Annotated in this window: 55 protein-coding genes, 4 tRNA genes, 1 other RNA gene and 2 pseudogenes (2 of these 62 only partly in view); 22 read left to right on the top strand and 40 right to left on the bottom strand. The window is 66.9% G+C overall.

Features of this window, described 5'->3' with window-relative positions:
* Positions 1–578 carry the 3' portion of an LLM class flavin-dependent oxidoreductase gene (locus BN3906_RS10115; RefSeq protein WP_066587900.1) on the top strand. It extends 430 nt beyond the left edge of the window, so 578 of the gene's 1,008 nt are visible here — the last part of the coding sequence; its start codon lies beyond the left edge, outside the window; the stop codon is at positions 576–578.
* Between the two features lie 26 nt (positions 579–604).
* Here the strand turns inward: BN3906_RS10115 and BN3906_RS10110 are convergent, their stop codons facing one another.
* A complete protein-coding gene (locus tag BN3906_RS10110; RefSeq protein WP_066587897.1) occupies positions 605–919 on the bottom strand; it encodes a DMT family transporter in 315 nt (104 codons plus the stop codon).
* Between the two features lie 67 nt (positions 920–986).
* On the opposite strand from BN3906_RS10110, the gene BN3906_RS10105 reads away from it, so the two are divergent.
* Complete coding sequence (locus BN3906_RS10105; protein WP_066587894.1) at positions 987–1,544, top strand: flavin reductase family protein; 558 nt, start codon at positions 987–989, stop codon at positions 1,542–1,544.
* Positions 1,545–1,562: 18 nt separating this feature from the next.
* Here BN3906_RS10105 and BN3906_RS10100 read toward each other — a convergent pair whose 3' ends face one another.
* Complete coding sequence (locus tag BN3906_RS10100) at positions 1,563–2,744, bottom strand: L,D-transpeptidase (RefSeq protein WP_066587891.1); 1,182 nt, start codon at positions 2,742–2,744, stop codon at positions 1,563–1,565.
* Between the two features lie 291 nt (positions 2,745–3,035).
* Here BN3906_RS10100 and BN3906_RS10095 point away from each other — a divergent pair.
* Positions 3,036–3,111 (top strand) — tRNA-Lys (locus tag BN3906_RS10095).
* A 122-nt stretch (positions 3,112–3,233) separates the two neighbouring features.
* On the opposite strand, the gene BN3906_RS10090 is transcribed toward BN3906_RS10095, so the two are convergent.
* Genes BN3906_RS10090 through BN3906_RS10080 form a run of 3 tightly spaced genes read right to left on the bottom strand, consistent with a single transcriptional unit; the run spans position 3,234 to position 5,126 of the window.
* Complete coding sequence (locus tag BN3906_RS10090) at positions 3,234–3,659, bottom strand: phage holin family protein (RefSeq protein WP_066587888.1); 426 nt, start codon at positions 3,657–3,659, stop codon at positions 3,234–3,236.
* A 13-nt stretch (positions 3,660–3,672) separates the two neighbouring features.
* Entirely contained in the window at positions 3,673–4,848 is a 1,176-nt protein-coding gene (locus tag BN3906_RS10085) for an AbrB family transcriptional regulator (RefSeq protein ID WP_078057352.1), read from the bottom strand.
* Positions 4,848–5,126, bottom strand: coding sequence for a DUF3618 domain-containing protein (locus BN3906_RS10080; protein ID WP_066587885.1), 279 nt, complete (start codon positions 5,124–5,126; stop codon positions 4,848–4,850). Before BN3906_RS10080 ends, BN3906_RS10085 begins: the two co-directional genes overlap by 1 nt.
* Before the next feature lie 177 nt (positions 5,127–5,303).
* Between BN3906_RS10080 and bcp the strand changes: the two genes are divergently transcribed.
* Positions 5,304–5,771, top strand: coding sequence for a thioredoxin-dependent thiol peroxidase (gene bcp, locus BN3906_RS10075; RefSeq protein WP_066589773.1), 468 nt, complete (start codon positions 5,304–5,306; stop codon positions 5,769–5,771).
* 57 nt (positions 5,772–5,828) lie between these two features.
* On the opposite strand, the gene BN3906_RS10070 is transcribed toward bcp, so the two are convergent.
* Positions 5,829–6,707 carry a sulfite exporter TauE/SafE family protein gene (locus BN3906_RS10070; RefSeq protein WP_261796954.1) on the bottom strand — a complete coding sequence of 293 codons (879 nt, stop codon included), beginning with the start codon at positions 6,705–6,707 and terminating at the stop codon, positions 5,829–5,831.
* A 231-nt stretch (positions 6,708–6,938) separates the two neighbouring features.
* On the opposite strand from BN3906_RS10070, the gene BN3906_RS10065 reads away from it, so the two are divergent.
* Positions 6,939–7,841, top strand: coding sequence for a LysR family transcriptional regulator (locus BN3906_RS10065; RefSeq protein WP_066587881.1), 903 nt, complete (start codon positions 6,939–6,941; stop codon positions 7,839–7,841).
* 136 nt (positions 7,842–7,977) lie between these two features.
* Here the strand turns inward: BN3906_RS10065 and BN3906_RS10060 are convergent.
* Positions 7,978–8,059 (bottom strand) — tRNA-Leu (locus BN3906_RS10060).
* A gap of 180 nt (positions 8,060–8,239) precedes the next feature.
* Here BN3906_RS10060 and BN3906_RS10055 point away from each other — a divergent pair.
* Positions 8,240–8,683, top strand: coding sequence for a hypothetical protein (locus BN3906_RS10055; RefSeq protein WP_066587877.1), 444 nt, complete (start codon positions 8,240–8,242; stop codon positions 8,681–8,683).
* A 5-nt stretch (positions 8,684–8,688) separates the two neighbouring features.
* Positions 8,689–9,075: a DUF3817 domain-containing protein gene (locus BN3906_RS10050; protein ID WP_066587873.1), complete on the top strand. Its 387-nt coding sequence runs from the start codon at positions 8,689–8,691 to the stop codon at positions 9,073–9,075.
* Positions 9,076–9,124: 49 nt separating this feature from the next.
* Here the strand turns inward: BN3906_RS10050 and BN3906_RS10045 are convergent, their stop codons facing one another.
* From BN3906_RS10045 to clpS, 9 genes are all read right to left on the bottom strand, one after another.
* The gene (locus tag BN3906_RS10045; protein WP_066587870.1) at positions 9,125–10,525 is read right to left on the bottom strand and encodes an amidohydrolase; all 1,401 of its coding nucleotides are present in this window, start codon (positions 10,523–10,525) and stop codon (positions 9,125–9,127) included.
* Positions 10,526–10,562: 37 nt separating this feature from the next.
* A complete protein-coding gene (locus BN3906_RS10040) occupies positions 10,563–11,240 on the bottom strand; it encodes a non-canonical purine NTP pyrophosphatase (protein ID WP_066589767.1) in 678 nt (225 codons plus the stop codon).
* Positions 11,241–11,254: 14 nt separating this feature from the next.
* Complete coding sequence (rph, locus tag BN3906_RS10035) at positions 11,255–12,025, bottom strand: ribonuclease PH (RefSeq protein ID WP_066589764.1); 771 nt, start codon at positions 12,023–12,025, stop codon at positions 11,255–11,257.
* A 101-nt stretch (positions 12,026–12,126) separates the two neighbouring features.
* A complete protein-coding gene (locus BN3906_RS10030; protein WP_066589761.1) occupies positions 12,127–12,942 on the bottom strand; it encodes an MBL fold metallo-hydrolase in 816 nt (271 codons plus the stop codon).
* 171 nt (positions 12,943–13,113) lie between these two features.
* Positions 13,114–13,947, bottom strand: a complete 834-nt coding sequence (murI, locus tag BN3906_RS10025; RefSeq protein ID WP_066587866.1) for a glutamate racemase — start codon at positions 13,945–13,947, stop codon at positions 13,114–13,116.
* Positions 13,948–13,958: 11 nt separating this feature from the next.
* Positions 13,959–14,777: a rhomboid family intramembrane serine protease gene (locus tag BN3906_RS15155; RefSeq protein ID WP_436834822.1), complete on the bottom strand. Its 819-nt coding sequence runs from the start codon at positions 14,775–14,777 to the stop codon at positions 13,959–13,961.
* 143 nt (positions 14,778–14,920) lie between these two features.
* Entirely contained in the window at positions 14,921–16,084 is a 1,164-nt protein-coding gene (locus BN3906_RS10015; RefSeq protein WP_066587864.1) for a P1 family peptidase, read from the bottom strand.
* Positions 16,085–16,089: 5 nt separating this feature from the next.
* Entirely contained in the window at positions 16,090–16,689 is a 600-nt protein-coding gene (locus BN3906_RS10010; protein ID WP_066587863.1) for a DUF2017 domain-containing protein, read from the bottom strand.
* Between the two features lie 4 nt (positions 16,690–16,693).
* On the bottom strand, positions 16,694–16,999 hold the full coding sequence (clpS, locus tag BN3906_RS10005) for an ATP-dependent Clp protease adapter ClpS (protein ID WP_110481741.1): 306 nt from the start codon (positions 16,997–16,999) through the stop codon (positions 16,694–16,696).
* A 60-nt stretch (positions 17,000–17,059) separates the two neighbouring features.
* On the opposite strand from clpS, the gene BN3906_RS10000 reads away from it, so the two are divergent.
* The 3 genes from BN3906_RS10000 (at position 17,060) to BN3906_RS09990 (ending at position 22,248) form a co-directional block, all read left to right on the top strand.
* The gene (locus BN3906_RS10000) at positions 17,060–18,388 is read left to right on the top strand and encodes a nicotinate phosphoribosyltransferase (protein ID WP_066587859.1); all 1,329 of its coding nucleotides are present in this window, start codon (positions 17,060–17,062) and stop codon (positions 18,386–18,388) included.
* Positions 18,385–20,589 (top strand): ATP-dependent DNA helicase, encoded by a 2,205-nt coding sequence (locus tag BN3906_RS09995; RefSeq protein WP_187119929.1) that lies wholly within the window; start codon positions 18,385–18,387, stop codon positions 20,587–20,589. Before BN3906_RS10000 ends, BN3906_RS09995 begins: the two co-directional genes overlap by 4 nt.
* A 66-nt stretch (positions 20,590–20,655) precedes the next feature.
* On the top strand, positions 20,656–22,248 hold the full coding sequence (locus BN3906_RS09990; RefSeq protein WP_066587857.1) for an AMP-binding protein: 1,593 nt from the start codon (positions 20,656–20,658) through the stop codon (positions 22,246–22,248).
* A gap of 50 nt (positions 22,249–22,298) precedes the next feature.
* Here BN3906_RS09990 and BN3906_RS09985 read toward each other — a convergent pair whose 3' ends face one another.
* The 4 genes from BN3906_RS09985 to nrdF all read right to left on the bottom strand — a co-directional run bounded on the left by BN3906_RS09985 (position 22,299) and on the right by nrdF (position 27,581).
* On the bottom strand, positions 22,299–23,060 hold the full coding sequence (locus BN3906_RS09985) for a peptidyl-tRNA hydrolase (protein ID WP_066589756.1): 762 nt from the start codon (positions 23,058–23,060) through the stop codon (positions 22,299–22,301).
* Between the two features lie 98 nt (positions 23,061–23,158).
* Positions 23,159–24,382 carry a phosphoserine phosphatase SerB gene (gene serB, locus BN3906_RS09980; protein WP_066589755.1) on the bottom strand — a complete coding sequence of 408 codons (1,224 nt, stop codon included), beginning with the start codon at positions 24,380–24,382 and terminating at the stop codon, positions 23,159–23,161.
* A 255-nt stretch (positions 24,383–24,637) separates the two neighbouring features.
* Positions 24,638–26,338, bottom strand: coding sequence for an aa3-type cytochrome oxidase subunit I (gene ctaD / locus BN3906_RS09975; RefSeq protein ID WP_066587855.1), 1,701 nt, complete (start codon positions 26,336–26,338; stop codon positions 24,638–24,640).
* Between the two features lie 244 nt (positions 26,339–26,582).
* On the bottom strand, positions 26,583–27,581 hold the full coding sequence (gene nrdF / locus BN3906_RS09970; protein ID WP_066587853.1) for a class 1b ribonucleoside-diphosphate reductase subunit beta: 999 nt from the start codon (positions 27,579–27,581) through the stop codon (positions 26,583–26,585).
* Between the two features lie 480 nt (positions 27,582–28,061).
* Here nrdF and BN3906_RS09965 point away from each other — a divergent pair, with 480 nt between their 5' ends.
* Positions 28,062–28,559, top strand: a complete 498-nt coding sequence (locus tag BN3906_RS09965) for a ferritin (protein WP_066589753.1) — start codon at positions 28,062–28,064, stop codon at positions 28,557–28,559.
* 183 nt (positions 28,560–28,742) lie between these two features.
* Here the strand turns inward: BN3906_RS09965 and nrdE are convergent, their stop codons facing one another.
* From nrdE to BN3906_RS09930, 7 genes are all read right to left on the bottom strand, one after another.
* Positions 28,743–30,902, bottom strand: a complete 2,160-nt coding sequence (gene nrdE / locus BN3906_RS09960; RefSeq protein ID WP_066589748.1) for a class 1b ribonucleoside-diphosphate reductase subunit alpha — start codon at positions 30,900–30,902, stop codon at positions 28,743–28,745.
* 90 nt (positions 30,903–30,992) lie between these two features.
* Positions 30,993–31,442: a class Ib ribonucleoside-diphosphate reductase assembly flavoprotein NrdI gene (gene nrdI, locus BN3906_RS09955; protein ID WP_066587850.1), complete on the bottom strand. Its 450-nt coding sequence runs from the start codon at positions 31,440–31,442 to the stop codon at positions 30,993–30,995.
* Between the two features lie 2 nt (positions 31,443–31,444).
* Positions 31,445–32,815, bottom strand: coding sequence for an MFS transporter (locus BN3906_RS09950; RefSeq protein ID WP_066587848.1), 1,371 nt, complete (start codon positions 32,813–32,815; stop codon positions 31,445–31,447).
* Positions 32,816–33,014: 199 nt separating this feature from the next.
* Positions 33,015–33,245, bottom strand: a complete 231-nt coding sequence (gene nrdH / locus BN3906_RS09945) for a glutaredoxin-like protein NrdH (RefSeq protein ID WP_066587846.1) — start codon at positions 33,243–33,245, stop codon at positions 33,015–33,017.
* Between the two features lie 407 nt (positions 33,246–33,652).
* The gene (gene ykgO, locus BN3906_RS09940) at positions 33,653–33,775 is read right to left on the bottom strand and encodes a type B 50S ribosomal protein L36 (RefSeq protein ID WP_005288826.1); all 123 of its coding nucleotides are present in this window, start codon (positions 33,773–33,775) and stop codon (positions 33,653–33,655) included.
* Between the two features lie 134 nt (positions 33,776–33,909).
* Positions 33,910–34,557: a vitamin K epoxide reductase family protein gene (locus tag BN3906_RS09935; RefSeq protein ID WP_066587843.1), complete on the bottom strand. Its 648-nt coding sequence runs from the start codon at positions 34,555–34,557 to the stop codon at positions 33,910–33,912.
* A gap of 111 nt (positions 34,558–34,668) precedes the next feature.
* Complete coding sequence (locus tag BN3906_RS09930) at positions 34,669–35,094, bottom strand: hypothetical protein (RefSeq protein WP_066587839.1); 426 nt, start codon at positions 35,092–35,094, stop codon at positions 34,669–34,671.
* A 274-nt stretch (positions 35,095–35,368) separates the two neighbouring features.
* On the opposite strand from BN3906_RS09930, the gene BN3906_RS14540 reads away from it, so the two are divergent.
* Positions 35,369–35,444 (top strand) — tRNA-Ala (locus tag BN3906_RS14540).
* A 119-nt stretch (positions 35,445–35,563) separates the two neighbouring features.
* Positions 35,564–35,639 (top strand) — tRNA-Ala (locus BN3906_RS09925).
* A gap of 91 nt (positions 35,640–35,730) precedes the next feature.
* Here BN3906_RS09925 and BN3906_RS09920 read toward each other — a convergent pair.
* Complete coding sequence (locus tag BN3906_RS09920) at positions 35,731–36,363, bottom strand: PepSY domain-containing protein (RefSeq protein ID WP_187119928.1); 633 nt, start codon at positions 36,361–36,363, stop codon at positions 35,731–35,733.
* 322 nt (positions 36,364–36,685) lie between these two features.
* Positions 36,686–37,423, bottom strand: coding sequence for a DsbA family protein (locus BN3906_RS09915; RefSeq protein ID WP_066587835.1), 738 nt, complete (start codon positions 37,421–37,423; stop codon positions 36,686–36,688).
* 257 nt (positions 37,424–37,680) lie between these two features.
* On the opposite strand from BN3906_RS09915, the gene BN3906_RS09910 reads away from it, so the two are divergent.
* On the top strand, positions 37,681–39,402 hold the full coding sequence (locus BN3906_RS09910) for an AMP-binding protein (RefSeq protein ID WP_066589745.1): 1,722 nt from the start codon (positions 37,681–37,683) through the stop codon (positions 39,400–39,402).
* Between the two features lie 140 nt (positions 39,403–39,542).
* Here the strand turns inward: BN3906_RS09910 and BN3906_RS09905 are convergent, their stop codons facing one another.
* The 7 genes and pseudogenes from BN3906_RS09905 to prfB all read right to left on the bottom strand — a co-directional run.
* Positions 39,543–39,851 carry a hypothetical protein gene (locus BN3906_RS09905; protein WP_066587832.1) on the bottom strand — a complete coding sequence of 103 codons (309 nt, stop codon included), beginning with the start codon at positions 39,849–39,851 and terminating at the stop codon, positions 39,543–39,545.
* A 235-nt stretch (positions 39,852–40,086) separates the two neighbouring features.
* Positions 40,087–40,617: an excalibur calcium-binding domain-containing protein gene (locus tag BN3906_RS09900; RefSeq protein ID WP_174217119.1), complete on the bottom strand. Its 531-nt coding sequence runs from the start codon at positions 40,615–40,617 to the stop codon at positions 40,087–40,089.
* Positions 40,618–40,913: 296 nt separating this feature from the next.
* Positions 40,914–41,287, bottom strand: a transfer-messenger RNA (tmRNA) gene (gene ssrA / locus BN3906_RS09895).
* A 191-nt stretch (positions 41,288–41,478) separates the two neighbouring features.
* Positions 41,479–42,030 carry an SsrA-binding protein SmpB gene (smpB, locus tag BN3906_RS09890; RefSeq protein ID WP_066587826.1) on the bottom strand — a complete coding sequence of 184 codons (552 nt, stop codon included), beginning with the start codon at positions 42,028–42,030 and terminating at the stop codon, positions 41,479–41,481.
* A gap of 27 nt (positions 42,031–42,057) precedes the next feature.
* Positions 42,058–42,960, bottom strand: coding sequence for a permease-like cell division protein FtsX (gene ftsX, locus BN3906_RS09885; RefSeq protein WP_066587823.1), 903 nt, complete (start codon positions 42,958–42,960; stop codon positions 42,058–42,060).
* A gap of 30 nt (positions 42,961–42,990) precedes the next feature.
* Positions 42,991–43,680, bottom strand: a complete 690-nt coding sequence (gene ftsE, locus BN3906_RS09880; protein WP_066587821.1) for a cell division ATP-binding protein FtsE — start codon at positions 43,678–43,680, stop codon at positions 42,991–42,993.
* A gap of 108 nt (positions 43,681–43,788) precedes the next feature.
* Positions 43,789–43,929 (bottom strand): annotated as a pseudogene (gene prfB / locus BN3906_RS14165) (peptide chain release factor 2); the annotation flags it as partial.
* Positions 43,930–43,968: 39 nt separating this feature from the next.
* Here prfB and BN3906_RS09875 point away from each other — a divergent pair.
* The 8 genes and pseudogenes from BN3906_RS09875 to secG all read left to right on the top strand — a co-directional run bounded on the left by BN3906_RS09875 (position 43,969) and on the right by secG (position 53,500).
* A complete protein-coding gene (locus BN3906_RS09875) occupies positions 43,969–44,493 on the top strand; it encodes a RapZ C-terminal domain-containing protein (RefSeq protein WP_261796952.1) in 525 nt (174 codons plus the stop codon).
* A gap of 35 nt (positions 44,494–44,528) precedes the next feature.
* Positions 44,529–45,623: a gluconeogenesis factor YvcK family protein gene (locus BN3906_RS09870; protein ID WP_436834821.1), complete on the top strand. Its 1,095-nt coding sequence runs from the start codon at positions 44,529–44,531 to the stop codon at positions 45,621–45,623.
* Positions 45,613–46,660 (top strand): annotated as a pseudogene (gene whiA, locus BN3906_RS09865) (DNA-binding protein WhiA). The gene BN3906_RS09870 and the pseudogene whiA overlap by 11 nt, the downstream one beginning before the upstream one ends.
* 165 nt (positions 46,661–46,825) lie before the next feature.
* Complete coding sequence (gene gap, locus BN3906_RS09860; RefSeq protein ID WP_066589741.1) at positions 46,826–47,833, top strand: type I glyceraldehyde-3-phosphate dehydrogenase; 1,008 nt, start codon at positions 46,826–46,828, stop codon at positions 47,831–47,833.
* A 174-nt stretch (positions 47,834–48,007) separates the two neighbouring features.
* Positions 48,008–49,234, top strand: coding sequence for a phosphoglycerate kinase (locus BN3906_RS09855; RefSeq protein WP_066587793.1), 1,227 nt, complete (start codon positions 48,008–48,010; stop codon positions 49,232–49,234).
* A complete protein-coding gene (gene tpiA / locus BN3906_RS09850) occupies positions 49,231–50,019 on the top strand; it encodes a triose-phosphate isomerase (RefSeq protein ID WP_066587790.1) in 789 nt (262 codons plus the stop codon). The genes BN3906_RS09855 and tpiA overlap by 4 nt, the downstream gene beginning before the upstream one ends.
* A gap of 327 nt (positions 50,020–50,346) precedes the next feature.
* The gene (ppc, locus tag BN3906_RS09845) at positions 50,347–53,097 is read left to right on the top strand and encodes a phosphoenolpyruvate carboxylase (protein ID WP_174217156.1); all 2,751 of its coding nucleotides are present in this window, start codon (positions 50,347–50,349) and stop codon (positions 53,095–53,097) included.
* A 166-nt stretch (positions 53,098–53,263) separates the two neighbouring features.
* Positions 53,264–53,500, top strand: coding sequence for a preprotein translocase subunit SecG (secG, locus tag BN3906_RS09840; protein ID WP_066587784.1), 237 nt, complete (start codon positions 53,264–53,266; stop codon positions 53,498–53,500).
* Here secG and pgl read toward each other — a convergent pair.
* The 4 genes in view from pgl to tal are tightly spaced (at most 35 nt apart) and all read right to left on the bottom strand, a layout consistent with a single transcriptional unit that may run on beyond the window.
* Entirely contained in the window at positions 53,488–54,333 is an 846-nt protein-coding gene (gene pgl, locus BN3906_RS09835; RefSeq protein WP_227870961.1) for a 6-phosphogluconolactonase, read from the bottom strand. The genes secG and pgl overlap by 13 nt on opposite strands.
* Positions 54,330–55,460 (bottom strand): glucose-6-phosphate dehydrogenase assembly protein OpcA, encoded by a 1,131-nt coding sequence (locus tag BN3906_RS09830; protein ID WP_078057488.1) that lies wholly within the window; start codon positions 55,458–55,460, stop codon positions 54,330–54,332. Before BN3906_RS09830 ends, pgl begins: the two co-directional genes overlap by 4 nt.
* A gap of 35 nt (positions 55,461–55,495) precedes the next feature.
* Complete coding sequence (zwf, locus tag BN3906_RS09825; protein WP_066587776.1) at positions 55,496–57,013, bottom strand: glucose-6-phosphate dehydrogenase; 1,518 nt, start codon at positions 57,011–57,013, stop codon at positions 55,496–55,498.
* On the bottom strand, positions 57,010–57,671 hold the 3' portion of the coding sequence (gene tal, locus BN3906_RS09820; protein WP_066587774.1) for a transaldolase. The gene runs 439 nt beyond the window's last position; 662 of the gene's 1,101 nt are visible here — the last part of the coding sequence; the start codon falls outside the window, past its right edge; its stop codon occupies positions 57,010–57,012. The genes zwf and tal overlap by 4 nt, the downstream gene beginning before the upstream one ends.

Raw genomic sequence — 57,671 nt, 5'->3', positions numbered from 1 at the left:
AGGGGTTCCTCGCCGGCAGGTCCCGGGTCCAGGGCGTCGAAGCGATTCCCGGGGCGGACACCAACGTCCCCCTCTACATCCTCGGATCATCACTCTTCGGAGCCACCCTCGCGGCGAAGCTCGGCCTGCCCTACTCTTTCGCCTCACACTTCGCCCCCGACGCCCTGGTCCCGGCGGTGAAGGCGTACCGGGAGAACTTCACCCCGTCCGAGTTCTGCCCGGAACCCTATGTGATCGCCGCTGTGAACGTCACCGCATCGGACACCGAGGAGGACGCCGTTCGTCAGAGTGACATCGTCCGGCGCCGCAGGGTCGAGACAATGGCGCTGCGTGGCCGTCAGGTCGGCGAAGAGGACCTCGACCTTCTCATGTCCTCCCCCGCCGCCGAGATGATCCTGTCGATGCTGCGGTACCACGCTGTCGGTACGGGCGAGCAGGTCGCGGAATACCTGGAGGGCTTCACCCGCCACGCGGACGCCGACGAGCTGATGATCTCCCTGCAGTCCCCCACCACGACCGAGGCGCTGACCTCCATGTCGATTCTGGCGGACGCCTGGGGACTGCCCCTGTCATCCTAGGTTCACGTGCCGGGCCCGCACCCCGGTCAGCTGACGATCTTCAGCCCGACCACCCCGGCGATGATCACCGCCAGGAACACCGCCTTCATCACTGTCAGAGACTCCTCGCCGGTCAGCACACCCAGTGCCACCGTGGACACCGCACCGATGGCCACCCACACCGCGTACGCCACACCGGTCGGAAGCTCCCGCAGTGCCAGTGACAGCCCGGCGAGGCTGACCGTGAGGAAGATGAGGAACACCGCTATCGGCCCGACCCTGGTCACCGAGTCCACCTTCCCCAGTGCGGTGACCCACACCGGTTCACACAGTCCGGCTACAACCAGTACGATCCACGCCACAGCAGTTCACTCCCCGTCAACAATGTTTCCTCATCAAGTTTGTTGAGTGAAGAGTAACCTGACAGCCATGCCTTCGCAGACCGAGGACTTCCGGGCGGTGTTCCGCCACCACCCCGCCGGAGTGGTCCTCGTCACCGCCACCGTCGACGACCGGCCGGTCGGCCTGGTGCTGTCCAGTCTGGCGTCACTGGCCGTGGATCCGTTGGCGGTGTCCTACTCCCTGGCGAAAAAGACGGGACGCCCCGGCGCGCTGCTCAGGGCATCCACCTGCCTCGTGCACTTCCTCAGCGGGGAACAGGCCGACATCGCCCGGGAATTCGCTTCACCGCACGGCCGGCACTTCACCGCCGACCAGGGATGGACCACCGCCCCGACCGGGGAGCCGCTGCTCACCGACGCGCCGGCCGTGTTCCGGGTCCGGCCTGCCGGCACTGTGGAGGTCGGCCCGGCGACCCTGGTGGCGGCTGAGGTCCTGGATGTCACGGCGTCCCCCGCCGTCCTCTCCGGCGACCTGCCCCACCTTCTGTACGTCGACCGGACGTTCTGTTCACGACCGCGGGCAACCGGCGCCGCGGACGATCCCGCGCCCGGAGACACCGACAGACCCGGCCTGAACCCGGCCTGACCCTGAACTGAACCCGGCCTAACCGTTGGCGTTGCCCTGGGACCAGGTCGACCAGGGGATGTTCCAGTCCCCCAGCCCGTCGGAACCGCTGAGTGTCTCAGCCCCGGTGTTCTTCACGGTGACGATGTCGCCGCGCCTGAGATTGTCGTAGACCCACTTGGCGTCCTCCACCGACAGGTTGAGGCACCCGTGGGATGTGTCGGTGTTGCCCTGGGCCCACACCGACCACGGGGCTGCGTGCAGGTAAATGCCGGAGTACGACATCTGCGTCGCATAGGCGACCTGGGTCTGGTAGCCCCCGGCGTCCAGGGCGAGACCGTAGGTCGTGGAGTCCATCATCAAGGTGTCGTACTGGTCACCGATGGTGTACACCCCGACCGGGGTTTCGTGCCCCGGCATGCCCATCGAGGTCGGCATCGTGCGCACGACCTCACCGTTCTTCGTGACGACAACCTGCTTGGTCCGGTCATCGGCCTCCACGCGGACATCATCGCCGATGGTGAACGTGGCCTCGCGGTTCTGCTGACCGTACATGCCGTCGCCGAGATCCTTGCCGTACAGGTCGGCCTTGACGTGCACCGTAGTGCCCGGCGCCCAGTAGTTTTCGGGACGCCACCGCACCTCCTGTGATGTGATCCAGTAGAAGGCCCCCTCGACATGCGGCTCGGTCTCCACGGTGATCGCCTTCTCGACAGCCTCACGGTCCGAGGGAATCTCATCGAACCTCAGTGCGACAGTCTGACCGATTCCGACCGTGACCCCGTCCAGCGGAGCGAGCGCACCGTCGGTCAGCAGGTCCGGGCTGAAACTGGTGAAAGTCTGGTTCAGCTCATCGTCGCCGGCGGAAGCCGAGAGACTGTAACTGCTGGAGTACTCCAGCGGTTCGGCGCTGGTCCACTTCGTCCTGTCCTCGGAGAACGTGCCGGCGACCTCGGTTCCCGCCGCGTCGACGAGAGTGACGTCGTCGAGACCGTCCCCGTCGGTGACGGTCACCGGGGAGTCGACTTTCACACCTGTCGCACCGTCGCTGACGCTGCTGACAAGTTCATCGGTGACCGGGGTGGAGGTGGTCGTCGAGGCGACATTGCCGACACCGCCGTCATTGCCCTTGTCGATGGTGCAGGCGGTGGTCGCCAGGAGGGCAGCCGCACCGGCGGCGGCGAGAATGGACCGGAAGATACGACCCGGGTGGTACTGCATGGGTGTCAAAACTTCGCTTTCGTCGTGTGGTCGACGGACCAGCCAGTGTGGTGGAGATCATCCGGCCCGCCGTTGACTGCAACTGTAGCGAGCACCCCGGACACGAAGGACATCAGAATCGCCGATCCGGCAATTTGTGTCCCAATTGTTATCCCGCGTGCGAATCTCTCCGACGCCGACCTGCCCGTTTGTCGCGGACGGGGGTGGTGGCCTATAGTCTTCTGCGTTGCACAGATGCGCCGGGCCGGTTGACGGGACCGGCCGCAGATCTTCTGTACGCGACATCTGTACGCGCCATTAGCTCAATTGGCAGAGCAGCTGACTCTTAATCAGCGGGTTCGGGGTTCGAGTCCCTGATGGCGCACCACACAGACCCCGGTGAGTTCATTCTCGCCGGGGTTCTCGCATTCAGTCGGACAGACCGGTTCTGCTGACCGGTACCACAGTCCGGTTCTGCGGCGGACCCGGTCGCCCGGCGGACCCGGCCGCTCAGCGAATCCGGGGCCCCGTCTGCAGCATGCCGACCAGTGGCCCGATCACCCAGTTCACCACAGCCATGATGAGTGCCCCCCAGAACGCGGCACCGAACGTCGAGACCGTCAGCCCCGTACCCACCGTCTCGGTGACCACTGCCGCCAGGCCGAACACCACACCGTTGATGACCAGTGCGAACAGCCCCAGAGTCAGGATGCTCAACGGCAGTCCGATCAGCTGGAGCACCGGACGGACAGTCATGTTCAGCAGCAGAATCACCAGGCCGGAGAACAGGTAGACCAGCAGCCGGTCGTGGGAACCATCGCCGAACAAGGGGGTGGCCGGGGCCACCACGTCCACCCCGTCGACGAGAGCGACCACGATCCACAGGGCCACGGCGTTGCCCGCGGCACGGACGAGAAAGTTCCAGAGAAAGCTCACCTGTCCGACGCTATCAGTTTCCGCCGGCGTCCTTCCCCGCCCCGTCCGACGCATCCCGCCCGGCAGCATCTTCCCGGCGTCTGCCACGGAGCCCTGTGACCCGACGGACCACCGCCGGCAGGCATGCCCCCACCACGATCATCACCACCGCCCGCAGCACCTGACCTACGGTGACCACCGGGGACGCCCCGGACTCGTGGGCGAAAGCCAGGACCGCGTAGATCCCGCCCGGCACGGTGGCCAGGTAGGCGTCAAGGGTGGTGATGTCCGAGACCCTGGCGATGACCAGTGCCGCCCCGACGGTGCCGAGAATCATCACGGTGACCGCGGCGACGATCACCGGCAATGCCCGGGACAGCTGGCGTAGCGCACTGACGGTCAGGGTGCCGCCCGCCTGCACACCGATGACAGCGTAGGCCACGGTGAGCACGATCCCGTGCGGTGAGAGCCACGCTTCCGGCATTCCCAGTGCCGAGGCGGTCCAGGTCACGGCAATCGGAACCAGGAGGAACGGGGCGGGCAGAGGCAGGCGTCCCCGGACAGCCCGTACTGTCAGCCAGGTCACCGCCCAGACAAGGGCGGCCCCTGCCACCGGCCGGAGATCGGGGTCGTACCAGCGGTCCCCCTCCCCACTGCCGGCGGTCCCTCCCCCGCCGAGAAGATGCACGAACAAGGGCAGGGTCAGGACCACCATTGTCAGGCGCAGGTACTGGGTGAACACCACGAACTGCACGTCGAGCCGAAGTTCGCGGGCCAGGAGCGTCATTGCGCTGGCGCCGCCCGCCAGTGTGGAGATCATCGCCGAGACAGGGTCGGTGTTCCCGGACCGTGAGAGCACCAGACCGGCGACGGTGCTGACGAGGAGCATGACCACCACCGAGAGCACGGTGGGCAGGAGGTAGCTGCGGACAGTGGCTCCGTCCAGTGCCGCCAGCGGGCTGGTGCAGACCATGGCGATGAGGACCTGGGCGGGCTGCATGACCGCCGTCGGCGGGGTGACGGCACGGTCACGCACCAGTGCATAGGCACCGGTGACGACGAGGAAGGCGAAGATCCAGGACGCCGGGACGCCGACCGAGGAACACCACTGCCCCAGGACGAGTGCCACAGCACAGACCCCGGCGAGTTCCGCTGTGACGCGGAACCGGCCGGGGTCTCCGTCCTTCGCCCTGGGGCGGGTACCGCCCACTACCGTGCGTTGGCGAGGAGGCGCTGGATCTCCCTGATCTGCTTCTTCTCGTTGCGCTTGCTGCGCAGCCCCACGGCGACGATGAGGACCACGCCGGCGGCGACACCTCCGAGGACGAGCTGGACCTTCGGGTCCTCGAGCACGGACCGCACCTTCCCCTTCGCCTCGTCCGCCAGGGCGGCGGGGGCGACTCTGGAGCTCAGCTGGTCAAGGGTGTGGGAGAGCTGCTCACGGGTGCGCTCAATATCACGCTGGATGGCGTCGGTGCTACGTGCCACGGAAGATCTCCTGGGGTGTGAGGCCCGCACGGCAACGGTGTGCCGGATACCACGCCGGGTACCTCGGGGCCGGATCGGATCAGGTGTCAATCAGGTTTCAGTGGGCCATTGTACGGCGTGGGTGTCACCGGTCGCAGGGGAACCCCGTCGGACGTGAGGGGACGTATGCTGGCCTGCATGACTGACAACCGTCTCGCCGTCGGCGACACCGCCCCGGACTTCACCCTCACCGACGACCGTGGTCACTCCGTGTCACTCCACGACTACCGCGGCCGGAAAGTTCTCGTGTACTTCTACCCCAGGGCCGACACCCCCGGGTGCACCACCGAGGCCTGCGATTTCCGGGATTCACTCGCCCCGTTGAACGACGCCGGGGTCGATGTGCTCGGTATCTCCCCTGACCCGGTGGAGAAGTTGGCGTCATTCCGGGACAACCACGACCTGACCTTCCCTCTGCTGTCCGACCCGGACAAGACGGTTCTCTCGGCTTACGGGGCCTTCGGGGAGAAGAAGAACTACGGGCGGGTGGTGCAGGGGGTCATCCGGTCGACCTTCCTCGTCGACGAGCAGGGGAAGCTCGCGCTGGCCAGGTACAACGTGAAAGCGACCGGACATGTGGCCAGGATTCTCAAGGACATCCTGTGAAGCACGCCTGGAGCGGGGACACCGGGGGACGCGGGGGCGCCGACTACGACACCGCGGTCATCCCCGGCTGACCGTCAGGGCCACCGCCGCCACCCCGACGACCGCGACCGCGGCGCGCAGCACCGCGGGGGACAGGAGTCTGGCGACACGGACCCCGACGACGCCTCCGCACACGGCGCCGCAGGCGACCGTTCCAGCCAGAGACCAGTCCACGAGTTCCGGTGACACGACCAGGAACACGGCGGCGGCGACCAGGTTCACTCCCGCGACGGTGAGATTCTTCACCGCGTTGAGTTCCTGCATGTCCATGCGGGAGATGACCCCCAGCACCCCGGTCAGCAGGATTCCCTGGGCGGCACTGAAGTAGCCGCCGTAGATGCCCAGGAGAATGGCAGCCACCACCGCGGTGGCGGCGGCACCCCGGGAGCTGAAGGCGGCTGGCAGCTTCCCGTCCGCGGTACCCGGTCCGTCACCCGGTCCGTCGCCCTGTCCGTCACCCGGTCCGTCGCCGGCGGTGCGGAGGCGGGAACGCCTTACGGCGACCGTCCTCTTCACCGTGGGTCCGAGCAGCACCAGTATCGTCCCGGTACAGATCAGCCACGGAACGACCCTGGTGAACACCTCCCCGGGCAGGGACAGCAGCAGCAACGATCCTGCCACTCCCCCCGCCACCGACGACGGCAGCAGGGCCCGCACCACCTTCCGCCGGGCGGACAGCTCACGCCGGTACCCGAATGCTCCCACGACGCTGCCGGGGACGATCCCCACCGTGTTCGCCACGGTCGCGGTGACCGGCGGGGACCCGCGGAGCACCAGCACGGGAAAGGACACCAGGGTCCCACCGCCGACCACCACGTTGACTGCCCCGGCGGAGAATCCTGCGGCGAAGACCGCGACAAGTTCCGGGATGAACCCGAGCTCCGTCACACCGACCACCGGACTGCTCCTGATACCTCGAAGGTGGCAGAGCCGGGGTGCCCTGTATTCCTGATTGACGAAGTCATGTACGGCATTCTTCCGCTTCAATAGCACATCGTGCTTCAGATAATCCGTGCTATCCTTCCGAATTACAGAAGCCAGAAGCCAGAAGCCAGAAGCCAGAGACCAGAGCACAGAGGCCGGGCAAGGCGACCAGGACGGGCGGCCCGACCCGGGAACGGAACCGCAGTGACGACAGACCTTCGCGACCTCGCCCTGCTCGTCGCCGTCGTCGACACCGGTTCGATCACCGCGGGCGCCGACCTCCGGGGTATGTCCCTGTCCGCGGCGAGTACACGCATCAGCCGTATGGAGCGGCAGCGGAAGCTGCGGTTGCTCGACCGGAACCGACGCGGCGTCACCGCCACCCCTGCCGGGCAGGTCATGGTGGAACAGGCCCGCAGGATCATCGCCGAGACACAGGAACTCGACCGCAGAATGACCGCATACGGCAACGGCCTGCGCCACGAGATCCGTCTGGCGACCAACAGTTCGGCCGTCGACACGCTCACCGAGTTCCTGGCGGCGACTCTGACCCGTCTCCCGGACATCTCCGTCATCATCCGGGAGACCACAAGTTCCGACGCAGTCGGACTGGTGGACGCCGGCACAGTGGATCTCGCCGTCATCTCCGACGCTGTCACCGCCGACCACCTCGACGTGGAGCCGCTGTGGGACGACACCCTCGTCGTCATCGGCGCCGGATCCCGCACCCCCGGCCCCCGGTCACCCCAGGTCGACGGGGACGCCACGTTCCGGAACCTGCTCGACCGTCCGCTGGTGGGCCTGACCTCGACCAGTCCGCTGCAGCAGCTGATCGAGGACAGAGCCACGGAGCTGGGGGTGACACCCTCCTACCGGGTGCGGTTGCCCTCCCTCGCCGCCGTGTGTGCGGTGGCCGCGACCGGGGCCGGTCCTGCTGTCGTACCCAGGGCCAGTGCCAGACGCGCCGGCCTGGGCAACGCCCGGGAGCTTCCGGACCCGTGGGCCCACCGGCGGGCGGTACTGGTCACCCGTGACCGCAGCGCACTGTCGGGTGCGGCAGCCGACTTCTGCGGGGCTCTCCTGGCGTACCGCTCTGAGGTCCTCTGAGGTCCGACGAGGTCAGACGAGGTCACTGCCGGAACTTGAGGTAACGGACGCCGAGTCCCCGACCTGCGTCGGGAGTTCGTCAAGCCAGGTGGCCCAGGAAGGGTGCCTGTCCCGAAGACAGGCTCTGACCTGCATGTGCGCCCGGGGGGACTTGAACCCCCACGTCCGAGGACACCAGGACCTAAACCTGGCGCGTCTGCCGATTCCGCCACGGGCGCGTCCACGTCCGGCGGCACGGTAACAGTGTGCGGTGACCATCCGGTCACCACCCCGGCACCGTCCGCTCTGAACGCCCCGTCATCGTAGCAGCGCCCCGGCCGCCCACCGTCGCCCCGGTACCCGGATACCGCCCCTTCGGGGTTTCGACCGCGCACCGTGGTGAGGGTACGGTGGAGGGCGTGTCCCGGGAAGCCCAGAAGAACCCCTTTCCGCTGCGTGTGCGCATCGTGCAGTGGTGTTTCCTCAGCGCCGCGGTCATCGCGACCCTGTGCCTGGCATGGTGGCAGTGGGGCCGGTGGCATGACAGCGACGGGTCGTTCCAGAACCTCGGATACGCCCTTCAGTGGCCCATCTTCGGAATCTTCTTCATCGTCGCCTACCGCAAGTACATGGAGTACGAGCGCGAACGGGCGAACGGGGAGGACGCCCCCGCCGCACCGAAGCCGGACTCCCCCGACATGATCACCGAACTGTCCGAGGAACTCCTGCCCCGACGGGATGACCCGCAGTCCGGCGGGACCCCGGACATTTTCGTGGACGACCGACGCCGTCGTGCCCGTGAGGCCCGCCGGAGCACGGACCGGAACCAGAGCCAGCACTCCGACGAGAACAGGATCCCCTGAACAGCATGACCTCTTCACCGTCTTCATCACCCACCACAGCACCGGTCGTCAGCGAGGACCGGAGGCGCCGGGTCGCCGGCGCACTGAAGCGCTACTCGGTGATGGCCTACATCACGGGCGTGTTCCTGCTCCTGCTGTGCCTCGAGATGATCCTGAAGTACCTGGTCTTTCCTCCGCTGGACGTCGAATCCCCCGGCTGGTTCTCCTTCATCGCCATCGCTCACGGATGGATCTTCCTGATCTACTGCCTGACCTGTCTCGACCTCGGTGTCAAGGCCCGTTGGGTACCCGGGAAATGGGTGACGACCATTCTCGCCGGCGTCATTCCGGTGCTCTCGTTCATCCTGGAACGGCGTCGCCGCGACGAAGTGGTCGAGGCTTTCGGCCTCTGAACCACCGCTAACGTCAGAGCCGCCGGTGCTGCTAGTGCCGCGGGTAGCGTCAGTGCCGGGGAGGCCCGGCCGGTGCCGCCACCGTCCCCGCCGGCTCCCCGGCCGCCACCGTCCCCGCCGGCTCCCCGGCCCAGTCGGCGGCAGCCCACTCGTCGTCGGAGGCGTCACCGTCACGCCACTGGTGGCCCAGGCATGCCAGAACCGCGACCGCAGCCGCCTCCGTCGTCACCGGAAGTGACCCGAGATCGGGCAGGAAACCCGGGTTGTGGTTTGAGGGGATGTCGATGTCGAGACGTCCCGCAGCTTCCGCTCTCGCCCACTGACGCCGCGGAGTGATTCCCACCGTCCAGAAAAGATAGGGGCAGCCGAATGCCGTCGGGATGACGGGAAAATCCTCCGACGCCGTCCACGGGTCCATGTCCCGGGAATCCTCCCCGAAATGGTCGTCGAAGTGCGGTCGCACCACCTCGAACACCCCTTCGTCATTGTCCGTTGCGGCGAGAAGACCGACGAAACGGAACTCCGGCTCGCGTTCGCACCCCGCCGCGGCGGCTTCGGCCCGGACAATTCTCTTGATCGCCTCCACTGCCCTGAGGCGCCACTTCTCACTGTAGAACCTGCAGCTCAAGGCAATCTTCGCCGAATCGGGGATGACATTGTTGGCCTTCCCCGCCTCTATCGAGGCGACGGTGACCACACCGAACTCCCCGGGCGGAAGTTCACGGGAGATGATCGTCTGCAGGCGCATCACCACTGCCGCGGTCAGCACCACCGGGTCCACACTGCGGTGAGGCATCGAGGCATGTGCCCCGCGCCCGAACAAGGTGATCTCGATTGTCGTGGAACTGGTGGTCATCGGACCGGGGGAACAGTACACGGTACCCGAAGGGCCGGGAAGAACATGCTGGTCAAGGCACACGTCAGGGCGGGGGACCACATCGCACAGTCCGTCGGTGACCATCCCGTGTGCTCCGATGGCCAGTTCCTCGGCCGGCTGGAACACCATGACCACCGTGCCCGACCAGGATGACCGGACGGCGTCCAGGATCGTCATCGCCCCCAGGGCCGTGGCCGTGTGGGCGTCATGCCCGCAGGCGTGCATCGTCGGGACCTGCTGTCCCTCCGCATTGAGCTGGGAGTGGGTAGACGCGTAGGGCACACCGGTGGCCTCGGCGACGGGCAGGCCGTCGAAGTCCGCCCGGTACAGCACGGTGGGGCCCTCGCCGTTACGCAGGACTGCGGTGATCCCGTACCCGCCGATCCCGGTGGTCACCTCCCAGTCCGGGTAGCGTCGCAGTTCGGCCGCGATCCTCGCCGCCGTCTCCCGTTCCGCCCCGGACAGTTCCGGGTAACGGTGCAGGTCCTTGTAGAGGTCCACCTGCCAGCTGAGGTCAGCCCCTCCCGTGACGGCCGTGCGGACGATATGGGACGGACTACCGGACACACTCACGACGCCACCGGTTCCTCTCAGCTGTCGGGGAAGGGGTTCAGTCCCCCACTGTAACCCGGGAGGCGGCAAGTTCGCGCAGCAACGGGACGAGTTGCTGCAGCGCACGACCCCGGTGGGACAGGGCGTCCTTCTCCTCCGCGGCGAGTTCGGCACTGGACCGGCCCAGGGTCTCCTCCGGCTCGAACAGCGGATCGTAGCCGAAACCGTTCTCACCACGGGGCTGGCGCAGCAGCGTCCCACGCCAGGTCCCCCGTACCGTGGTCTCGGAGTCCACCCCCAGCTTCGCCGCCGCGGACTCCGGCAGAACCAGTGCACAGGCCGAGACGAATCCGGCGCCACGACGCCCGTCTGGAACGTCGGAGGTCTGGGCGAGCAGCAGGGCGTTGTTCGCGGCGTCCACGTCGTCGTGGGCGGAGAGCACCGGTGAACTCTTTCCACCGGACCAGCGGGCGGAAAGGACACCGGGCATGCCGTTGAGGGCGTCCACGGTGATACCCGAATCATCGGCCACGGTCGGAAGACCGGTGTGCCGCACCCCGTCGCGGGCCTTGATCAGCGCATTGTCCTCGAAAGTGGCGCCGGTCTCCGGGGTCTCCGGGTAGTCGGCGACGTCGCGCAGGGTCAGCAGCCTGATTCCGTCGACCCCCGCCGCGGCGAGGACCCGCTCCAGCTCGCGGAGCTTCTTGACGTTACGGGAGGCGACGAGGACCTTCACCGGGGCGTCCACCGTCACCGCCACTCCCCCAGGGTCACAGGCTCACCGAGTTCCGCGTCCAGAGCCGCACGCTGCAGGTCGACCAGATCGTACAGGCCGCCTTCCGCCAGGTCGAGGAGCTCGTTGAGCTCCGAACGGCTGAACTCCGCATGCTCGCCGGTGCCCTGGATCTCCACGAACCTGCCCTGTGCGGTCATCACCACGTTCATGTCCACGTCCGCCCGGCTGTCCTCCTGGTAGGGAAGGTCGAGACAGGGAACACCGTCGACGATGCCGACGGACACTGCGGCGACAGGGTCGAGCAACGGCTGACCGGGCACCACTCCCCGGGACCGCAGTACGGAAAGGGCGTCCGCCAGGGCGACGTAGGCTCCGGTGACCGAGGCGGTGCGGGTACCGCCGTCGGCCTGGAGGACGTCACAGTCGATGTTCACGGTGTTCTCCCCCAGTGCCCGCAGGTCCACGGCGGCGCGCAGCGAACGGCCGATGAGCCGGGAGATCTCGTGCGTACGCCCCTTGACCTTGCCCCTGAGCGATTCACGCGGCATCCGCTCCGCGGTGGCGGAGGGAAGCATGGCGTACTCGGCGGTGAGCCAGCCCTCGCCCGAGTCACGTTTGAACCGGGGCACGCCCTCGGAGACACTGACCGTGCACATCACCCGGGTGGCGCCGAACTCGACCAGCACCGAGCCTGCCGGGTTGGTGGTGAAACCACGGGTGATGCGGACCGGCCGCAGCTCGTCGACGGCGCGTCCGTCGAATCGTCGGAAATCAGAGGAACTCATGCCGGACAGCCTACCGGCGCCACGGACGCCGGCACGCAGCGGCATGTCACCTGCACGTCACCGGCCTGCCAGAGGTTCATGCCCCAGACCAGGCACCGGATTCAGGCCGGAGCCCCCGGGACGACCACCATGTCCGGCACCGCCAGGTCCACCGGTCCGTCGAAGAAACGCCGCGCCCCCCGCAACGCCCCCTCCCGGTCCCCCCACGGGGGAATGTGTGTCAGGATCAGCCGCCCCACCCCCGCTTCCGCGGCCGCCTGTCCGGCCTCTTCTCCGGACAGGTGCATCTGCGGCGGATTGTCACCGTTGTCCCTCTCCCCCCACGTGGCCTCGCACAGGAGCACGTCAGCTCCGGAGGCCAGTGCCGCCAGATTCGGGGTGGCGGCGGTGTCACCCGAATACACCAGGGAGGAACCGTCCGCGTCCTCCACCCGTATGAGGTATGACTCCGTCGGGTGCACCGCCGTCGCCGCGTAAAGCCTCGTCGACCCGATACGGTGCTCCGGGTACGTCCCGTCGGCGAACTCGACCGGTTCCTGGCCGGGAGCCTGCCAGCCGGACATGTCGAAGATGTCGCTGAAGTCGTCAACCTCGTCGAGAGCGTCAGCCGACGCCCTGCCCAGGTGCACGGGGGCGATCGACGGTCCCAGCATGGTGTGGACCCGCCCGGAGGCGTCCGTGGGATGGTAACGCTGCCAGACCGCCAGGGACGGGAAGTCGAGGCAGTGGTCCGGGTGCATGTGGGAGAAGAGCACGTGAACATCCCCGGGGCGGTCGTGGAACTGCAGCCGGGAGAGCACACCCGGACCGATGTCCATGACGATGTGCTCTCCGTCGGACATTCGCAGCAGATAACCTGACGCGGCATTGCCGGGGCCTGCGAGGCTGCCCGAGCATCCCAGAATCGTCATTTCCATGACAGGCATTGTCCCACAGGTCGTTTCCGTGGTGGTTCTGCGACGTGCCCCGCGTCACTGCACCGCAGGTCACCGAACCGGGGCGTCCCCCCTCCGGAACCGTCGTCCACCGCACGGGACACCGTGTGTGCCGGCATCTGCACCACCGTCTCCACCACCGCCCGCACCCTCTTACCTCAGTATCTCCGGGATCTGCGACACACTGGTCACCTGCGGGCCCAGGAAGCGGCTGGCCAGCTGGGCGAACCGGCGGGGGTCACCGGTGGACTCGAAGGTGTGGACCGGGGTCCTGTTCGGATCGTCGTCAGCGAGGATCCCACCGTCGTTCAGGGTGCGGTACACCGTCTTCATCGTCTCCTCCGCAGAGCTCACGAGGGTGACCTCGTCCCCCATCACCAGCTGGAGCACCCCGGTGAGCAACGGGTAGTGGGTGCATCCCAGGACCAGGGTGTCCACCCCCTCGTCCTTGAGCGGCTCCAGGTAGGTTTCGGCGAGCCCGAGGATCTGCCGGCCGGTGGTGATACCCCTCTCCACGAAGGGCACGAACTGGGGGCAGGCCCGGGCGAAGACTTCCACGTTCGGGTTGGCCCGGAACAGGTCCTGGTACGCCCCCGAGGTGATGGTCGCCCGTGTCCCGATCACCCCGACCCGGCCGTTGCGGGTCACTGTCACGGCACGTCGCACCGCCGGCAGGATCACCTCGACGACCGGAACCGGGTAGCGTTCCCGGGCGTCCCTGAGAAAGGCCGCGGACGCCGTGTTGCAGGCCACCACGATCATCTTGCATCCCCGTTCGACCAGGTCGTCGGCGATGGCGGTCGCCAGCTCACGGACGACGGCCAGCGGCTTGTCCCCGTACGGGGAGTTGGCGGTGTCACCGATGTAGATCATCGACTCGCCCGGCAGCTGGTCCACGATCGCGCGCGCGACGGTCAACCCGCCGACACCGGAATCGAAGACGCCGATCGGTGAATTGTCGAAACTGCCTGCCGTCGCTGATGCCATGTGAACCGATCCTAGCTGCCCGCGCGCGCTCCTCTGCCCGGCACGGCCGCCGGTCCCCCGTCGCCCGGGACGGACCTGCCTCGGACCCGGCGCCCCTGCACCACGGCGGCCAGTCCACCGCCCACCGCGCCGAAGAGATGACCCTGCCAGCTCACCCCGGGGTCCCCGGGGAACAGTCCCTGGACCAGGCCCGCGTACACCACCGCGACGACCAGGCCGAGCAGGATCTGCCACAGGTTCCGGGCGAAGAACCCGCGCAGCACCAGGTACGCCGTCCACCCGTAGATGAGGACGGAGGAACCGACGNCGGCCGCCGGTCCCCCGTCGCCCGGGACGGACCTGCCTCGGACCCGGCGCCCCTGCACCACGGCGGCCAGTCCACCGCCCACCGCGCCGAAGAGATGACCCTGCCAGCTCACCCCGGGGTCCCCGGGGAACAGTCCCTGGACCAGGCCCGCGTACACCACCGCGACGACCAGGCCGAGCAGGATCTGCCACAGGTTCCGGGCGAAGAACCCGCGCAGCACCAGGTACGCCGTCCACCCGTAGATGAGGACGGAGGAACCGACGTGCACGGTGTTGTCCGCACCGGTCAGCCAGATACCCGCACCTCCGACCACGACGGTGCAGATGCTCGACCACCACACCGCCTTCTGCCCGGACAGTGCGACGAGGAAGAGGAGTACCGCGCAGGCCGGGGTGTTGGCCGTCAGGTGGTTGACGTCGACGTGGAGGAACGGGGCGAAGAGGATGCCGCGCAGTCCTCCGATCTCCCGGGGTTCGACACCGTAGCCGGTCAGCGTGTAGTTCGACAGTGCGTTGACCAGCATGAGGGCCCAGATCACCACCAGGAACACCACGGTGGTGGCCAGTGCCCGGCCTGCCCGGCTGTGCAGCAGCCGGGCCAGCGGACGGCCCGTGGTGGAGCGCACCTGCCTGCCGGCGGTCGTGGCGGGGGTCTTTCCGGTCCCGGTCATGTCATCAGCTCCTTCCATGAGGGCACACCGTAGAGGGAGGACGCCGCGAGCACCGAGTGCATGACCGCGCGTTCCGCGCAGTCGGCGGCGACAGACATCAGCACGGCAAGGTCCTCGACCGGCATCCCGGCTCCGGTGTCGCCACCTCCCCCGGTGGACAGTGCGAAGAACGTGTCCCCGTCCATCGGCAGGTGGGACGGACGGACCGCGCGGGCCAGTCCGTCATGGGCCGAGGTGGCCAGGCGCTGGGCCTGGGCCTTGGTGACCGGAGCGTCGGTCGCGACGACACCGATGACGGTGTTGAGCGGGGACATGCCGCCGTCACCGCCCGGCACGGGCAGTTTCGTCCCGCCCAGTCCGCGGGCGAGCAGGCGTTCACGTCCACCGGCACCGGGGTCCGGCAGTGTTCCGTCACCGTCACGGTATCGGTCGAATTCGCCGCAGAGTTCGGAGCCGAGACCCCAGGGCAGGCCGGTGGCCGGGTCGACGACGGAACCGACCGGATTGGTGACCAGGCCCACCGCGACAGTGACACCGGAGGGCAGCACGGCACTTGCCTGACCGAAGCCGCCCTTCACCGCCCCGGCGGTCGCCGCCCTGCCCGCACCGACACTGCCGTTGAGCGCCGGACCGGTCACCCCGGGGAGCTCGTCGAGAGCTCCGAGGGCTCGCTCCAGGGCCTCACGTCCGCAGGCTGCGTCGGGCCGTTCGGCCGGGGAACCGACCGGGAGGTCGAAGATCACCGCCGCGGGAACGATCGGCACGATCAGGTCCGGCGCGGCGTCCCCGAGGACACGCAGGCCCGCACCGTGGTTCTCCAGGCCGGCCATGACGCCGCCCGCGGCGTCCAGCCCGAAAGCGGAGCCGCCGCACAGGGCGACGGCATGGACGGCCTGGGCTGCGTTGGCAGGGGCGAGCAGGTCGGTCTCCCGGGTACCGGGGCCCCCTCCCCGGACATCCACTGCCCCGACCGCGCCGGCCGGGGTGGCGACCACGGTCACACCTGAGGACAGTTCTCCGCCGTCGGAGTCCCGGGCGGGGGCGTGTCCCACAGCGGTCCCCGGCACGTCAGCCAGTCCGTTGACCCGGCCGGGGACCGCACCGAAGAGGTCGCCGGCGTGACCTCCTGCGGGGCCGGTGCGTCCTGCTGCGGTGTCCATGTCCCTCAGTTCCCGTCGGGGTCGTCGGTGTCCTCCGGGATGTCCAGGGGTCCCGCAACAGCGGTGAGGAGGCTGTCCTGGTGGTAGCCGAGCCATTCGACGTAGTTCTGCGCGGTACGGTACTCGTCCGAGTCCTCCCCGTGCCCGGCCCGGTAGGAGTCCAGTTGGGCCGCGTGGAAGGTGCGGATGTCCGCCACCGCATTGAGCCAGGGGCCGACCTGCTCACGGGTGAGGCTGAGGTTGACGGAACCGTCGGGGCCGAGCGCATCGACGAGGATCCGGAGGTTGACCAGCTTCGCGCGGATGATGTCCGTCTCCGTGAACTGCCGCGTCACCGCAGCCTCCCCGTCCACCTCCTCCTCCCCTTCACGGAAGAAGGAGGGCAGCAGACGGGCCAGTGCCGGGTCGTCGGGGGCCGTGGTGTGGCCGGACGGCAGACCGGTCATCTCAGCGAGCTCGTCCTTCGGCGCCGACCGCGCCCTGCCCATCAGTGCCTCGGAGACGGTCACCGCGGAATTGCCGAGCATCTCACGCTCCAGAGGCTCAAGTTTCGTGACGTACCTGGTCCCTCGGACCAGGCCCTTCTTCTTCGTCCAGGGAATCACCGGATCATCCTTCGCTGCGCTGCATGGTCGCCCACAGGCCGGCGGTCTGGAGCTTCTTGACGTCCGCCTCGACTTTGTCACGGTCCCCCGAGCTCACCACGGCCCTGCCCTCGTTGTGGACCTCGAGCATCAGCTCGGTGGCGCGCTTACGCGAGTACCCCAGCACAGTCTGGAAGACGTAGGTCACGTAGCTCATGAGGTTGACCGGGTCATCCCAGCAGATGCACAGCCATGGCAGGTCGGCCTCGGTCAGAGTGTCCGGCAGCTGCTCGGCCACAGGTGCGGCCACCGGTGCGGCAGGGGAAGTCATGTGACCCAGCCTACCGGTGGCTGCTCCCACGGCAACGGCACAGCACTAGTATGTGTCGGTGTGACCGCATCCACCCCACGCTCCGACAGCAGATCCACCGCACTGCTCACCGACATGTACGAGCTGACGATGCTGAAGGCGGCCCTGGCCGACGGCACCGCCGACCGCCGGTGCGCTTTCGAGATCTTCACCCGCAGACTGCCCAACGAGCGTCGCTACGGCGTCGTCGCCGGCACCGCCAGGGTCATCGAGGCGGTGCTGAACTTCCGGTTCACCGCCGAACAGCTCGACGGCATGCCTTTCCTCGACACCCCGACCCGGACCTACCTGGAGAACTTCCGGTTCTCCGGGCATATCGACGGCTACCGCGAGGGCGAACTCTACTTCCCCCAGTCGCCGGTGCTCACGGTGCGCGGCACCTTCGGTGAATGCGTGGTCCTGGAGACCGTCCTGCTGTCCATCCTCAACTTCGATTCCGCGGTCGCCTCCGCCGCCGCCCGCATGGTCACCGCCGCGGAGGGCCGGCCGATCATCGAGATGGGTTCCCGTCGTACCCACGAGGACGCCGCGGTCTCCGCGGCCCGGGCAGCCTACCTCGCAGGGTTCGTGTCCACCTCCAACCTGGAGGCGGCCGCCCGGTACGGCATCCCCGTCGGCGGCACCAGCGCCCACGCGTGGACCCTCCTTCACACCGGGCCCGACGGTCAGCCGGACGAGAAGGCGGCGTTCCGGTCCCAGATCGAGTCCCAGGGAGTGGGCACCACCCTGCTCGTGGACACCTACGACATCACCCGGGGGGTCGCCAACGCCGTCGAGGTGGCGGGCACGGAGTTGGGCGGCGTCCGGATCGACTCGGGTGACCTCGGCGTCATGGCACGGCAGGTCCGACGTCAGCTCGACGCCCTCGGCGCCTATGACACGAAGATCTGCGTCTCCTCCGACCTCGACGAGTTCGCGATCGCCTCACTGCGCAGTGAACCGGTGGACATCTACGGTGCCGGGACTTCCGTGGTGACCGGTTCGGGCGCTCCCACCGCCGGACTGGTCTACAAACTCGTCGAGGTCGACGGCATTCCCGTGCACAAGCGCAGCCGCGGCAAGATCACCCACGGCGGTGCCAAGCAGGCCCTGCGCGCCTGCCGGTCCACCGGCACCGCCGTCGAGGAGGTCGCGTGGCCGATCGGTGAACCCGTCCCGGACCTCGGCGGTGTGCTCCACCCTGTCCAGCTCACGGTGCCGCTCATGCGCGACGGTGAGCCGGTCGACGACCTCCCCACCCTCGCCGAGTCCCGGGCGCACCTGGCCGCCCAGCTTGTCTCGCTGCCCTGGGAGGGGCTCGCACTGTCGCGTGACGAGCCTGCCCTGGCCGTCCGCTTCATCGGTCTGTGAGCGCTGCCACGGACGCCACGGCTGCCACGGACGCCACAGACGCCCCTGCCACCCCCGGCGTCCTCGACCTGCTCGACCATGTCGTCGATTCGCTCGGCGGTGCCCGTCGTGAAGGCCAGCGTGACATGGCCGCCGCCGTGGCCCGGGCCATCGACGACGAACACCACCTTGCGGTGCAGGCAGGTACGGGAACCGGAAAGTCACTGGCCTATCTCGTCCCCTCTCTGGCGCATGCGGTGGGCTCGGGTCGGCGTGTGGTCGTGTCGACGGCGACGATCGCCCTGCAGCGTCAGCTCGTCGACCGTGACCTTCCGCGGGTCGTCGACGCCCTCGCCGGGAAGCTGGGGAAGCGTCCTGCCTTCGCGATCCTCAAGGGCCGGAACAACTACCTCTGCCTGAACCGCATCGGTGGCGCGGAAGACCCTGCGGGGCAGGAGCCTGCCCCGGACGCCCTGCTCGACGAGGCGGAGGTGACGGAGACCGGGGCCCAGGTCGCACGGCTGCGGGACTGGGCGGTGGAGATCCTGGAGTCCGGGAAGGGTACGGGCGACCGTGACTCGCTCCCCCGCGGGGTACCCGACCGGGTGTGGCGTCAGGTCAGCGTCACGAGCAGGGAGTGCGTGGGGGCCACCCGCTGCCCTTTCGGTGACAGGTGTTTCGCCGAGGCCGCCCGTTCCCGCGCCGCTGAAGCCGATGTCGTGGTGACCAACCACGCCCTCCTTGCGATCGACGCGATGGCGGACCAGTCCGTACTCCCCGCCCATGATGTCGCGGTCGTCGACGAGGCCCATGAACTCGAGTCGCGGATCACCTCGGTGGCCACCGAGGAACTCACCGCGGGATCGGTCGCCGCCCTGGTCAGACGCTGCGCGAAAGCAGGACCGGACGGCTGCGCCGACTCCCTCGGAGAGGTCGGCGAGCGGTGGGCCACTGCGGTGGAGACTGCGGTGGACGCCGGTGACGCCCCGGAAGGCCGGTGGCAGCACGTCCCGGCGTCCCTCCACGAGCCGCTGATCCAGCTCCGGGACGCCCTGTGGGGCCTGAGGTTCAGGCTGCAGGGGTCACGTCCGGCTGGTCCGGGGTACGCCGGAGGGGACGGCACAGACAGCAGCTACGGCACGGGCGGAACCGACGGCACCGGGAAGGACGCCGAGAAAGCCGCTGAACTGTACCACTGCATTTCCGCGTGCGAGGAGATGCACGACACGGTGGTGCGCATCCTCGACGCGTCACCGGCCGCGCCGTCGGGCACGGAGACAGGCACGGGGACAGGCACAGAGTCAGGGACAGATTCAGGCACAGTCGGCGACGACGGGAGAAGCACCGGCTCCGCGGCGTCCCCCACCCGGTTCGGCGAAGACGTCGTCTGGCTCGGCGGCGACCCCCACCACCGCACCGTGCGGGTGGCTCCGCTGAGTGTCGCGGGCCTCCTGCGCACCCGGCTCTTCTCCGACGCCACCGTTGTCCTCACCTCGGCGACCCTCGCCCTCGGCGGACGTTTCACCGCCATGCTGGCCTCCTGGGGACTCCCGGCCTCCGGGTGCAGGACCCTTGACGTCGGCACTCCTTTCGACGCCTCCACCCACGGCATCCTCTACATGGCACAGCACCTTGACCCGCCCGGCCGGGGAGGCCCGTCACCGGGAGCGGCAGATGAACTGGCACAGCTGGTCAACGCCGCCGGCGGACGCACCCTCGGACTCTTCTCCTCACGCCGGGCGGCCGAGGCGGCGGCTGCGGAACTGCGCACGCTGGTCCCCTACGAGATCCTCCTCCAGGGCGACGACACCCTCGGCGCCCTCATCGACCGATTCCGTGCCGAACCGGAGACCTGCCTCTTCGGCACGCTGGGCCTGTGGCAGGGAGTAGACGTCCCCGGGCCGTCCCTGTCACTGGTCGTCATGGACCGTATCCCCTTCCCCCGCCCCGACGATCCCCTGATGCAGGCCCGCAAGGACGCCGCCGACGCCGCCGGACGCAACGGCTTCATGGAGGTCTCGGCCGCCCACGCCGCTCTCCTCATGGCACAGGGTGCGGGCCGTCTGCTCCGCGGAGTCGACGACCGTGGGGTCGTGGCGGTCCTCGACTCCCGGCTCGCGACAAAGCGCTACGGCCGGTTCTTCCGCTCGTCGATGCCCCCGTTCTGGACAACCACCGACGGGGGTAAGGTCCGCGCGGCCCTGCGCCGGCTGCGCGCGTAGGAACACCTCCCGCGTAGGATCAGGAATGTAGTTATTGCACCGCCGAAATGTCCGCAGGAGATGCCCATGCCCGTGTCCAGTGAACAGAGCGACTTCACCGTCCCCACCGACGACCTCTACGGGTACCTGTACGGTTCACTCGCCCCGGAGGACGAGGACCGGATCGCGGTCGTGGACCTGGCCGAGGGCACGGAATCCTCGTTCGCGACCCTGCGCAGCCATGTCGACGCCGCAGCCGGCTGGCTGGCCCGCTACGGGGTTCGCACCGGGGACGTCGTCGCCCTGCAGTGCCCCAATTCCGAGGCTTTCATCGTCGCCGCCCACGCGGTGTGGCGCCTGGGTGCGGTACTCACACCGGTGGCCCTGCTGTCCACCCCGGAGACCGTCGCACACCAACTGCAGGATTCGGGCGCGTCCCTGTTCCTCACCATCGCCGGTTTCGGTGACGGCGGGCAGGAGGCGGCCCGTCTCGCAGGGCTCGCGGACGACCGGCTGATCCAGCTGGACACCTCACAGGGGCTCAAACAGATGTACGCGGAGAGGAACACACCGCCGGCGGTGTCCTTCGATCCGTCGACCCACCTGGCCGCCTTGCCCTACTCCTCCGGGACGACCGGACTTCCCAAGGGGGTCCGGCTCACCCACGAGAACCTGGTCGCCAACATCGCCCAGATCGAGAACGTGGGCGTGGTGACCCCCGAGGACACGGTCTACGGGATTCTGCCGTTCTTCCACATCTACGGGCTCACCGTCCTAGCCAACGCCGCCGTCCGTCTCAGGGCACAGCTGGTGACCTCACCGCGGTTCCAGCTGGACACCTTCCTCACCGCCCACGAGGAGCACGGAATCACCTTCACCTTCATCGCACCCCCGGTGGCGGTCGCCCTGGCCAAGCATCCCGCCGTCGACGGGCACGACCTGTCCTCCCTGCGCGGGGTGTTCAGCGGTGCGGCTCCGCTGGACGACGAACTGGCACGGGCGGTGGAGCAGCGGCTCGGAATCCGGGTCTACCAGGGTTACGGGTTGACTGAAGCCAGCCCGGTGACCCACACCAACACCGCGGACTCACTCTCCCGGGGTTCGGTGGGCCGGCCGGTTCCCGGCACCGAACACAAGATCGTCGACCCGGAGACTCTCGCGGAAATCCCGGTGCCGGAAGATGACGCTCTCAGCGCCGCCGGCGAACTGTGGGTCCGCGGACCGCAGGTCATGGCAGGATACCTGCACAATGACGCGGCCACGGCCGACGCCCTCCCCGGTGACGGGTGGCTGCGCACCGGTGATCTCGCACAGCAGGACCGCCACGGTGACGTCTTCATCGTCGACCGTCTCAAGGAACTCATCAAGTACAAGGGCTACCAGGTACCTCCCGCTGAGCTGGAGGCCCTGCTGCTCACCCTGCCGGATGTGGCGGACGCCGCGGTCGTGGGAGCTGTGGACGCCACCAGCGGTGAAGAGATCCCGAAGGCCTTCATCGTCCGCCAGCACCCGGCAGAGGGCGACAACAGGACAGACCAGGAGATCGGCGCAGCGGTGATGGACGCCGTGGCCGGGCGGGTCGAACCCTACAAGAAGATCCGGGAGATCGCGTTCATCAGTGAGATCCCCCGCTCCGCGACCGGGAAGATCCTGCGCAGGGAACTCCGGTCCAGGTTGTGACACCGCTGGCCTGACAGCGCCAATCTGACAGCGCCAGACTGACACCGGGCTCAGTCTCGGGCCCAGTCTCGCTCCAGGGCCACAACTGTCACTGACCCGGGCGCGACCTCGGTGTATCCGGCGTCCTGTACCACGGCCGCCGCCCGCGCCGAACCGTCCGCCGCCCGCTTCTCCGCCAGCGTGCGCACCTCAGCGAAACGGGACCTGTCCACCTCACACACGTGCAGGGGGAAACCCCGGGACGCCCAGTCCACCGCCGAGTCAGTGTCCATCGCCGCAGCCAGCAGCATCGAGCCGTGTCCCACCTGGGCGGCGGCCTTCCCCACGGTCATGGCCAGTGAAGCATCCACGTAGATCACCGGGGCGGTGTCCCCGGAGAGCACCTCCTCCGGGTGTTCGGCGTAGCCGGGCCCCGGCTCGAGGTCCGCCCCCTGGATCTGCAGCTTCGCCACCGGTGCCGGTGTCTTACCCACCGGGCAGGGTACGAAGGCACGAGCACTGGCGACACCGCCCTCCGGGGACCGGACGGATGCCGTCACCCCGGGCAGTTCCTGGACGTCCAGCCATCTGCTGTTCCGCGCACGCCGCACAATCTTGCGTATCCGTGCCCCGTACCACCGGAGAAGGGCCTGCGCGAAGTCACCCTCGCCACCGGCCCTCGGGTCCAGGCACACGGCCACGCATGCGGTGGCTGCCGCTTCCAGAAGTGCCCGTCGGTCCGGCAGGGGTGACCGGGGGAACTCCATCACCACCGGCATGGCCTGTACGGTGTCCGGGTCGGTGGGATCCTCACCGTCACGGTCCTCCGCCATCATCCCGGACAGCCGGATGTGCGCCTGCCGCACCGCGGCGTCCTCACCGTCCTGCGGACCGGACGGGTCTCCGGCCGGCAGGTTCTCCGGGTTCACGTTCACCGGTGCTCCAGGGGAACCCTGCGGTAGGTGCCGTCCTCCAGGTCTGCGGAGTCGATCTCCTCCCTGGAGATGCCCAGCATGAACAGGACCTCATCGAGGAACGGGTGGTTGACCGCGGCGTCGGCCACTTCCCGCAGAGCGGGCTTGGCGTTGAAGGCGATGCCCAGGCCGGCCACAGACAGCATGGCGATGTCATTCGCCCCGTCTCCGACAGCGACGGTCTGGTTGAGGGCTATGCCGTTGGACCAGGCGAACTCCTTGAGGCTCTCCGCCTTCACGTCCCGGTCGACGATCTGACCGGTGACCCGTCCGGTGAGCTTTCCGTCGACGATCTCCAGGGTGTTGGCCCGGTAGAAGTCCAGTCCGAGCTCCCGGGCGAGAGGTTCGAGAACCTGCACGAATCCGCCGGATACCGCGCCGGTGCGGTATCCGAGACGCTTGAGGGTCCGGATGGTGGTCCGCGCGCCCGGCGTGAGCTGCACAGCCCGTGACACTTCCTCGATCACCGAGGCGTCGAGTCCGGCGAGTGCCTTCACCCGTTCGTGTAGTGACTCCGCGAAGTCGAGTTCGCCCCGCATCGCCCTCGCGGTGACCGCGGCAACCTCCTTCTCCCGCCCGGCGTGAGCTGCCAGGAGTTCGATGACCTCCTGCTGGATGAGGGTGGAGTCCACATCGAAGCAGATCAGTCTCTTGGCCTTGTTGGCCAGTCCGGCGCGCTGGATGGCGATGTCCACCCCGGTGCTGTGCGCGACCTCTGCGAGAGCCTCCCTCAGTTCCGCGGAACCACCGGGTGCAGGATCCGCCACCGTGACCTTGAGTTCCAGCCCGGTGACGGGGTAGTCGGCGATGCCGCGGATACGGTCGATGTTGGCTCCGTGGTCGGCGAGTACGCCACCGATGGCGGAGATGTGTTCTGCGGTGACAGGGTCTCCGAGGACCACCACGGTGTGTGTGGACCGACGCCGGGCCTGCTGGACCTCTCCGCCGGCGTCGACGGTGACGGTCATACCGGTGCCGGCGAGCACGCGGTCCAGTTCTGCGCGCAGTTCCCTGCCTTCAGAGGGGCGGTACCCGATGTACGCGGCGAGGTTGAGGTTGCCCCGGAAGACTGCCTGCTCGACGTCCAGCAGCTGGGTGCCGTGGTCGGCGAGGGCCCGGAAGAATCGTGCCGACACTCCCGGGCGGTCCGGCCCGGTGACGGTGACGACAGCGGGGCTCAGCCCTTCGGCGAGAGTGACAGTGAGTCTCGACGTGTCTGCGGGGGCAGGGACGTCGGGGGTGCCGGTTCCGGTCGCGGTCCCGGCTCCCCCGCCGGCAGGTGTCGTGTTGTGCAGGGTGGTCTGTGCTGTCTGTTGTGCGTGGTCCACGGGAACCATTGTGTCATCAGCGCCGGATACGGCGACAGCCGCACCCCGCGTAGCTGGGGTACGGCTGTCGTATTGTCTCCCGTTTCCGGTCGGGAGACTGTCGGGTGGCTAGAAGTGCCGTCCGACGTGCGCTTCCTCGCGCATCCGGGTGACCATGTGCGGGTAGTGCAGCTCGAAGGCGGGCCGCTCGGAACGGATCTTCGGCAGGGAGTCGAAGTTGTGCCGCGGGGGCGGGCAGGAGGTCGCCCACTCCAGCGAGTTTCCGTAACCCCAGGGGTCGTCGACGGTGACGACCTCGCCGTAACGCCAGGAGCTGAACACGTTCCAGATGAACGGCAGGACCGAGACACCCAGGATCAGTGCGCCGATGGTCGAGACCTGGTTCAGGGTGGTGAAACCGTCCGAGTCCAGGTAGTCGGCGTAGCGCCGGGGCATGCCCATGTTGCCGAGCCAGTGCTGCACCAGGAATGTGGTGTGGAAACCGATGAACGTCAGCCAGAAGTGGATCTTGCCCAGCTTCTCGTTCAGCATCCGGCCGGTCATCTTCGGGAACCAGAAGTAGACGCCGGCGTAGGAGGCGAACACGATGGTGCCGAACAGGGTGTAGTGGAAGTGCGCGACCACGAAGTACGTGTCCGACAGGTGGAAGTCCAGTGCCGGGGAGGCCAGCATGACGCCGGTGAGGCCGCCGAAGAGGAACGTCGCGAAGAACCCGAGTGCGAAGATCATCGGGGTCTCGAAGGTGATCCGGCCCTTCCACATCGTGCCCAGCCAGTTGAAGAACTTGATACCGGTCGGCACGGCGATGAGGAAGGTCATGAAGGAGAAGAACGGCAGCAGTACCGCACCGGTGACGAACATGTGGTGCGCCCACACTGCCAGGGAGAGGGCCGCGATCGACAGGGTGGCGAAGATCAGGCCGACGTAGCCGAACATCGGCTTACGGCTGAACACCGGGAAGATCTCCGAGACGATTCCGAAGAACGGCAGTGCCAGGACGTAGACCTCGGGGTGGCCGAAGAACCAGAACAGGTGCTGCCAGAGAAGTGCACCACCGTTGGCCGGGTCGTAGATGTGACCGCCCAGGAGCCTGTCGTACAGGACGCCGAGAGCTGCCGCGGTGAGCAGCGGGAAGATCAGCAGGGCCAGCAGGGAGGTGACCAGAATGTTCCAGGTGAAGACCGGCATCCGGAACATGGTCATACCCGGGGCGCGCAGACACAGGATCGTGGTCATCATGTTGATGGCCGAGGCGATGGTGCCGACACCGCCGACACCGACACCGAGGATCCACAGGTTGGAACCGACCCCCGGGCTGTGGATGGCGTCCGCCAGGGGCATGTACATCGTCCAGCCGAAGTCGGCAGCGCCACCGGGGGTGAGGAACCCGGAGAGCATGAGCACGCCGCCCCAGGTGGTCAGCCAGAATCCCAGCGCGTTGAGGCGGGGGAAGGCGACGTCAGGGGCGCCGATCTGCAACGGCATGATGTAGTTCGCGAAACCCCACACGACCGGGGTCCCGTACAGCAGGAGCATCACCGTGCCGTGCATGGTGAACAGCTGGTTGAACTGCTCGTTGGACAGGTACTGCATGCCCGGGTGGAACAGCTCCACGCGGATCAGCAGGGCCATGAGACCGCCGATGAAGAAGAAGCAGAAGGACATGATGATGTACATGATCCCGAGCTGCTTGTGGTCGGTGGTCGTCAGTATGTTCCAGGCGTGGTTGCCCTTGAGGGACTTCCCGCCTTGCGGAGCAGGCCGTGTGGGAGCGACCGGATGGTCTTCCCGAGGCGCTACTGCGGTCATTCAATCCTCCTGACTACGCGGAGCCGCTCGTAGGGACGGCTCCCTTTGAATGAACTGCACGGTGTGTGGCTCGGCGGCGAAGTCGTCACCTCCGCCGACCCATCCAGCGCAGACTGCAACCCATGGTAATAGGTGCGTCCTGATATTGATAGCCGGAACCCCCCTGGCCGGTCGGGGCTGCGCGATCGGGGGTGGTGACCTCCTGACGGGCAGCTGGCGGTACCCCCTCACCGGCACCCCGGCCTCAGAACTCCCAGTCGTCGTCGGTGGTGTTCTCGGCCTTGCCGATGACGTAACTCGAACCCGATCCGGAGAAGAAGTCATGGTTTTCGTCGCCACCCGGGTTCAGGGCGGAGATGATTGACGGCGAAACCCTGGTTTCGTCGGCCGGGAACAGACCTTCGTATCCGAGATTGTTCAGCGCCTTGTTGGCGTTGTACCGCAGAAAGCGCTTGACATCCTCTGTCCACCCGAGGTCGTCGTAGAGGTCCTCGGTGTACTGGCATTCGTTGTCGTAGAGGTCGAACAGCAGCTCGAACGTGTGGTCCTTGAGCTCCTGCTGGCGCGCCTCGGTCTCCTTCTCGAGCTCACGCTGGTACTTGTATCCGATGTAGTACCCGTGCACCGCCTCGTCGCGGATGATCAGCCTGATCACGTCGGCGGTGTTGGTCAACTTGGCGTGCGAGGACCAGTACATCGGCAGATAGAAGCCGGAGTAGAAGAGGAAGGACTCCAGCAGGGTGGAGGCGATCTTCTTCTTCAGCGGATCCTCGCCCTGGTAGAAGTTCAGGACGATGTCCGCCTTGGTCTGGAGATTCTGGTTCTCCTCCGACCAGCGGAAGGCGTCGTTGATCTCCGGGGTGGACGCCAGGGTCATGAAGATCGACGAGTAGGACTTCGCGTGCACCGACTCCATGAAGGCGATGTTGGTGTAGACCGCCTCCTCGTGCGGGGTCAGGGCATCCGGGATGAGACTGGTCGCACCCACCGTGCCCTGGATCGTGTCCAGCATCGTCAGGCCGGTGAACACTCTCATGGTGGCCCGCTTCTCCGCCTCGCTCAGCGTTCCCCAGCTCTTGATGTCGTTGGACAGCGGCACCTTCTCCGGAAGCCAGAAGTTTCCGGTCAACCGGTCCCACACCTCGAGGTCTTTCTCATCGGCGATGGTGTTCCAGTTGATTGCGGTCACCCGACCTCCCGCCCGGTGGTGGACCGGAGTGGTAATCTGTCCCGACGTCGTCATACGGCTCTCCTGCTGTAGTGCGGATTCTCCGCCCGGCCCGGTACTCCCCCGTGGCCCGGCACAACCCTCACCGTACCCCATCTCCATCCCGGCCCACGGCAGGTTGCACCACCTGCCTCAGAGGTCCCGGTCACACTGTCGAGAGCCTTCCCGGCACCCCACCGGAGAAGGGTCGGGGGCAGTGCCGGAAAACCTTCCGCCTCCCCGTCACGGTAGCCACAGAACACACCCCTACCCCCGTTTTGAGGTGCCCCGAACAAGGTAAACGATACCTGCCTTCGAGGGGCCGGAGTCCCGAACTGCCGGCAGGCACTCCCGACAGCTACAGAAACCCTATATGACCTGCATGTTTTAGTAGACACACACAAGAGTGCAGCCAAAGTTCACTAAGGTCAGACACGCCTGTTTACCTGCACATATAAGCAATGGTAAGGCTAAATGGTCTAGATAGAGGATGATCCGATCAGTATGGTTGCCGGTATGAGCATCAACGAGAAGTTCCAGGAAGCAGTCAACAAGCAGGTCGTCGCCGAGCACCAGGCGTCACTCATCTACAGCCAGCTGTCCTACGAGATGGACCGTCTGTCCTTCCTCGGCATGCGGGACTGGTTCCGCGCCCAGGCAGACGAGGAGCGGACCCATGCACAGAAGTTCGCCGACCACCTTCTCGACCGTGAGGCACGTGTCGACCTGACGGACATCGAACTGCCGTCGCTGAAGATCGCGACCCCGCTCGACGCATTCGAGGCCGCTCTCGCCCACGAGCAGAAGGTGTCCGCGATGATCCGTGACCTCGCCCGCGTCGCCGATGAAACCGGCGACATCGATTCGCGGTCCCTGATCAACTTCTTCCTCGCGGAGCAGATCGAGGAAGAGTCGACCGTCAACGACATCATCGACTGGATCAAGGTCGTGGGCAACGACGGTTCCGGTCTCCTCCGCATCGACGCCAAGCTCGGTGCACGCACCTCGGCCTAGCAGCCGGCCGGTCCACGGAGGGCCCGGCGCAACCGTCACGGTTGCGCCGGGCCCTTCAGCTGTATGTCACCCGGGCAGGCGCAGACGCTGAACTCCGCAGCACGGTCTGTGCCACAGTCCGCACTGTGACCACTGCTGCGGTCCGCGGCACGGTCTGCACTCCGGTCAGTGCCGTGACACGGGTCAGAGCATGCAGCTCACGCACCCCTCCACCTCAGTGCCCGTCAACGCCGTCTGCCGCAACCGGATGTAATACAACGTCTTGATCCCCTTCCGCCACGCATAAATCTGCGCACGGTTAATATCACGCGTCGTCGCATCATCCGTGAAAAACAACGTCAACGACAGACCCTGATCAACATACTTCGTCGCCACAGCATACGTGTCAATAATCTTCTCATACCCGATCTCATACGCATCCTGGAAAAACTCCAGATTATCATTGTCCATATGAGGCGCCGGATAATACACCCGCCCGATCTTCCCCTCCTTCCTGATCTCAATCTTCGACGCAATAGGATGAATCGACGACGTCGAATTATTGATGTACGAAATCGACCCCGTCGGCGGCACCGCCTGCAGATACCGGTTGTACAGACCGAACTCCATCACCGACGCCCGCAACTCCGCCCAGTCCCCCACCGACGGAACACGAATCGACGACCCCTCAAAAATCTCCCGCACCCGCGCCGTCACCGGAGCAAACTCCTCCGGATCATACCGGTCAAAAAACGCACCCGACGCATACTCCGACGACTCAAACCCACCGAACCGCACACCCCGCTCACGAGCCAGCACATTCGACGCCCGCAGACACTCGAACATCACCGCCGCAAAATACGCGTTCGTGAAATCCAGAGCCTCCTCCGACCCGTAGAAAATATGCTCCCTCCCCAGGAAACCATGCAGATTCATCTGACCCAGACCAATCGCATGAGAACGCTCGTTACCCTGACGAATCGACGGCACAGAATCAATCGACGTCTGGTCGGACACCGCCGTCAACCCACGAATCGCCGTCTCAATCGTCAACGAAAAATCAGGGGAATCCACGGCCGCAGCAATATTCAACGACCCCAGATTACACGAAATATCATCCCCCACCCGAGCATACGACAAATCATCATTGAACTCCGACGGCGTCGACACCTGCAAAATCTCGGAACACAGGTTCGAATGCGTCACACGACCCTCGATCGGATTCGCACGATTCACCGTATCCTCGAACATGATGTACGGATACCCCGACTCGAACTGAATCTCCGCCAACGTCTGGAAAAACTGCCGGGCATTGATCTTCGACTTCCGGATCCGCGGATCCTCCACCATCTCATCATAATGCTCAGACACCGACACATCCGCAAACGGACGACCGTACACCCGCTCCACATCATACGGAGAAAACAGGTACATGTCATCATTACGACGCGCCAACTCAAACGTCACATCCGGAATCACCACACCCAACGACAACGTCTTGATCCGGATCTTCTCGTCCGCATTCTCCCGCTTCGTGTCAAGAAAACGCATGATATCCGGATGATGCGCATGCAGATACACCGCACCCGCACCCTGCCGCGCCCCCAGCTGATTCGCATAAGAAAACGAATCCTCCAGCAACTTCATCACCGGAATCACACCCGACGACTGATTCTCAATATGCTTGATCGGCGCACCGACCTCACGGATGTTACTCAACAGCAACGCCACCCCGCCCCCACGCTTCGACAACTGCAACGCCGAATTGATCGACCTGCCGATCGACTCCATGTTGTCCTCGATACGCAACAGGAAACAACTCACCGGCTCACCCCGCTGAGCCTTACCCACATTCAGAAACGTCGGCGTCGCCGGCTGGAACCGACCCTCGATAATCTCGTCGACCAACCGCGACGCCAACCCCTCGTCACCGTCAGCCAACCCCAACGCCACCATGCACACCCGGTCCTCGTACCGCTCCAGGTACCGACTGCCGTCAAACGTCTTCAACGTGTACGACGTGTAGTACTTGAACGCCCCCAGAAACGTCCGGAACCGGAACTTGTGCGCATACGCCTGCTTGAACAACCCCTTGACAAACCCCGGATCATACCGGTCCAGCACCGCAGCATCGTAGTAGTCGTTGTCGACCAGATACCCCAGCTTCTCCTCCAGATCATGGAAATACACCGTGTTCCGGTTCACATGCTGCAGGAAAAACTGGTTCGCCGCCTCCCGGTCCTTGTCGAACTGGATACGGCCCTGACCGTCATACAGGTTCAGCATCGCATTCAACGCGTGGTAGTCCAGCTGGTCAGCCCGGTCCACCGGCTCCGCGACAGTCTTACCGAGATCAGTCGTCATCATGTCCCCTTGTAGATTCGCACCGACGATGGTGTGGCGCATATTGATTCATTACTACCGTGTGGCGCGCCGCGGCGCCACGTGTACTGGTCATCCGGTCACGGCAGCCTCCCATGTGCCGTCCGCCTGCGATGCTGCCTCGAACTCCTCCAGGCCTTCTCTCACCCGGACCACGTCCTCGTCCGTACCCATCAGCTCGAAGCGGTAGAGGTACGGTACCCCGCACTTCGCGGAGATCACGTCCCCCGCCCGCCCGAAGTCCCGTCCGAAGTTCAGGTTCCCGGAGGCGATCACCCCGCGGATCAGCGCGCGGTTGCGCACGTCGTTGAGGAATCTGATCACCTGCTTCGGCACGGGCCGGGAGAGGTCGCCTGTGATGGACGCTCCCCCGCCGTAGGTCGGACAGACCAGGACGTAGGGGGTCTCCACAACGAGGGGTTCCTCGTTACGGTGCAGCGGGATCCGCACGGCGGGCAGGCCCACCTTGTGCACGAACCGTAGGGTATTGCAGGTTGTGGAGGAAAAATACACGAGAAGCACTGTCAACTCCGTTCTGTGACGGTGAAGCGGGCAGGAATGTAGCGGAGGAAGGACGGGACTGCGGCGACCGCTGCGACAACTCCGAGGATGACGAGGACGCCACCCGCCGCCGTCGCGGGCCCGGCGCCGATGCGGGCGCCGGCCCATCCGTGCAGGATGTCGGCCAGGCGGGGTCCGCCGGCGACGACGACGAGGAAGACGCCCTGAAGGCGTCCCCGCATTCTGTCGTCGGCGGACTCCTGCAGCATGGCGTTGCGCTGCACGGTGGAGAACATGTCGGCGACTCCTCCCAGCAGGAAGGAGATCACGGCCACCCAGGCCCACACCCCGGCCCGGCCGTCGGCGGCCGTGACGGCGAGTCCCATCACGGTCACGGCCGCTCCCCAGCAGAGCACCGAGATGACAATGCCCAGTCCCTGACGCCGGGCCCGGGTGACTGCCCCGGAGAACACTCCGCCCAACACTGCTCCGGCGGGCATGGCGGCGTAGAGCAGTGCGTAGAAAAGCCCGCCCTCCCCCTGCTCACCGAAGTTGACCGCGGAGATCTCCGGTATCAGTGCCCGGGGCATCCCGAAGGTCATCGCGATGATGTCCAGCAGGAAGCTCATGAGAAGCAGTGGCATGGCAGCCAGGTAGACGAATCCCTCGATCACGGAGCGGAACCCGGGGCGGCCGGCTCTCACGGTTCCCGGGACGGAGTCCGCGGACGCCCCCGACGCCGCCGGCGACGCTGCTGACGTCGCCGTCAACGACGCTGTCGACGGGGGCAGGGCGGGCAGCTTCAGTACCGCCCAGAGAGTGGACAGGAGGCACACCGCGTCGATGAGGTAGAGCCAGGCGAATCCCGTGACCGGTATGAGCAGACCGCCGATGACGGGGCCGATGACGGCTCCTGCCTGGGTGACGGTCATGTTCAGGGATGTTGCTGCACCGATGCTCCCGACAGGGACGATCCGGGCGATGACTGCGGTTCGGTTCGGCTGGTTGACCGCGAAGAACGCCTGTTGAACGGCGAAGACTGTCAGCAGGAGCCAGACATTGTCGAGACCGGAGGCCGCCTGGGCCCAGAAGGCGACTGCGGTGAGGATCATGCCGGTGGTGGTGATCCGCAGGAGTTTCGTCCGGTCCATGTGGTCGGACAGTGCACCGCCGTAGAGACCGAAGACCACCAGCGGCACCAGTCCGAAAGCTCCTGCGAGGCCGACGTACGCGGAGCTTCCCGTGATCGCGTAGATCTGGGCGGGCACCACGATGATGTTGAGCTGGGCTCCGATCACCGTGACGATGTTGGCTGTCCAGAGGCGGCGGAAATGCGGGTGCTGCAGCGGGGTGGTGTCGGCGAGCAGGGAGCGGAGTGGACCGGGGGCCGGCATTGAGGGACCTCTCACTGGTTACCGGAGGTGCCGGTCGCCGTACGGATTTCCCGGCCGGGCCCGGAGGAGGGTCACGGGCAGGTCAGTGAACTCGACGGCGGGCCGGGCAGGGGTGGGGCCGGGGTACGGGAAGGGGGGCGGACGCCGTGGTGCGGCGATCCGCTCCCCCGCGTCCGTCAGTTCCCGGTGCTCCGGGACATCAGGCGGCCTGTGCGGCCATCGCCTTGATGCGCTCCGGGCGGAAGCCCGACCAGTGCTCGGCGCCGGCGACGACGACAGGTGCCTGGAGGTGACCGAGGGCCATCACGTAGTCACGGGCCTCCTCGTCGAGGGTGATGTCGACGAGCTCGTAGTCGAGGCCGGCACGGTCAAGGGCGCGACGGGTGGCGGTGCACTGGACGCAGCTGGGCTTCGTGTAGACGGTGATCATCGTGACGGCTCCTTGAGGTTGAGACTGCTGGGCGACTGCGCAGCGCCGGCCTTGCGGACGGCGGGGCGGGTGAGGGTCAGTGCATCCCAGGGGAGGAGTACCTCCCGGCGATGCGATGACGTCGACGATACACAGCCCGGCGTCCGGACACAACCTCCCAGGACACGAGATGTAGGGGTAATTACATCGCATGAACACAATATGTAGTGGTTGATTGAGTCAAAGACGCAGGTGGTCACAGGGGTCGGGCACTACATGTTGGGGCCGGCTACACCGTTGTAATTTCATCCACGTCGGTTCCGTCGCCGAGACAGCAGAAGAAGAGGACTACACGACATGACGACGCCCCCGCTCCCCCACCGGCGGGGTGGGGAAACGGGGGCGCGCTACGGTCGAAGAACCGGCGATCAGCCCTGGCGGGCCTTGAAACGCGGATCCTTCTTGTTGATCACGTAGACCTTGCCGTGGCGACGAACGACCTGGGCGCCCGGCTTGTTCTTCAGCGACCGAAGGGACTTGCGGACCTTCATCGGGCGCTCCTTTCCTCGTCATGGGCCTCGACGCCTGATGACGACCGCGGCTTGATGTGAAACAGACAGACCCGGAGAAACCGGGTCATGGCACATCGGAACACTCTAGACCGAGAACTCTCCCGGAACCAAACTCACATGAAATGGGTGAGGATCAGCACAACAAATGCCGCATACCAGACAATCAGCACCAGAGCCGGCATCACCCGACCACCGGAGAAGGAGTACCGGTCCGGGCCGAGGATCCCTTCACCGTCACGCTGACGCTCCCACACGATGTGCAGCAGGGTCGTCACGAACAACGGGAGGACGACCGCCCAGACGACCATGCAGTAGGGGCAGAGGGCCTGGATCTCGTAGACGGCCTGATAGGCCAGCCAGTGGACGAACAGGACGGCGAACACCAGTCCCGCCAGGAACCCGTACCAGAACCAGGCCCGGAACTTCGCCCCCGCCAGCAGTGCCATACCGATGGTGAGCACCACCCCGAAACCGAACAGCCCGATGAAGGGGTTCGGGATACCGAAGGCGGCCGCCTGGTGCGACTGCATCACATCGGTACAGGAGATGACGTCATTGATCGTGCACGCCGGAACGAAGTCCGGGTTCTGCATGATCTCGATCTTGTCGTACATGATCAGACCGGACATGAACAGCCCGACCGCTCCGAAGACCACCAGGGAAAGTGCGTACAACCGCGACCCGCCCCAGAAACCGGTGGACCCTTCTTGCCTCGTCGACGGCACCTGCGCCGCCGACCCGTCTGTCGTCACGTGACTCATAGTCTCCGATCCTTGCAGAAGCCGGGTGTCCGTGGACAGTGCCGGAGGGGGTCAAAAGCACCTGCCACCCCCGGTAACCTCCGCTGAGAGCCCACCTGCATGTGACCCCTGTTACTTCTCGTCAGCGGCGAGAGAGCGGATACCCCGGCCGGCTGCCACGGCGACGACACCCGCACCTGCGGCGAGACCGGCCAGGCCGAAGGACACGACCGAGGTGAGCAGTGAGGAACGGACGTTCGCCGCCATGAGCGCGGTCTCCCGCTCGGGGGCGTCCATGGGCAGGTCCGCGAAGGGCTTCCCTCCCGTCATCGCCAGAGCGTGCTTGTTCACGATGGCGGCCTGGGCGTAGGCGGTCACCGGATCGGCGACCTTCTTTCCTGCCAGTGATGTCACATCCTTGTGGACGATGATGTTCTCGGCGACGAGCTCCTGCCGGACCTTCGCGTAGCCGACGGCTCCGACGGCGATGAACGTGTATCCGAGGAGAGAGACGGCGCGTCCCGAACGGCGGGCTGCGGCGCTGTGGTTCCTGCTCATGGGGGGTGTCCTTTCGTGGACGTCGGGGAGAGCTCCGGGTGTCACCCGGAACGTCCGGATACGTTCCCGGACGGGTGCCGTTCTACCATCGCAATCCCGGTTGGGCGACACGTCAACTAGTCACCGGGCGTCCATCCTCCGTTACCGGAGACTCCACTCCACAGCAGCTCTCACCTCGACCAGCACGTTTCCCGGTCTGTCCGGTACCCGGACAGATTTCCATTCCGACCGTATGACATCCGTGCCACACCCGTACGGGGCGGACGCGGTATCCGGGACTACGGCGCAGGCGGCAGCGCCCCACGCCGGCGGTGTGGGGGTCAGGGGTTCAAGTCCCCTCAGCTCCACCACGAGAAACTCCACCCCTCTCGGCGTCCACCACCTGCGCATTTGGTGGTAGTCACTGCAGTGTTGTACCTTATCCCTCGTTCGCAACACACCTCCGGAACACCGGTGGCATGCAGCGTACGGGGCTATGGCGCAGCTGGTAGCGCACCACACTGGCAGTGTGGGGGTCAGGGGTTCGAGTCCCCTTAGCTCCACCACCTTCGAATGACGGGGGCGGCCCGCATCTGATGATGCGGACCGCCCCCGTCAGTCATTTCTGCCTGCGGCGCCCTGTTCCCGGGCCCCGGGTCAGTCGTCGTGTTCAGTCCTGAGGATCTCCCCGGTCTCCGGGTCGATCCACAGTTCCCACTCCCCCGGTCCGTCCCCGATCCTGGCCTCCCACACCACACGTCCGTCGTCACTGTCGAGTTCCAGGGACTCCAGTTCCCCGGGCCGGGACGCCACGGCCGCTGCCGCGGCGTCTGCGGCGGTCACGGACGGCGCCTGCTGTCTCAGGGAGTCCAGGCGTACCTCCCTTTCGGAGGTGATCTCCCCGCTGCTGCGGTCGACGAAGATCTTGGTGCCGCGTCCGTCGGCGTCCACGACGGTCACCTCCCATGAACGGCTGTCGTCCCTGTCGTCCCTGTCGTCCCTGTCGTCACGGTCATCGAGGTCGTCACCGTCGTCGTCCCTGTCGACGTCGACGACCCAGGTACCGGGCCGGTGCTTCAGGGCTGCGTCCATGGCGGCGGTAGCGTCCACCGCGTCCACAGAGGCCCCCTGCGGGACGTCTGACGCCGCGGCGGACGCCGGCGATGAAGAGCCGGTTGACGGGCTCTGCGCAGCAGCGTCGGTCGTGACCTTCTCGGTGACGGTGACGGTCGTCTGGGCGTCGGAGGAACTGTCGCTTCCGCAGCCTGCGGCGGCGAATCCGAGGCCCACGGCCGCTGTGGCCAGTGCCGCACGCCTGGCAGCACGTCCGGCCGTGCGCCCGGCTGTCCGTGCGGCTGCTGCCTTTGCCGTGCTTGTGGATCGGGCGGATCGGGTGGATCGGACAGGTCGGGCGGTGCGCATGTGGTACTCCGTCTGAGAAGAGGGGTGAACGTTGTTTCCCTTCTCAGGGTACACAGCCCCCGGCACACTGCCCGCATGCGCAGACGGCGCGGCACCCCCCGGAGGAGGAACCGCGCCGTCGCCGGACTGTGGTGACCACCACCAGCCGGTCCTGTCACCGGGACCTGACGGTCAGGTGGTCGGCGTCACCCTATTTCACGACGTCGGGGACCCAGTCGGCCATCTTCGTCGGGTCATCGGGGTTCTTCTTGATGTCGAACTTCGTCCCGTTGACGTACAGGGCCGGCGTACCTGCCTGGTCGCCTTCCTTGCTGATGAGCTCCTGGTAGTTGGACTCGAGCATCGGCTGGTACTTGTCACGCGCGGAACCGTCACGGATCGCGGAGACAGTGGCGGCGTCGACACCGAGCTTCTCGGCAGAGTCAGCGAAATCGTCCAGGCTGTAGCCGGTGATCTCGGTCCGGTTGAGGTAGGCCCAGTCATGGTAGGCCCAGAACGCTCCCGCGTTCCCCGTCTCGGCGATGGCGTAGGCGACGATGCCTCCCAGCGTGGAGTGCCCGTCTGCCCCACCGGCGAGGAAGTTGACGTCGTTGAGCCGCAGCGACAGCTTGCTGTTGTCCAGGGCGTCCTTGAGGCTGACGTGGTCGGCCTCGACGAGGTCCGCACAGTAGTGGCAGCTGTAGTCCTCGTAGAGGTCCACGGCCGGGGCGTCCGCGGGGACGGATTCGCCGCGGACCAGGATGTCGCCGTCCTCGACACTGACGTTGAAGTTCACGTCAGCTGCCGCGAGACCGGACTTCACGTCCTTACTGTCCCTTCCCTGGATCACCACGACGGCGATCACGACAACTGCGATGACGACGATCGCCACGAGTCCCCAGAGGAATCCACTGCTCTTCTGGTTCGGGGCCTTGATCTTCTGGCTCACCTGATCCTGCTCTCTGTCCGTGTGTGCTGTAGTACCGGCGTCCACACTAGCCCCGTGGACATGTCAACCACCACATCCTCCGCTCCCCCGACCCCCTGTTGACAGGAAACCGTCAGCCGGGGCGTGAACTCGACCGTCGACGTCTCCCGGCCGGGGACACCCCCGACGCTCCCGCGGCTTTGTCCGGGTGTCACGAAAGGATGTACAACGTTGACGGACCGACGCTGGGTCGGGATTCAGGGAAGGAGAACAAGGTTGTGACCAGTCCCGCCCGGACAGCGCTGACACCCCTACGGTTCCTCGAACGCGCAGCTGACGTGTACCCGTGCAGGACCGCGTGCATCGACGGCCCCCGTCGCATCACCTTCTCCGCCATGCGGGAGGACGCCCTGACCACCGCACGCGCGCTCCGACGCCGGGGACTGCGCCCCGGTGACCGCGTGGGTGTGCTGGCCCGCAACTCCTACGAGGCACTCCTGGCCCAGTTCGCCGTCCCCCTGGCGGGCGGCGTCCTGGTGGCGGTCAACACACGCCTCGCCCCGGCCGAGGTCAGCTACATCTGTGACCACGCCGGGATCCGGGTCCTGTTCGGCGACAGCGACCTCGTGGAAGCCTGCCGCCCCGTCCTCGACGGGTCCGGCACGGTGGAACTCTTCGTTCTGGTGCCCGGGTCCGACGGGACCGTGCCGCAGACGGGCTTCCGTGAATCCGGTCCAGTCGGCGGCACCTCCACCGTGGTCACCGTCGACGACTTCACGGCCGGAGGCGTCCTGCACCCCGGTGATCCCGACGACGACTCCACCTTCCCTTTCGCCGTCGACGACGAAGAGTCCCCCGTCGCCGTCAACTACACCTCCGGCACCACCGGGCGCCCGAAAGGCGTGGTGTACACGCACAGGGGCGCCTACCTCAACGCCCTCGGTCAGGTCACCACCCAGAACTTCACCAGGGACACTGTCTACCTGTGGACCCTGCCGATGTTCCACTGCTCCGGCTGGTGCACCGGGTGGGCCGCGACAGCCGTCGCCGCCACGCAGGTGGCCCTGCGGGCCGTGCGCGGCGCAGAGATCTGGAGACTCATCGACACCGAGCATGTCACCGCCCTGTGCGGGGCACCGACTGTCCTCACCACCGTCGTGACAGACCCTGCGGCCCACCGCGTCCGCGATGTCTCGGCCGTCACCGCAGGTGCCCCTCCGGGGCCCGCCGTGATCGAGGCCTGTGAGAACCTCGGCATCACCGTCACCCAGGTCTACGGACTCACCGAGAGTTACGGCCCCTACACCGTCTGCGAGTTCCGCCCGGAATGGGCCGAGCTTCCGGCCTCCGAGCGCGCCAGGCTCAAGGCGCGCCAGGGCGTCCCCATGATCACCAGTGCCGACGCCCGGGTCGTGTACCCCGTCCCTCAGGGTTCCGCTGAGGGTTCCCCGGCGGAAACCCCGCTGACCGACGTACCGCGGGACGGCCGGACCGTCGGGGAGATCGTCCTCGCCGGCAACGGAGTGATGAAGGGTTACCTCCACGACCCGGAAGCGACCGCGGCGGCCTTCACCGACGGCTGGATGCACACGGGTGATCTGGCGGTCAGGCACCCCGACGGCTACATCCAGATCCTCGACCGGTCGAAGGACATCGTCATCTCCGGAGGAGAGAACATCTCCACGATCGAGGTGGAGCAGGCGGTGTCAACCCATCCCGCGGTCGCCGACGTCGCGGTGGTCGGTGTGCCCGACGACACCTGGGGAGAACGGCTCCGTGCGTTCATCGTCCTCGACCGGGAGACAGCCGACGCCGCCGGCCACGACGGCTGGTCCGCGCGGCTCACGTCGTCGCTGATCAGCCACTGCAGGAAACTCATCGCAGGGTACAAGATCCCGCGGGACTACCGAATCCTCCCGGAACTGCCCCGAACCTCCACAGGAAAAGTGCGGAAGGACGCCCTGCGCCGCCGAACGTCGGGTCAGACAGCGACGCGCTGACAGACACTCTCTGCGGCTTTCCGGCGACGACCTTCGGCGGGGTTTCACATTCCCTGTTCCCACCCGTGTCCCCTCCGGACAGAACTGCCACCCCTGTATCCGACCTTCTGGTTACGGCTCAGCCCCGCTGACGCGCCCCACTACAGGGACCGGATCTCCCGCTGCACGTACCCGCACCCGGAGCACCGCCGTGACTGCACCCATTCCCCACCGGCACGCCCCTCACCGGATTCCCCGGGACGAGGCGCGTCCTCCAGCTCCCACATACTCCAGGAGTGCCGGTGGCCGGCTGACGGTTCGAGGGATTCGAGGGATTCGGGGGCTCCCGACGCACCACCCTGGACGGACTCCGATGACGGCGCCTTCTGGACGGAACCCACCACCGCAGCTGCTCCGGCGACAAAACCGATGGACAGACAGACGACGCCAGTGATGACGGTGACAAACATGTGCGGTGCGGTCTTTCTGGGTGGTGGGTGGTGCGCCGGACGGTGCCGGCTCATCGTATTCTCAGGGTCAACTCACCGCCAAATCCTGCGGTGCTGCACACGCCCGTCAGGACTCTCTGCACACGAACCGGGATGACCTCCGGATCTCCGGGGCCGCGGCCACGGGGCCGCAGTCACTGTCCGGCGCTGTCCCGGTACCGTCCCGGAAGAACTCTGGTGGCCGGGCGGCTTCGCCTTATGACTCGCAGGCAACTCCGTCGCCGTCCCGGTCAAGGTCGGTGGAGTATCCGTTCTGACCGGCATGGATCGGTGCGGCTCCGGCGGCACGGACAGCAGCACAGTCCGGGTAGTAGGCCGCACCCGGTGCCTCAGCTTCCTGGACGGGAACCTCCTCGGCCGGGGCCGGCGCGGGAGCAGGCACAGGTGCGGGTGCAGGAGCAGGTGCCTCCTCAACCTGCGCAGGTACCTGGGGAGCCTGCCCCGCTGCCGGAGCCGGCTCAGGGGCGCTCCGCGGAGCGTCCAGATTCACGTGCGCGCCATCGTCGTCACCTGGAACGATCACCGCGGCGGCCGGCTCTTCCGCGGTGGGCTGCGGCAGTGTGCTGCTCGACGGGGCCGTGGTCGACGTGGTGCTGGTGGTCGTGGTCACCGTATGACTGGTCGAGGTGACCGTGGTCGGTGCGTCCTCACTGTCGCCCGAGCCACAGGCGGTGAGGGACAGTGACAGCATGACGGCGACTGTCGCAACTGCTGGTTTTCGGTTCATGGTGGGTCTTCTCCTCGTGAAGGTGACCATGTTCGGTCACTGGGAGAAAGGTAGGCTGTACCACAGTTCAACTCAATCGAAGGGGTAGACCGGGGCTGGAGTTACTTCAGCTTCTGCAGAGGGACGACGGGCCCGGCCACCGCACCCTGGCGATTCTCTCTGTCACATCCGTGGCAACCCCGTGGCCGACCAGCGTGCTCTGCCGTAGTTGACGTCGCGGCGGAAAACTCGGCAGCGAGGACTCCGCCACCTCAGACAGGAAAACTCCCGGTCACCTGGTTGGTGACCGGGAGTACCGGTGGAGCCGCCGGGAATTGAACCCGGGTCCTCCGCGACCTCGCCAGGGCTTCTCCGTGCGCAGTCCGCTCTATCCCTGCTCGGCTCTCCGGATCACGCAGACCTGTCCGGACGATGAGCCCAGCCACCCTGAGATGTCCCTGACAGTCCGGATGGCGGGACCGTCAGGTGAGTTCCCGGAACGATGCCGGTGACCGGAGGGGGAACATGCCCCGGGCCGACAGACACGCCTCGCTGAATTAGGCAGCGAGAGCGTAGTCGCGCTGAGTGTTCTCGGCGCTTAATCATGTGCTGCGACGCTCACGGTGGTCTCCAGCCTGCACCGGCACGCTTCCCCTGGCTCAATGCACGGAGTCGAAACCTGATCGACCCCTCGTGGATCCCCGGAAAACCGGATCACCCGCATCCCCTGCCGCAGGAAAGCTCGGTCAACGGCAGGATCTACAGACTACAACCCGCAGGCTGTCCGTTCAATTCCCCGCCAGCGAGTGGTGCAGCAGGGGCGGAGGACGAGGGAGGACGAGAGAGGGGTGGGACAGCAGCGGTTGGACCGGCCCGCACGGTTCAGGCGTTGATGCCCTTCACGCGGCGTCCCAGTTCCCGGGTCACCTCGCGCTCCTCGGTGCGCCGCTTGATGTCCTGGCGCTTGTCGTAGTCCTGTTTGCCGGTGGCCAGGGCCAGCTCCACCTTCGCCCGCCCCCCGGAAAAGTAGATCTGCAACGGGACGAGGGTGTTCTTTCCGTCGCGGACCTTACCCATGACCGAGTCGATCTCGCCGCGGTGCATGAGCAGCTTCCGGGTTCGCCGCGGAGCATGGTTGGTCCAGGTTCCGTGGGTGTACTCCGGAATATGGAGGCCACGCAGCCAGATCTCACCGTCGTCGACGGTGGCGAAGGCGTCCACCAGAGACGCCTTCCCCTCACGCAGCGACTTCACCTCGGTCCCCACGAGCGCGATCCCGGCCTCATAGGTCTCCAGGATCCTGTAGTTGTGCCGGGCCTTGCGGTTGGTGGCGACGACCAGGGGGGCACCACCCCTGCGCCCGGGTGTCCCCTTCGCGGCGTTCTTCTTCCCCGCGGTCCTGCCGGAGTCCACCGGCGTACTCTTCTTCGCCATAACCCGGGCAACCTTACCCGGTCACGGTCACTTTTTCACGTACCACCGCAGTGTCACCTGGGCGGTGACCGCGGCGACGACCACACCGGCGACCACCACCAGCGGGGCGATGGTCCAGATGTCCGAGGTCGTGATCCTCGCGATGAGGTGCGAGTCATAGAGCGAACGCAGCGCCTTGTCGAGGATCATCGCCTTGCCCGCGAACATGCCGGCCACCGCAAGGACCGATCCCAGCAGGGCGGCGAACACCGCCTCGATGACGAACGGGGCCTGGGTGTACCACCTCGTCGCACCCACCATGCGCATGATGCTGACCTCCGTGCGGCGCTGGAACGCCGCCATCTGCACCATGTTCATGATCAGCAGGACAGCCGCCACACCCTGGACGACCGCGAGGATGAAGCTGGCGTTACGGATCGCGTCGAGGTTGCGGGTCGCTCCCCGGAGATCGTCCCCCTGGTCGACGACGGTCGCCACGCCGGGCAAGTCCCGGACCTCGTCGATGGCGGAGGTGTCGAGCGGGTCGACCAGGCGCACGTGCAGTGCCGCGGGGAAGGCGTCCGGGCTGGTCTGTGCGACAAGCTGCGGGTCCGACTCCTGGAACAGTTCGACAAATCTCTCGTAGCTCTGTGCCTTGTTCCGGTAGGTCACAGACTCGACTTCACTGTTGTCCTCGAGTGCTCCGCGGACCGCGGAGCACTCGGGGCCGGAACAGTCCTGGTCGGCCACGGACACGGCGTCGTCGAACTGGACCATGACCTCGATCCGGTCCAGGTAGATGTCCTTGGTCTCCGATGTCATGTTGGTCAGCAGTACTCCCGTGGCCACGAGGGCCAGGGAGATTGCGGTGGTGATGACCATGGCCACCGTGATGGTGACGTTGCGCCGGAAGCCGTCGAAGGCCTCGCGGAGTATGAAACCCGGTTTCACTGTCTCTCCCTCTGTTCCTCTGCCTGTCCGCTACCTGCCGACGCCGTACACACCGTGTGCGTCATCCCTGACGAGCTCTCCCTTGGAGAGCTCGAGGACCCGGCGACGCATCGAGTCGACGGCGGTGTTGTCGTGGGTGGACATGACCACGGTCGTCCCGTTCCGGTTGATCCTGTTGAGCAGTGCCATGATCTCCCCGGAGGTGTCCGGGTCGAGGTTGCCGGTGGGCTCGTCGGCCAGGAGGACCAGTGGGCGGTTGACCACGGCGCGAGCGATGGCGACCCGCTGCTGTTCGCCGCCGGAGAGTTCGTGGGGACGCCGGTTCTCCTTGCCCGCCAGTCCGACCAGGTCCAGGGCCCGTCCCACCGCGTCCGCGGTGGTGTCCCTGTCCTTGCCGATGACCTGCATGGCGAAGGCGACATTGTCGAAGACGTTCTTCTTCGGCAGCAGACGGAAGTCCTGGAAGACATAACCGATGCGTTGACGCAGCTTCGGAATCTCACGCGGCCTGAGCGCGTTGACGTGGAAGTCCGCGACGTGGATTTCGCCGGAGTCGGCGTCCTCCTCCCGGATCATCAGCTGCAGGAACGTCGACTTTCCTGAGCCGGAGGGGCCGATGAGGAAGACGAACTCCCCTTTGTCGATGTTGACCGAGACATCCTTCAGCGCGGGGCGGCCGGACCCGCGGTACGCCTTACTGACCTTCTCGAATGTGATCACGTGGGCAACTCTACCTGGTCACCTGTGACTGATGAAACAGATGTTGCAGGTGTTACGCATGTTACTCCGGTGTCGCCTGCGGTACCTGCGCGAACCGCCGACGGTCGCCTACTGTCCCTGCTGCTCCGCCATCCGCCAGCGGATCCCGGCCTCCAGGAACCCGTCGATGTCCCCGTCCAGCACCTTCGACGGGTCGTTGACCTCGTAGTTCGTCCGCAGGTCCTTGACCATCTGGTACGGGTGCAGGACGGGGAGACTCTCCAGGCAGGCATCAACCGCGAACGGGAGATGCTCGAGGGCATCAGGCAACGCGCGGACATCGTGATCGACACCACCGGCACCAGCGTCCATGACTTGCGCCGGCAACTGGAGGACTATTTCACCGCTCTGTCCGACCGCCGCGAGCACGTGACCGTGCAGTCGTTCGGCTTCAAGAACGGTGCCCCCCGGGACCTGGACCTGATGTTCGACGCACGGTTCCTGCCGAACCCCTACTGGGAGCCGGAGCTCAGGGAACACAGCGGACTGGAGGCCGCAGTAGCCGACTACGTACTGGACCGGCCGGAGGCCAGGGACTACCTTGACGCGGTCCAGCGCGTGGTGGAGACCGCCCTGCCCGGCTACCGGAGGGAAGGCAAGAGGTTCATCACCGTGGGAGTCGGGTGCACCGGCGGCCAGCACCGCAGTCCGGCCGTCGCGGAGGCACTCGCCGCACGGCTGTCAGGTGACGAGGATCTCGAGGTCAGGACAGTGCACCGCGATCTCGTGAAATACGAGGACAGGTTCCCGGAGGCCGGAGGTGACCGGAAGTGACCGTCACAGGAATTCCTGACACCACCGATCCCGGACTGCCCTCGGAGGACATCGCGGCGTCCGCCGGTGAACGCACAGTCAACCGTGTCGTCTGTCTCGGCGGGGGCCACGGGCTGTTCGCCACGCTCAGGGCGGCCCGGGGTGCGGCGGATAATGTCACAGCCGTGGTGACCGTCGCCGACGACGGCGGTTCGTCCGGACGGATGCGCCGCGAACTGGGCTCCCTGCCACCCGGTGACCTGAGGATGGCCCTGGCCGCCCTGGTGCGGGACACGCCCCGCGGCAGAATGTGGGAACGTACCCTGCAGCACCGCTTCGGCGGGCACGGGGCACTCGCCGGTCACGCGGTGGGAAACCTCATCCTCGGCGGACTCACCGAGGTGATGGGGGACAGTGTCGCCGCCCTCGACGAGCTGTCCGATCTGCTCGGCGTCCGTGGCCGGGTGCTGCCCATGTCCCTGGAACCGCTGGACCTCGAGGCAGAGGTCCAGGGGCTCGGTGACGATCCCCGTGAGGTCACGGCCGTCCGTGGCCAGGTGGCGGTGGCGTCCACCCTCGGCCAGGTGCGGCGTGTCCGTCTCATCCCTCAGGACGCCCCGGCGACCCCCGAGGCGGTGCAGGCCATCCTGGACGCCGACCTCGTCACCCTGGGCCCCGGATCATGGTTCTCCTCGGTCATCCCGCACCTGCTCATCCCGGGTATCGTCGATGCACTGCTGCGCACCGACGCTGTCCGGGTCGTGATCATGAACCTGGTCGCCGAGTCCAGCGAGACCAACGGATTCTCGATGGAGCGCCACATCCACATGCTTCTGCAGCACTGCCCGGAACTGCGGATCGACGTCGTCGTCGTCGACAGGAGTTCCGTGCAGTCGGCCCGGGAACGTCGCCACCTGGAGCGGGCGGCCGCACGACTCGGTGCGACCGTGATCTACCGGGACGTCCGGGAGGATGACGGCCGTGGCCGTTTCACCGACCGGCATTCCCCGTCAAAGCTCGCCGACGTTCTCAGGGAGTTCGACTGCACCGGTGGCCGGCGCGCGTCCGGAGGCGGAACGGAAGCAGGCACAGGGAGCGGAACAGTGACAGTGAAGGGAGAAGCGGGTGCCACCGTGGACCTTGACCGCTGACGTCCGTCAGGAGCTTCTCGGTGTCACGGTGACCAGTCCGGACGTACTCACCGCCGAAGTCAGTGCGTTACTGCGCTACACCGGGTCGATGCACCTCGTCGACGGGGAGATCGTCGTCGAAGCTGAGGTCGAGGGGGCGGGTACGTCCCGCCGGCTCGTCGACGCCGTGGAGGAACTGTTCTCACTTCCCGTGGACGACGGGTGCCTGCCGCCCGCCGGGCGGGACTCCCGCACGGGAGCTGCCCCCGCACGCCCCACTGTCCCCGACTCATCCTGGTACCACCTGCGGTGGTCGCGGGGCGGCACCGAACTGGCCCGACGCACCGGTCTGATCGACCGTGGCGGTCACCCGGTGCGGGGACTGCCGCCGTTCATCATCGGCGGCAGTGCCGCACAGTGCGCCGCGGCGTGGAGGGGTGCATTCCTCGCCCACGGTTCGGTCGGGGACCCGGGGCGTCCCGCGGCGCTGAGCGTGGCGACCCCGAGCAACGAGTCGGCACTGGCGCTCGTCGGCGCACGAGTCGGCACTGGCGCTCGTCGGCGCGGCCCGCCGGATCGGTGTGACCGCCCGTACCCGTGAGGTTCGTGGGGTCAACCGGGTGGTCGTCCGTGACAGTGAGGGCACCGCGGAGCTCCTCGGACAGATGGGTGCGGTCCGTGGACGCAGGAGGTGGGAGGAACAGTGCCGTCACCGGGAGAGCCGGTCAGGTTCGACACGACTGGCCAACTTCGACGACGCGAACCTCCGACGTTCAGCCAGGGCCGCCGCCACGGCCGCCGCCCGGGTGGGCAGGGCGCTGGAGCTTCTCGGTGACGATGTCCCCGAGCATCTCCACCAGGCTGGCGTGCTGCGGGTCACGCACCGGGAGGCATCCCTGGAAGAGCTGGGTCACCTGGCGGTACCGCCGATGACGAAGGACGCCGTGGCCGGGAGAATCCGGCGCCTGCTGACCATGGCGGACCGTCGTGCCCGCGAACTCGGCGTCCCGGACACCACCGCCGCCGTCGACCACGGTGGGGCTGACACGGTCCCCTGAGTTACTCGACGACTGGCTGACCGGTTGCCCCGTGCACCGGTGGTGGGCAGGTCAGGCAGCTCTGCCCGGAACAGACGGTGAACGGTTCCGCACACTTCCTGCACACCCGGGTTCACGTGGGTAGTGTCGGAACCGGAACCGTTCCCCCTTACCCAGGAGACCACCGTGACAGTACGAGTAGGCATCAACGGCTTCGGTCGCATCGGCCGCAGCTTCTTCCGTGCCCTCCAGGACAGTGACGCCGATCTCGAGATCGTCGCCTTCAACGACCTCACCGACAACAGGACGCTCGCCAACCTGCTGAAGTACGACTCGATCATGGGACGCCTCGGGAAAGAGGTCACCTATGACGACGAGTCGATCACCGTCGACGGCCACCGCATCATCGTCAGTGCCGAGCGCGACCCGAAGAACCTCAGCTGGGGTGACCTGGGGGTGGACATCGTCGTCGAGTCCACCGGCTTCTTCACTGACGCGAACGCCGCCCGGGCGCACCTGGACGCCGGCGCGAAAAAGGTCATCATCTCCGCTCCCGCGAAGAACGAGGACGGCACTTTCGTCGTCGGGGTGAACCACACCGATTACGACCCCGCCACCCAGGACATCATCTCCAACGCCTCCTGCACCACCAACTGCCTGGCGCCGCTGGCCAAGGTCCTCGACGAGAACTTCGGCATCGTCCGCGGTCTGATGACCACCGTCCACGCCTACACCGGTGACCAGCGCCTCCACGACGCCCCGCACAAGGACCTGCGCCGTGCCCGCGCCGCAGCACTCAACGTCGTCCCGACCTCCACCGGCGCCGCCAAGGCCGTCTCCCTGGTACTTCCGCAGCTCAAGGGCAGGCTCGACGGTTACGCCCTGCGCGTCCCCGTCCCCACGGGGTCCGTCACCGACCTCACCTTCGACGCAGAGAAGCCGGTGAGCGTGGACGCGGTCAACGCCGCCCTGAGGGAAGCGGCCGAAGGGGGGCTGAAGGGGATTCTGTCCTATTCCTACGACGAGCCCCTGGTCTCCACCGACATCGTCGGAGACCCGCACTCCTCGATCTTCGACTCCGCACTGACGAAGGTCATCGACAACCAGGTCAAGGTCGTGTCCTGGTACGACAACGAGTGGGGCTACTCCAACCGTCTCGTGGACCTCACCGCGTACGTCGGGGAACGTCTCTGACGTCCCTCCCGGAGTTGCACCACCCCCGTGTCCTGACAGCGACTTCACCACCGACCCCACCACCGCACCGGTGAACGGTGACGGGTGGGGTCGTCCGTCCTGCCCTCCGATAACCTGCCACCCCCGGCGGCTACACTTTTCCCGTCAGTCCGCACAGATCCAGGAGACCACTACATGACCGTGAAAACCATCGACGACCTGATCGCCGACGGGGTCGAGGGGCGCCACGTCCTCGTCCGCGCCGACCTGAATGTCCCGTTGAAGGACGGGGAGATCACCGACCCGGGCCGGATCGACGCCTCGGTGCCCACGCTGCGCCGCCTGTCCGACGCCGGTGCACGCGTCATCGTCGCAGCCCACCTGGGCAGGCCGGGAGGCAGGGTCGACCCGGCGTTCTCCCTCGCCCCCGTGGCCGAGGCCCTGTCGGAGAGGCTGGACCGTTGGGTTCCGCTGGCGTCCGATGTGACCGGTGAGGACGCCCACGAGCGGGCCAACGGCCTCGACGACGGCGACATCCTGCTGCTGGAGAACGTCCGTTTCGATCCTCGCGAGACGTCCCGGGACGACGCCGAGCGACTGTCCTTCGCCAGAGAACTGGCCGCCCTCACCGCCGACGACGGTGCCTTCGTCTCCGACGGTTTCGGGGTCGTGCACCGCAGGCAGGCGTCCGTCTACGATGTCGCCACCCTGCTGCCGCACTACGCCGGCGGGCTCGTGGAGTCCGAACTCTCGGTCCTGCGCCGGGTCAGCGGATCCCCGGACCGGCCCTACGTGGTCGTCCTCGGCGGTTCAAAGGTCTCCGACAAGCTGGCCGTCATCGAGGCTCTCGCCCCGAAGGTCGACCATCTGGTCATCGGCGGAGGAATGTGCTTCACCTTCCTCGCCGCCCGCGGGTACAGCGTGGGCACTTCCCTGCTGCAGGAGGACATGGTCGACACCTGTCGGGACCTTCTGGAACGTTTCGGTTCCGTCATCGTCCTGCCCTCGGACGTCGTCGTGGCGCCGGAGTTCTCCGCCGACGCCCCCGCCACCACCGTCGCCGTGGACGCTATCCCGGACGACCAGTCCGGACTCGACATCGGACCTGCCTCCGTCAGAGCCTTCGGCGAGATCCTGGACGGGGCGCGGACCGTGTTCTGGAACGGCCCGATGGGTGTCTTCGAGTTCCCGGCTTTCGCCGAGGGAACCCGCGGGGTCGCCCGCGCCATCATCGGGGCCACCTCCGACGGGGCGTTCTCCGTCGTCGGTGGAGGTGACTCCGCCGCAGCAGTGCGCACACTCGGCCTCGACGAAGACGGTTTCAGTCACATCTCCACCGGCGGCGGGGCCTCGTTGGAGTTCCTCGAAGGTAAGGAACTGCCCGGTATCGCCGTCCTCGAGAACCAGGAGCAGCGCTCATGACCACCACCGGTAAGCGCACCCCGTTCATCGCCGGCAACTGGAAGATGAACCTCAACCACCTGGAGGCTCTCCAGCTGGTCCAGAAGCTGGACTTCGCCCTGCCCCGCGACTACTACGACCATGTCGACGTCGCAGTCATGCCTCCTTTCACCGACATCCGCAGTGTGCAGACTCTCGTCGACGGGGACAGGATTCCGCTGACCTACGGTGCCCAGGACGTCTCCGCCCACGGGTCCGGCGCCTACACCGGAGAGGTGTCCGCGTCGATGCTGGCGAAACTGGGCTGCAGCTGGGTCATCGTCGGCCATTCCGAACGTCGGAGATACCACTCCGAAGATGACGCCACCGTCTCAGCCAAGGCCGTCGCAGCCCTGGGTGCCGGGCTGTCACCGGTCGTCTGCGTCGGAGAGTCCCTCGAGACCAGGGAGGCGGGCGAGCATGTCGCCTTCGTCTCGGAGCAGACCAGGGCCTCCCTCGCCGGGGTGCCGGAGTCCCGTCTGGGCGACCTCGTGATCGCCTATGAGCCGGTGTGGGCCATCGGTACGGGCAGAGTGGCTTCCTCAGGGGACGCCCAGGAGGTCTGCCACGCCGTGCGTGGGGTCCTCGCCGAACTGGGTGGGGAGTCGGTCGCATCGACGGTGCGGATCCTCTACGGGGGTTCCGTGAAAACCGGGACCGTCGCCGAGATCATCAGCCAGCCGGACGTCGACGGAGCCCTCGTCGGCGGCGCGAGCCTCGACGGTGAGGAGTTCGCCCGCCTGTGCGCCGCAGCGGCCAAAGCCTGACAGTGGTGACCCACCGCGGGGCCCGACAGCGGTGACCCACCGCGGGGCCCGACAGCGGTGACCCACCGCGGGGCCTGACAGCGGTGACCCACCGCGGGGCCTGACAGCCACGGTCCTGCCACCGGCCACCTGACCCGGGTCCCGTCCGTTCTGCGGGGCCGGCCGTCAGACGGCACAATGGCTGTCATGGACTCCACGACACCGTCCGCAACTGACGACAACGCCGGGAACAGTGACGGTCACAACGCCGGACGGGACACCCCGGCCCGGCAGACCGTCCCCGGCACAGCCGTCCCGGTCGTCCCCCCGGACGTGGACACCCCGGAGATCGTCCCCGGTGTACGGCAGGACATCCGCTACCTCGGGGCGATCCTCGGTGACGTCATCCGGGAACAGGAGGGGGAGGCGGTCTTCGACCTGGTGGAGTCGGCGCGCAGGGCGTCCTTCTCCATCCGTCAGGGCAGCACCCCCGTCAGCGACCTGGCGGACAGGCTCCGCGACATCCCCGCAGACCGCGCACTGCCGGTCATCAGGGCATTCAGCCATTTCGCGCTGCTCGCCAACCTCGCAGAGGACCTCCACGAGGAGCGGGTCCGCGACCACCTCGCCGAACGTGGTGACCCACCCCCCGCAGCAACGCTGGCCGCGACCTGGCGCACCCTTTCCGACAGCGGGGTCACCGCAGACCGGGTCACCGAGGTCATGGAGCACGCCTACGTCGCCCCCGTCCTCACCGCCCACCCCACCGAGACCCGCCGCCGCACCGTCTTCGACGTGCAGGCCGACATCACCCGCCTCATGCGGGAGCGGGGCAGGATCATCGCAGCCGGACGCACCGCCAGCAGTGACGTGATCCTCACCGACATCGACCGTGACATCCGCCGCCGCGTCACCATCCTCTGGCAGACCGCCCTGATCCGCTCGGCCCGTCCCCGGATCGAAGACGAGATCAACGTCGGACTGCGCTACTACACCATCAGCCTCCTCCGGGAGATACCGCTGCTCAACCTGAAGATCAGCGGGACACTCCGGGAAATCTACGGTCCCGGGGTGCCGGACACCCCGGTACTGCGGCCCGGATCCTGGATCGGGGGCGACCACGACGGCAACCCCTACGTCACCGGAGACACCGTCCGGTACGCCACGGACAGGGCCGCCCAGACAGTGTTCACCTGGTACCTCGACGAACTCGGGAAACTGGAGCATGAACTGAGCCTGTCCACCCGGCTCACCGACGTCCTCCCCGAGCTCACGGAACTCGCCGACCGTGGCAACGACGACGTCCCCTCCCGGGCCGACGAACCCTACCGCAGGGCGGTGCACGGCATCCGCGGCAGGCTCGCAGCCACGGCCACGACAGCACTGGGGGAGGACGCCGTACCGCCACGACTGGCCGACGGTCACCGCCCCTATGCGGCAGTCGCGGACGCCCTCACCGACCTTGGAGTTGTCGACCGCTCCCTCCGCGCCTCGAACGACGGAATCATCGCCGACCACAGACTCGCGACAGTGATCAGCGGACTGCGCACCTTCGGTTTCCGGCTCAGCGCACTGGACCTCCGCCAGAACTCCGAGAGCTTCGAAGCGGTCCTCACCGAGATGCTGGCACGGGCAGGAGTGACCGACAACTACGCGGCACTGGGTGAACAGGACAAGGTCACACTGCTGACCAAGGAACTGCACACCCCGCGCCCGCTGTCCGACCCCTCGGCACAGTGGAGCGAGGTCACCGCGAGGGAACTGGGGATATTCCGGGCCGCGGCCTCCGCCGCCACCAAGTTCGGCCCCGAGGTGGTCCCGCACTGCATCATCTCCATGGCGTCCTCCGTCTCGGACATCCTCGAACCGTTCCTCCTGCTCAAGGAGGTCGGGCTGGTCAGGGTCGACGACGGCGTCCTCAGCGGGGCAGTCGACGTGATCCCCCTGTTCGAGACCATCGACGACCTTGACGCCGGGGCGTCCGTGATGACCGCCCTGTGGCAGCTGGACTTCTACCGTGACTACGTCGTCACCCACCGCGACGGAGTTCAGGAGGTCATGCTCGGCTACTCCGACTCCAACAAGGACGGCGGATACCTCGCCGCGAACTGGGCACTCTATGACGCCGAGCTCGCCCTCGTCGCAGCCTCCCGGGAGGCCGGACTGGGCCTGCGCCTCTTCCACGGGAGAGGCGGAACTGTAGGTCGTGGCGGCGGGCCCAGCCACGAGGCTATCCTCGCCCAGCCGGAAGGTGCAGTCCAGGGCAGTGTGAGGATCACCGAGCAGGGGGAGATCATCTCCGCGAAGTACGGGGTCCCCTCGGTGGCACGGAGGAACCTGGAGGCCCTGGTCTCGGCGACCCTGGAGGCGAGCCTGCTGCCGGTCGACCGGATCCGCGACCCCGACCGCGCCTACGCGACGATGCGGGCGCTGGCCGCGAGCTCCCGGGAGACCTATTCGGCACTCATGCACGACGACCCGGGATTCATCTCCTACTTCACCTCGTCGACACCGTTGGCCGAGATCGGGAACCTCAACATCGGTTCCCGTCCCAGCTCGCGGAAGCAGACCAGCAGCATCGCCGATCTGCGTGCCATCCCCTGGGTCCTGTCATGGTCACAGTCGAGGGTCATGCTCCCGGGGTGGTACGGGGTGGGATCGGCACTGAGGGACTGGACGGAGGGTGACGCCGAACGTCTCAGCTACCTGCGTGAACTCCACCGGGACTGGCCGTTCTTCCGCTCCGTGATGTCCAACATGGCCCAGGTGATGGCCAAAGCGGACCTGTCTGTGGCCCGGCTCTACGCCGGGCTGGTCGCCGACCCGGACAGTGCCCGACGGATCTACACCGCGATCGTCGACGAATTCCGGCTGACCCTGGACATGTACGTCAGAGTCACGGGTACCGAAAGCCTCCTCGACGACAACCCCGGGCTGGCGGTGTCGATGCGCAACCGGTTCCCTTACCTCATCCCGTTGAACCTCCTGCAGGTCGAACTGTTGCGCCGGTACCGGGCAGGGGACAGGTCGGAGGACGTTCTCGACGGTATCCGGTTGACGATGAACGGGCTCGCCACCGGGCTGCGGAACTCCGGGTAGACTCCGGCACGTCTGACAGCAGGTCCCGGGGACAGCCCGGCGGCGGACACCCCGGCAGCGGGAGGACTGCACCCGCGGTCCCTGGTGCTAGAATACGTGGAGTTGTCCACGGCCCCCGGGTCGTGGCCGTCCACCGTGACCCGACCGACGTTAGGCAGAAGACCCCGTGATTCTCACCCTCCAGATTGTTCTGGTGCTCACCAGTCTCCTCATGGGACTGTCCGTGCTCCTCCACAAGGGTAAGGGAGGCGGCCTGTCCACCCTTTTCGGCGGGGGAATGCAGTCCAGCCTCTCAGGCTCCACCGTCGTGGAGAAGAACCTCGACCGGCTCACGATCGCCACCGCCGTCATCTGGGTCCTCGCCGTCATCGGCCTGAACCTCGCCCTCAACTACGGGGTCTGACGGACCTTAGCCGGCCCCGGTACCGTGTCCGGCGCCGCGTCCGCGTCGACATGGACGACCGTCGACACCGACCCCCGCGCCCCGGCCGCCGGCCACCCGGCAGGATCATCACCGGAGACCGCGTGACCCGCGGCCTCTTTTTTGGCGGAACCGCACACCAGCAGCCACACCTGACGGGCACGACGGACCTCGGCCAGCGTCAGCGAAACCCGCTCGGGCGGGGGCTTGGGACAGTTCCTCACCGGAACCACCGACCGCTCCGAGGTCAGTTCCGCCGTGCCGGGGAACAGGGAGTTCACATGCCCCTCCGGTCCCATGCCCAGCAGATGGAGGTCGAATCCTTCCGGGGCGAAACGCTCCAGGCACTGTGAGTATTCCTGCGCGGCGCGGTCGAGCCCGGGCCCGGCAGGGTCCTCGTCCCCGGCCGGCACCGCGTACCGGTGCACATTCTCCGCGGGGATGCCGACGTGTGACAGCAACGCGGCGTCCGCCTGCCCCTCGTTACGCTCCGGGTCGTCGGCCGGCACGTACCGTTCATCGCCGAAGAAGACGTGGACCCTGCTCCAGTCCACGGCAACGACGGGGAAGGAGTCCGCCACCGCCCGTGCGGCACGGTCCAGCGCCGCCAGTTCAGACAGGACGCCGATACCCGCCCCACCGCCGGTGAGGACGACACGGGCGTAACCGTCCGGCCCGTGGACCCCCCCCACACCGCCACCCTGCTGTACCGAGGCGATGAGTTCGACCATCCGGCGGGCCACACCGGAAACCAGGTCGTCCCGGTTCTGCCACACCACGCATTCCGCAGGCACAGGAGAAGCCTCCGCACTCACCGCGCACTCTCCTGAACAGACGGGGCGTGACCGGGCCCGTCGGCGGCGACGGTCACCCGGGGCAGTCCGTGGAGGGCGTCGCCGAACGCGGTGTCAGGTTCCAGGTGCCGCAGTTCCTCGGCAAGGCATTCGCCGAGGGTCCTGCGGTGCAGGGTCACCAGATTCTCCGTTCCCCCGTTGAGGATACGGACCGTGCGGTGGTCGACAACCTCCATGACCAGATCATCGGCGTCGAAATGGAGGACCACCCGTTCAACCGGCGCGGTGGGAAACCCGTCCGCGTCAAGAGGAACCGCAGGGGCACTGCCCGACAGGCGTGTCACAGGGGCATCGAGCCGGTCGGCCAGCCAGCCGGCCGCGATGTCGACGGCCGGGTCCTCCGCAGGCCCCGTGATCTCCACGGCGGTGACAGTCTCGCCGTCGCGCTGGTCCATGGCACTTGACAGGAGTCCCCGCCAGGGAGTGACACGGCTCCACACCAGGTCGGAATCACCCGGCGAGTATCCGATACGCCGACGGAAGATGGCCTTCGTCCCCTTCCCGGCCGCGGCGTCCGAGAAAGAGTCGGTGATGCGCCGGGTCGCGAGAGTGCCGAGGGCGTCCCCGGCAGGATTGCGGGGCGAGGTGAACGGCCACCAGACCACCACCGGGGTGTCCGGCAGAAGCAGGGGGGTGACCACGGCGTCCGCGTGGTCGGCCAGCTCACCGTGGAGACGCATGAGGATGACCTCGGCGGCTCCCGCGTCCCCGCCCACATAGAGTTCCGCGTCGAGGAAGACTTCGTCGGTGGTCCTGTCGTGCACCACGACGATCACCCGCGCAGGGTGCTCACGGGCCGCCTCATTGGCGCCGCGGACGACCGAGGGAAGATCCTCTTCGGAACGCACGGAGACGATGAGGGTCAGTACGCGTCCGGTGGCGACCTCACCACGCTGTTCCCTGAGGGCACGGAGTGTCTTCTCGATGCGGTGCGTGCTGGTCCTGCCCAGGTTCACGCCGCCGTCAGTGCGGACTTCATCAGCGGGGGCCGCGACGGGATCCGCCGTCGGCGGTGTCTTCGCGGCGTCGCGTGGGGGAGCGGGTGTGCCGGCGGTGCCGGAGATGTTTTCTGTCTCGTGTCCGGTCATGTGCCGGGTCCTGTCCACGGGAAAGTCACCGGATGTCACGGTCTCCTCCAAGCTCTGTCGAAGCGTTCCAGCATCCGGTCGGCGCCCTCGGGGCCCCAGGTGCCGGCAGGGTAGTCCTCCGGTCTCCCGGCTCCCGCCCAGAAGTCCAGTACCGGGTCAAGGATGCGCCAGGACTCTTCCACCTCTTCGTTGGTGGGGAAGAGGCTCGCCTCATCGAGCATCGCGTCGAGGATGAGACGCTCGTAGGCCTCGGGGGACTGCTCGGTGAAAGCCTCGGAATAGGAGAAGTCCATGTTCACGTCACGGACGTCCATCGCCGAACCCGGTACCTTCGACCCGAATCTCAGCAGCACACCCTCATCGGGCTGCACCCTGATCACCAGGACATTGTCCGCCTGGGTCTGTGTCTGTGCCTCGGTGAAGGACTGGTGCGGGGCAGACTTGAACACCAGGGCGATCTCTGTCACGCGGCGTCCGAGTCTCTTCCCGGTCCGCAGGTAGAACGGCACACCGGCCCAGCGTCGGGAGTTGATCCCGAACGTCGCGGCCGCGTACGTCTCCGTACCTGACTCCGGGTCGAAACCGGCCTCCTCGCGAAGACCGGGCACGAACTCCGAACCCTGCCAGCCTGCGGTGTACTGGCCGCGGGCAGTGGTCTGGGTGAACGGTCCCAGGGCCCGTGTCGCCTTCAGGACCTTGAGTTTCTCGGCCTTCAGTTCCGCAGGAGAGAAGGTGACCGGCTCCTCCATGGCCACGAGGGCCAGGAGCTGGAGGAGGTGGTTCTGCATCACGTCACGGGCGGCACCGATGCCGTCGTAGTAGCCGGCACGGCCGCCGAGTCCGATGTCCTCGGCCATGGTGATCTGTACATGGTCGATGTACCTGGAGTTGAACAGCGGCTCGAAGATCTGGTTGGCGAACCGGAGCACCAGAATGTTCTGGACGGTCTCCTTGCCCAGGTAGTGGTCGATGCGGAACACCGAAGACTCGGGGAACACCGCGTTGACGGTCCGGTTGAGCTCGCGGGCGGACTCCTCGTCGTGGCCGAAAGGCTTCTCGATGACGACCCTCCGCCAACCGCCGGAACTGTCGGCCAGGCCTGCCCGCTCGAGCTGGTTGCACACGTCGGAGAAGTACTGGGGCGGCACTGACAGGTAGTAGGCCCAGTTCCCGGCGGTACCGCGTTCGGAGTCCATCCTGCGGGTCATCTCCGCGAGACGGTCGAAGGCCGAGTCAGTCACGAAGTCACCGGTGACGAACTGGATGCCGGCCGCGAGCTGGTCCCAGACCGAATCCCGCCACGGGGTACGCGCCCGGTCACGGACCGAGGACAGTACCTCCGCCTCGAACTCCTCCTTGGTCCAGTCCCGACGGCCGTAGCCGATGAGACTGAAACCTGCGGGGAGCAGACCACGGTTGGCAAGGTCGTAGACCGCAGGGAGGAGCTTCTTCCGGGCCAGATCACCGGTGACGCCGAAAATCACCAGACCGCACGGACCGGCGATCCGGGGCAGACGCCTGTCCTCGGCGTTGCGCAGAGGATTGGACGTCACAGGCGGGCCCCGATCACACCGAGCAGGTCAGTCCAGGAACTGACGAACTTCTCGACGCCCTCACGCTCAAGAACCTCGAAGACGTCGTCCAGGTCGACACCGACCTCTTCGAGCGCCCGGAAAGTCCCCGCCGCGGAATCGGAGGTGCCGGTCAGGGTGTCACCGGTGATCACCGCATGGTCGACGGTGGCGTCCAGCGTGTTCTCCGGCATCGTGTTCACGGTGTGGGGTCCGACCAGTTCCGTGACGTAGAGGGTGTCCGGGTAGTCGGGGTTCTTCACCGACGTGGACGCCCACAGCGGACGTTGGATGTGTGCGCCCCGGGCGGCGAGGTCACGCCAACGGGGACTGTCGAGCAGAAGCTCTCCGAACGCGCGGTAGGCGAGCCGTGCATTGGCCACACCGGCCCGGCCGAGGAGCGCACCTGCGGCGTCCCCGCCGATCTCACCGAGCCTGCGGTCGATCTCCGTGTCGACGCGGGAGACGAAGAAGCTCGCGACGGAGTGGATCGTGGACAGGTCGTGACCGTTGGCCTCCGCGAGCTCGAGACCGGCCAGGAAGGCCTCGATGACCCGGCGGTAGCGTGCGACACTGAAGATCAGGGTGACGTTGACGCTGATGCCCGCACCGAGGACCTCGGTGATCGCGGGCAGGCACA

The organism is Corynebacterium provencense (genome assembly GCA_900049755.1).
Classification (GTDB): Bacteria; Actinomycetota; Actinomycetes; order Mycobacteriales; family Mycobacteriaceae; genus Corynebacterium; species Corynebacterium neomassiliense.
Note: the sequence above shows the minus strand (reverse complement) of the source record. Positions and strands in the feature narration are given on the sequence as shown.

Excerpts from the sequence above, each read along its gene's own strand:
- BN3906_RS10105 (WP_066587894.1), top strand. The coding sequence starts at position 987 with ATGCCTTCGCAGACCGAGGACTTCCGGGCGGTGTTCCGCCACCACCCC.
- BN3906_RS10100 (WP_066587891.1), bottom strand. The coding sequence starts at position 2,744 with ATGCAGTACCACCCGGGTCGTATCTTCCGGTCCATTCTCGCCGCCGCC.
- bcp (WP_066589773.1), top strand. The coding sequence starts at position 5,304 with ATGACTGACAACCGTCTCGCCGTCGGCGACACCGCCCCGGACTTCACC.
- BN3906_RS10050 (WP_066587873.1), top strand. The coding sequence starts at position 8,689 with ATGACCTCTTCACCGTCTTCATCACCCACCACAGCACCGGTCGTCAGC.
- rph (WP_066589764.1), bottom strand. The coding sequence starts at position 12,025 with ATGAGTTCCTCTGATTTCCGACGATTCGACGGACGCGCCGTCGACGAG.
- BN3906_RS10030 (WP_066589761.1), bottom strand. The coding sequence starts at position 12,942 with ATGGAAATGACGATTCTGGGATGCTCGGGCAGCCTCGCAGGCCCCGGC.
- murI (WP_066587866.1), bottom strand. The coding sequence starts at position 13,947 with ATGGCATCAGCGACGGCAGGCAGTTTCGACAATTCACCGATCGGCGTC.
- BN3906_RS10015 (WP_066587864.1), bottom strand. The coding sequence starts at position 16,084 with ATGGACACCGCAGCAGGACGCACCGGCCCCGCAGGAGGTCACGCCGGC.
- clpS (WP_110481741.1), bottom strand. The coding sequence starts at position 16,999 with ATGACTTCCCCTGCCGCACCGGTGGCCGCACCTGTGGCCGAGCAGCTG.
- BN3906_RS09990 (WP_066587857.1), top strand. The coding sequence starts at position 20,656 with ATGCCCGTGTCCAGTGAACAGAGCGACTTCACCGTCCCCACCGACGAC.
- BN3906_RS09985 (WP_066589756.1), bottom strand. The coding sequence starts at position 23,060 with ATGGCGGAGGACCGTGACGGTGAGGATCCCACCGACCCGGACACCGTA.
- ctaD (WP_066587855.1), bottom strand. The coding sequence starts at position 26,338 with ATGACCGCAGTAGCGCCTCGGGAAGACCATCCGGTCGCTCCCACACGG.
- nrdF (WP_066587853.1), bottom strand. The coding sequence starts at position 27,581 with ATGACGACGTCGGGACAGATTACCACTCCGGTCCACCACCGGGCGGGA.
- BN3906_RS09965 (WP_066589753.1), top strand. The coding sequence starts at position 28,062 with ATGAGCATCAACGAGAAGTTCCAGGAAGCAGTCAACAAGCAGGTCGTC.
- nrdE (WP_066589748.1), bottom strand. The coding sequence starts at position 30,902 with ATGACGACTGATCTCGGTAAGACTGTCGCGGAGCCGGTGGACCGGGCT.
- BN3906_RS09950 (WP_066587848.1), bottom strand. The coding sequence starts at position 32,815 with ATGCCGGCCCCCGGTCCACTCCGCTCCCTGCTCGCCGACACCACCCCG.
- nrdH (WP_066587846.1), bottom strand. The coding sequence starts at position 33,245 with ATGATCACCGTCTACACGAAGCCCAGCTGCGTCCAGTGCACCGCCACC.
- ykgO (WP_005288826.1), bottom strand. The coding sequence starts at position 33,775 with ATGAAGGTCCGCAAGTCCCTTCGGTCGCTGAAGAACAAGCCGGGCGCC.
- BN3906_RS09935 (WP_066587843.1), bottom strand. The coding sequence starts at position 34,557 with ATGAGTCACGTGACGACAGACGGGTCGGCGGCGCAGGTGCCGTCGACG.
- BN3906_RS09930 (WP_066587839.1), bottom strand. The coding sequence starts at position 35,094 with ATGAGCAGGAACCACAGCGCCGCAGCCCGCCGTTCGGGACGCGCCGTC.
- BN3906_RS09905 (WP_066587832.1), bottom strand. The coding sequence starts at position 39,851 with ATGTTTGTCACCGTCATCACTGGCGTCGTCTGTCTGTCCATCGGTTTT.
- BN3906_RS09900 (WP_174217119.1), bottom strand. The coding sequence starts at position 40,617 with ATGAACCGAAAACCAGCAGTTGCGACAGTCGCCGTCATGCTGTCACTG.
- smpB (WP_066587826.1), bottom strand. The coding sequence starts at position 42,030 with ATGGCGAAGAAGAGTACGCCGGTGGACTCCGGCAGGACCGCGGGGAAG.
- BN3906_RS09875 (WP_261796952.1), top strand. The coding sequence starts at position 43,969 with ATGCTCGAGGGCATCAGGCAACGCGCGGACATCGTGATCGACACCACC.
- BN3906_RS09855 (WP_066587793.1), top strand. The coding sequence starts at position 48,008 with ATGACCGTGAAAACCATCGACGACCTGATCGCCGACGGGGTCGAGGGG.
- tpiA (WP_066587790.1), top strand. The coding sequence starts at position 49,231 with ATGACCACCACCGGTAAGCGCACCCCGTTCATCGCCGGCAACTGGAAG.
- BN3906_RS09830 (WP_078057488.1), bottom strand. The coding sequence starts at position 55,460 with ATGACCGGACACGAGACAGAAAACATCTCCGGCACCGCCGGCACACCC.